The sequence below is a fragment of the Flavobacterium sp. TC780 genome (genome assembly GCF_056783245.1).
Window position 1 is genome coordinate 1 of record NZ_JBXBAV010000029.1, and the last position, 42,716, is coordinate 42,716.

Genomic DNA, 42,716 nt, shown 5'->3' on the forward strand with positions numbered 1-42,716 from the left:
ACGTATTGCTAAATAATTAATACATGCTCCTGTTGTTAGGGAGGCAGCACCTAGTATTGTGGAGACAAAAAGAACAATTCTCAGATGGAGTAGGGTACAACTGGATTGATGAATTAATTGAATATTGTTCATCAAAAGTTACAGATGAGCAATTAGCTGGAGCAGTGGCTGAGTTTCCTTATAACTCACCAACAACAAAAGAAGCTTATTTTTATAGGTCAGTATTTCATAAGTACTATCCACAGGTTAGTGCAGCACAAACTGTTAGAAAATGGATTCCAAAATGGCAAGAAAATCAAGATCCAAGCGGAAGAGCAAATGAGGCTCACGTAAAAGCAGATATAGAAATTGCTAAATCGGGAGTTGTAGTTTAATAAAATGAGTTATATTTTGAATTAGAAATAATAAGAAAGTCAATTAGTAAAATTTCAAAACAGCATGTTGAATGTTCGTTTTGGAATTTTGTTATTTATAATAGTTACAGATTTTGTTTTTTATGCTATAAAAAACAGGATTTTTTAATAATATGTTGATAACTTAAGTGCTTTAGATGGTATTTTAACGGATATATAATTTGCGTTTTTATATATTTGCGTGTTAGACAAATATTACATTTTTAGAATAAATTATATGAGCGAAGAAATCAAGAAGAGCAATTATTCAGCAGATAGTATTCAGGCATTAGAGGGAATGGAGCATGTAAGAATGCGTCCATCGATGTATATTGGAGATGTGGGTGTTCGAGGACTACATCATTTGGTTTATGAAGTAGTAGATAACTCTATTGATGAGGCCATGGGAGGGCATTGTGATACCATTGGTGTAGCGATAAACGAAGATGGATCTGTAAGTGTGGAAGATAATGGTCGTGGTATTCCAGTAGATATACATAAAAAAGAAGGTGTATCGGCATTAGAGGTTGTAATGACTAAAATTGGTGCTGGGGGTAAATTTGATAAAGATTCATATAAAGTTTCTGGAGGTTTACACGGTGTTGGGGTTTCGGTAGTAAATGCCTTGTCAAATCACCTGCGAGCAACTGTTCACAGTAGCGATGGAAAGATATATGAGCAAGAATATGAAAAAGGAAAAGCGTTGTATCCTGTTAAGCAAATTGGTGAAACTACAAAAAGAGGAACTATTGTAACCTTTTTTCCTGACGAAACAATCTTTACACAAACTACAGAGTTCTCTTATGATACTTTGTCAGCTCGTATGCGTGAGCTTTCTTTCTTAAATAAAGGAATTACAATTACATTTACTGATAAAAGAGAAGTTGATGAAAAAGGTGAATTCAAAACAAGAGGTATTTCATTCTGACGAGGGATTAAAAGAATACATTCGTTATTTGGATGGAAACCGTTGAGCCAATTATTGCACACGTTATTTCTATGGATCATGAAAAAGGAGAAATTCCTGTAGAAGTAGCTTTGATTTATAATACAAGTTATACAGAGAATATTTTTTCTTATGTAAATAATATCAATACACACGAAGGAGGTACTCACCTGCAAGGTTTCAGAACTGGATTAACCAGATCGTTAAAGAAATATGCAGATGCATCTGGAATGTTAGATAAATTGAAATTTGATATTTCAGGAGATGATTTCCGTGAAGGACTTACAGCAATTATTTCGGTAAAAGTAGCTGAGCCACAATTTGAGGGGCAAACAAAAACGAAACTAGGAAATAGAGAAGTTGTTTCACCGGTAAGTCAGGCGGTGAGTGAAATGATTGAGAATTATTTGGAAGAAAATCCGAATGATGCTAGAATCATTGTTCAGAAAGTTATTCTTGCAGCTCAAGCTCGTCATGCAGCTAAGAAAGCACGTGAAATGGTACAGCGTAAAACCGTTATGGGTGGAGGCGGATTGCAGGAAAATTGTCTGATTGTTCAGAGCAAGATCCAGCACGTTGCGAAGTATATCTTGTCGAGGGAGATTCGGCAGGTGGAACTGCAAAACAAGGACGTGATCGTGCATTTCAAGCAATTTTGCCATTACGTGGTAAGATTCTGAATGTTGAGAAAGCAATGCATCATAAAGTATTTGAAAACGAAGAGATTCGTAATATTTTTACAGCTTTAGGAGTAACAGTTGGTACTGCTGAAGATAGTAAAGCATTGAATTTAGAAAAGCTACGTTACCATAAAGTAATTATTATGTGTGATGCCGATGTCGATGGTAGCCACATTTCTACTTTGATATTAACGTTCTTTTTCCGTTTTATGAAAGAGTTAATAGAGGAGGGACACGTGTATATTGCTGCTCCACCTTTATATTTGGTTAAAAAAGGAAATAAAAAAGAATATGCTTGGAATGATGTTCAACGTGATCAGGCTAACGAAAGAATGGGTGGAAGCGCTGCGATCAACGTTATAAAGGTCTTGGGGAGATGAATGCTGAGCAGTTGTGGGAAACTACAATGGATCCAAACTTCAGAACTTTACGTCAGGTAAATATTGATAGTTTAGCAGAAGCAGATAGAGTTTTCTCTATGTTAATGGGGGATGAGGTTCCTCCTCGTAGAGAATTTATCGAGAAGAATGCAGTTTATGCTAAAATTGATGCTTAAAAAAGTTTAATTATTTATATTTGTTTAAATGTCTTTTGCTTCTTTATTAATTACAAAGCAAATAATAATTAGCAAAAAAACGAATTAACAAAAAATAACTAATAACCGAATAAATTTTAAAATATGAAAGTTACCATTGTAGGAGCAGGAAACGTTGGAGCCACTTGTGCAGACGTTATTTCTTATAGAGGAATTGCAAGCGAAGTAGTATTGTTGGATATCAAAGAAGGTTTTGCTGAAGGTAAAGCTTTAGATATTATGCAATGTGCTACAAATACTGGTTTTAATACCAAAGTAACTTGGGGTAACAAATGATTATTCTAAAACTGCTGGTAGTGATGTAGTGGTAATTACATCAGGGATTCCTAGAAAGCCAGGGATGACTCGCGAAGAATTAATTGGAATCAATGCTGGGATTGTGAAAACAGTTGCTGAAAATGTATTGAAGCATTCGCCAGATACAATAATTGTAGTTGTTTCTAATCCTATGGATACAATGACTTATTTAGCATTGAAATCAACAGGATTACCAAAAAATAGAATAATTGGTATGGGAGGAGCACTTGATAAAGTTCTCGTTTCAGAACCTATTTGTCTTTAGCATTAGATAAGCCGGCTAATGATATTTCAGCTATGGTAATTGGAGGTCATGGAGATACAACAATGATTCCATTGACACGTTTAGCTTCATATAATGGTATTCCTGTAACAGAATTCCTTTCTGAAGAAGTTTTACAAAAAGTAGCTGCTGATACTATGGTGGAGGAGCTACGCTTACTGGACTTTTAGGTACGTCTGCTTGGTATGCGCGAGCTTCAGTAGCATATTTGGTTGATAGTATTTTGAATGATCAAAAGAAAATGATAGCATGTTCTGTTTTTGTTGAAGGCGAATATGGGCAAAATGATATTTGTATTGGTGTACCATGTATTATTGGTAAAAATGGTGTTGAAGAAATCTTAGATATCAAATTGAATGACCAAGAAAAAGCATTATTTGCTAAAAGCGCAGATGCAGTTAGAGGAATGAATGACGCTTTAAAGGCGATTTTAGTATAAGATTTACGAGTAAATAGAAGAAGACTGCACTTTTGCAGTCTTTTTTTTGAGATTAATTAATAAATAAATTGGTTAATCTTTTCGTTAATTATATATTTGCTCGGTTTAAAAAAAATGATGTAATTCATAATTCCGTTATTTAAATATAAAAACTTGCTCAAAGGCTTGGTTTTGTATGATTTAAAACAAAACAAACTATAAAACATAATTAATTTTTAGTAATAATGCAGAATAAAGGACTTATTAAATTTTTCGCAATTCTATTTGCATTGGTAAGTATTTACCAACTTTCCTTCACTTTTGTCGCTGATAAGGTAAAAAGTGATGCGAAATCTTTCGCAGGAAACGATCCTGATAAAGAAATTAAATATTTGGATTCTATTGGTAAAGAAAAAGTTTTCAATCTAGGATTTACTAGTTTTACTTTTAACGAAGTAAAAGATAAGCAAATCAATAAAGGTCTTGACTTAGAAGGAGGAATTAATGTTATTCTTCAAATTTCTGTAAAAGACGTTTTGAAAGGATTGGCTAATAATTCTAAAAATCCAGTTTTTAATAAGTCATTAGCGGATGCAACTGCAAATCAAAAAGGAAATCAAACGTATTTAGATGCGTTTTTTGAAGCATTTGAAGCAAATTCAAATGGAACAGTAAAATTAGCTTCTCCAGATATCTTTGCTAACAGAAGTTTGCAAGGTGAAGGTGGAATTGATTTCCAAATGAGTGATGCTCAAGTAAAAAAAGTAATCAAAAGAAAAGTTGATGAGTCTGTAGATAGTGCTTTTGGAGTACTAAGAAAACGTATCGATAAATTTGGTGTAACACAGCCAAATATTCAAAAAATTGGAGAAACAGGAAGGATTCTTGTTGAACTTCAGGTGCGAAAGATGTTGATAGAATCAAGAAATTATTGCAAAGTACTGCTCAATTAGAGTTTTGGGAAACATACAAAATTGAAGAAATGGGAAACTTCTTAATGGCTGCTAACGAAGCCTTGAAGAAAACCGAAATCAATAAAGTTGAAACTAAAGCTGTAGTTAAAGATTCATTGAATGATTTACTTACAGGTGGTAAAGATTCACTTGCCACTAAAAAAGGGAATAATCCTTTATTTGATAAAATGATAGGTCAAGGTGGTGGACCAATTTTAGGTCTTTTCTCACCAAAAGATACTGCTGTTGTAAACAGCTATTTAAAAAGATCTGACATCAGAGTATTATTAGCTCCGGATCAACATTATGCAAAATTTGTTTGGGGTAAACCAACAGATATTAAAGACGCAAAAGGAAAAGAAATTGAAGCTATTGAGTTATATGCTTTAAAAGGAAATAGAGATAACGTTGCTGCAATGAGTGGTGGTGTTGTAACTGATGCTAAAGATACTTTTGACCAAATGGGTAAACCAGCTGTATCGATGCAAATGAACAGTCAGGGGGCTAAGTCTTGGGAAGAATTAACAGGAAGAGCTTATACTCAAAAAAGTAATATTGCTATCGTTTTAGATGATATCGTATATTCTGCTCCAGGAGTTTCTAGTGGTCCAATTTCAGGAGGAAGATCAGAGATTTCAGGTGTATTTGATGTTACAGAAACTAAAGATTTAGCAAACGTATTAAGAGCTGGTAAATTACCTGCTGCTGCAGACATTGTTCAGTCAGAAGTTGTAGGGCCATCCCTGGGACAAGAAGCTATTGATAATGGAACAACTTCTGCTATCGTAGGTTTACTTTTAGTATCTCTTTGGATGATGATTTATTATGGTAAAGCAGGTTGGTATGCAAATCTTGCATTAGCAGTTAACTTACTTTTCTTATTTGGTATTTTGGCAAGTTTAGGAGCGGTTCTTACTTTACCAGGTATTGCAGGTATCGTATTAACAATGGGAACGGCTGTAGATGCGAATATTATTATATATGAAAGAGCAAAAGAAGAATTGCGTGCAGGTAAAACTCTAGACGAAGCAATTAAAACTTCATATAGCTGGAGAGGTGCAATGTCATCTATTACAGATGCAAACGTAACGCATATTTTAACTGGAGCTGTATTATTTATATTTGGTTCAGGACCAATTAAAGGTTTTGCTACAACTTTATTAATAGGTATTATTACCTCTTTATTTACTTCTATCTTTATAGCTAGAATATTTATTGATAGAAACATTAGTAGAAAGAATGATTTAACATTCGTAACTAATTTCTCTAAAAACATGTTTAATAACTTCCATTTTAATTTCTTAGGAGTTAAAAAATGGACTTATTTATTCTCAAGTGTTGTAGTGGTAGTAAGTATTGTATCATTATGTATAAATGGACTTGATCAAGGTGTAGATTTTGTTGGAGGAAGAACATTCCAAATTCGTTTTGAAAAACCTGTTCAGGCAGAAGTTGTAAAAGATGAATTAGCTGTAGTTTTTGGTAGTGCAGAAGCAAAAGTTTTTGGTAAGGACAACCAATTAAAAATTACAACTAAATACAAAGTTGCAGACCACGGTGTTAAAGCTGATGAAGAAGTAAATAAATTGTTGTTTGATAATTTGAAAAAATATTATTCAGAAGGGTTGACTTATGATAAATTTGTTAATGCTTATGAAGGTAAAAAACTAGGTATAGTTCAAGCTTCAAAAGTTGGACCGGCAGTTGCAGAAGATATTAAAACAAATGCTTATTGGGCTGTACTTGGAGCAATGGCAATTGTATTCTTATATTTGATGATAAGTTTTAGAAAATGGCAGTTTAGCTTAGGTGCAATTGCAGCTATTGCTCATGATGTTATCTTCGTATTAGGTATTTATTCATTATGTTATAAATTTATGCCATTTGGTATGGAAGTAGATCAGCACTTCATTGCGGCGATCCTTACTGTTATTGGTTACTCAATGAATGACACAGTTATTGTATTTGACAGGGTTCGTGAATTCTTAGCAGGAAAAACAAAAGGTTCTTTTGAGCAGATTGTAAATGACTCTATTAATACAACAATGTCGAGAACAATTAATACTTCATTAACAATGATCGTGGTATTATTGATCATGTTTATTTTTGGAGGAGAATCAATTAGAGGATTTATCTTTGCTATGTTGGTTGGTATTATTGTAGGAACATATTCTTCATTATTTATTGCAACTCCAGTGTTAGTAGATTCTATCTCTTCTGCTGATAAGATTGCTATCGAAGAAAGACATAAAAATGCTGAATAACCTTTGTGTTATTTAAAGAAAAGGATCCAATGAAAATTGGGTCCTTTTTTTTGTGCAAGTTTTTTTGAAATATAGTGGAGTTTAAAATATTGGTATACAGGTATAATGCTGTAAAATCTTAGGTGGGGCCAAACATTGATAATGCAGCTATGTTTTTAAGAGGGGTAAAGAATTCGATAAGTAATAAAGTTCTTGGTGGGATTTACTTCGTCAGTTGGTTATTATTTCTGCTCTTTTACGTCGTAAAGCTAGCTTAGAATGCTGTGAAATTGTTCGTAACAAATAGAGGAATAGTTAAATCTGTAATTGCATGTGGATGTAGTTACTTGTTGGTTGTTTAGCTAGATGAAGTGATAAGCAACGACTTGGTATGGTTGAGGTGGAAGAGCAATGTTTGTTGTAGGTATCAAAATTGTTAGATATAAAAGAGATTAAATGCTAAATAGAAACTTATAATAATAAAACAAAAAAATACCCGATACTCATTAAATGGTGTCGGGTATTTTTTTATGTGTTTGTTTTATTTAGCTTAAAGAAGATTTTTTATTGGCTCTGATCATAAAGTAGGCTCCTACTATAATAAACGGAATACTTAGCCATTGTCCTGTTGAAAATAGGCCTAATTCGCTTTCAATACCGCCTTGACTTTCTTTTACAAATTCAACAATGAAACGAACTACAAATAAAAGAACTAGAAACAAACCAAATAAAAATCCTGGTTTTTGGCTAGCATTTGTTTTCCAATATAAATAGTAAAGAATAGCAAATACAAAAATGTAACAAAATCCTTCATACAGTTGAGTGGGATGTTTTACTGGAACTTGTGCTAATAGATCAGTAAATTTTGGGTCAGTGGCAATTGCAGTATATGCTTCTTTTGGGTTTGCAATTTGTGTTTGGTTTACAGCATCATTTTTGCTAAATGTATCATGTAAAAAGCGAATTCCAAAAACAGAATCTGTTTCTTTCCCAATGATTTCTGAGTTAAAGAAGTTTCCTAGACGTACAAATATTGCTCCACTGGCAACAGGAAGTACAACTCTGTCTAATATCCATAATAAAGGTCGTTTTAATATTTTTTTGCTGTAATAGTACATTGCAATTATAATTGCTACTGCTGCACCATGACTAGCTAAACCTTGGTAGCCTGTAAACTCAAAATTTGGACTGAAACGAAATGGTAAAAAGATTTCTGAGATATGATTTCTGTAATATTCCCAATCATAAAATAATACGTGGCCTAAGCGAGCTCCAACTAAAGTAGCTAAAACTGTCCAGATAAAAAGCGAGTCTAATTTATCTATAGGTTCGTTTTCACGTTCGAAAATTTGTTTCATTATGTACCATCCTAATCCAAAGGCGATTACAAACATTAGGCTGTAATATCGAATCATAAAAAAACCTAAATCAATTCCTTCCGAAGGATTCCAAACAATGTTTAAAGCGTGTATCATGTAGTAGTATATTTTTATGTTGTAAAAATAAAAATTTAAAATAGAGTTATACTTTATAAAAAGTTAATGTTTGTGGTTGCATTTTTTCTCGGGAACAGGGTCGTAACCGCTTCTTCCCCATGGATGGCAACTGAGTATTCGTTTGATTCCTAAATAGCCGCCATAAAATAAACCATGCGTTTGTAAGGCTTCAATCATATAACTTGAGCACGTTGGTTCAAAACGGCAAGCAGCAGGAGTAAAGGGAGAAATCGCATTCTGGTAAAACCGTACAAGTAAAACAAATGGATATATGAGGATCTTCATCACTTAAACTTGTAGATTAACGATTTTGAAATAAAGGAACGAAAAAAATGCTTAAACATATTTGAATTTTTAAATAAATTAAACAGTTATAATTTTTCTTTCAAAGGATGTCTGAAATCAAGAATCGTTAATCATAACTCAAATTTCATTAAGCAATTAATAAAATTTAATTGTTTTGGCTAATTGACACTAAATAAAGTTCCGTCTTTACCGTCTTTCAATTGAATACCTAATTCAATCAATTGATCTCTAATTTTATCAGAAAGAGCAAAGTCTTTATCAGCTCTTGCTTGATTTCTCATTCCAATTAGCATAGTTACAACACCTTCCAATTTGTCATTATTCGTGTCTGATGCTTTTTCATCTTTAAGCCCTAGCACGTCAAACACAAATGCTTTTAATGAAGTTGTTAGGTTATTTAAATCTTCAGAGGTAATAGTTTCCTTTTTCTCTTTTAATAAATTAACATAACGAACGGCTTCGAATAATTGTGCGATTAAAATAGGAGTGTTAAAATCATCATTCATGGCATCGTAGCATAATTGTTTCCAGCTAGCAATGTTAATTGATGAAGAGGTACTTGGGGTAATCGAATCTAATGAATCGAGCGCTTCCATTAATCGTTTGTATCCTTTTTCGGCAGCAACAATAGCATCATCCGAAAAATCTAAGATGCTTCGGTAATGTGCTTGTAACATAAAAAAACGTGCAACAGAAGCAGAGAAAGGTTTGCTAAGAATAGTGTTTTCTCCGCTCAAAATTTCACCAGGTAAAATATTATTCCCAGTTGATTTAGCCATTTTTTTTCCGTTTAGAGTAAGCATGTTTGCATGCATCCAATAATTTACTGGACTCTGACCAGTACAAGCTTCGTTTTGAGCAATTTCACATTCATGATGAGGGAATTTTAAATCCATTCCACCACCGTGAATGTCAAAATGATTGCCTAAATATTTAGTGCTCATTGCAGTACATTCAAGATGCCAGCCAGGGAAACCATCGCTCCATGGTGAAGGCCATCTCATTATATGTTGTGGTTCTGCTTTTTTCCAAAGAGCAAAATCCTGAGGGTTTCTTTTGTCTGATTGACCGTCAAGATCACGTGTATTAGCTAGCATATCTTCGATATTTCGCCCGCTTAAAATACCATAATTATTGGTTTCGTTATATTTTACAACATCAAAATATACTGAACCATTTGCTTCGTAACCAATTCCAGTGTCAATTATTTTTTTGACAATCTCAATTTGCTCAATAATATGACCAGTTGCAGTAGGTTCAATACTAGGAGGTAAAAAATTAAAAGCTTTAAGAATGTCATGAAAATCTACAGTATAACGCTGTACAATTTCCATTGGTTCCAATTGCTCTAAACGTGCTTTTTTGGCAATTTTATCTTCTCCCTCATCTACATCATCAACAATATGACCAACATCAGTAATATTTCGTACATAGCGCACTTTGTAATCCAAATGTAAAAAATACCTAAAAATTACATCAAATGACATAAAAGTTCTTACATTTCCTAGGTGTACATTGCTGTAAACCGTAGGCCCGCAAACATACATTCCAACATTTCCTTCATGAATAGGATTGAAATTCTCTTTTTCACCTGAAAGTGAATTGTATATTTTTAGATGTTGACTTGTATATAAAGGCATGTTATTTTACTGTTTGATTATTGATTTGAAGCTATTCCTGCTGTTCGCTATATCTTTTACTGGCTAAAGAAGCATCAGGGCTAGTTCATAAATATAGTTTTGAAAGAGGTTATAAATTAGAACTGTGTTTCTAATTTAATGTAGTCCAAAAATTCTCTTCTTGTTTGAGGATCTTTAAATTTACCACCAAATTCAGATGTTACAGTACTGCTTTCAATATCTTTAATTCCTCTTGAGTTTACACAAAGGTGCTTTGCATCTATAACGCAAGCTACATCTTCAGTACCAAGTGCTCTTTGTAATTCTTGAACAATTTGCATAGTTAAGCGCTCTTGTACCTGAGGTCTTTTAGAGTAATACTCAACAATTCGGTTCATTTTTGATAGACCAATTACTCTTCCGTTAGAGATGTAAGCAACATGGGCTCTTCCTATAATTGGTAATAAATGGTGTTCGCAGGTAGAATAAAGCGTAATGTTTTTTTCAACCAACATTTCGCCATATTTATAATTATTATCAAAAGTAGATGCTTTAGGCTTTCTTACAGGATTAAGTCCTCCAAAAATTTCTTTAACAAACATTTTAGCTACTCTATTTGGAGTACCTTTTAAACTGTCATCTGTTAAGTCCATTCCAAGTGTAATCAGAATATTTTCAACATCTTTCTTTATTTTTTCAATTTTTTCATCGTCAGTAATTGCAAAAGCATCTTCTCTAATTGGGTTTTGCGCACTTGATCCGATATGATTGTCACCTATTTCGTCTAAAAAATCTTCGTTATTTATCATTAAAAACTACTATTATAATGGGTATATCTTTTTGAGTGCGTAAAGATAATTAATAAAAGGGAAACAGTTTCTATCGTTTCTACTATTTAATGTGCAGTTTTTAGATATAAATTAATTCTGAGACCCGTATGTGCCTAAAACAGAAATGACAACAACTTTTAATCGTTGTTGCCATTTGCATTTTATTAACTATATGTTTTTTTTATTGCCTCCTATTTTTTAGCATTATATACTAAAAGAGCCTCTTTTAAAACAGTAACAGCTTGAATTAAATCTTCTTTGTTTAAGACATATGCAATACGTACTTGGTTTAATCCCATTCCTGGAGTTGAGTAAAATCCTGCAGCAGGAGCAATCATGACAGTTTTACCGTTATAATCGTAACTTTCTAATAGCCATTGTGCAAAATCATCTGCATTATCAATAGGTAATTGAGCGATACAGTAAAATGCTCCTTTAGGTTTGGTAACTATAACTCCTTCTATTTTATTAAGCTCAGCGATTAAAGTATCTCTTCGTCCTCTGTATTCAGAAATTACTTCATCAAAATAACTTTGAGGAGTGTCAATAGCAGCTTCACAAGCAATTTGTTCAATGGTAGGTGGGCTTAAACGAGCTTGTGCAAATTTCATTACTGTTGCAATGACATCTTTATTTTTAGAAATTAAGCATCCAATTCTAGCACCACACATACTATAACGTTTAGAAACCGAATCAATCATAATTACGTTTTGTTCGATACCTTTTAGATTCATTACTGAATAATGAATGTCGCCATCATAGGTAAACTCACGATATACTTCGTCGGCAATTAGGTATAAATCATGTTTCTTAACTAAATCTGCTAATTGTAAAATCTCAGACTCAGAATATAAATATCCAGTTGGGTTTCCAGGATTACATATTAGTATAGCTTTTGTTTTTGGTGTAATCAGTTTTTCGAAAGAAGCAATACTAGGTAAAGCAAATGCTGTTTCAATGTTTGAAATAACAGGAACTACAGTTGCGCCAGTTGAAGCCGAGAAAGCATTATAATTAGCGTAAAAAGGTTCAGGAATAATAATTTCGTCTCCCGGATCGGTAATTGTTGCTAATGCAAAAAGCAAAGCTTCAGAACCTCCAGTTGTAATAATTATATCTTCCTTATTTACGTTTACGTTCTGGTGTTGGTAAAATTGAGCTAGTTTTTTTCTATAACTTTCATAGCCTGCAGATGGACTATATTCAATAATACTTAAATCAATATTTTTTATGGCCGCGATGGCGACTTCGGGTGTTTTTATATCAGGTTGACCAATGTTTAAGTGATACACTTTATGTCCTTTTTTCTTAGCTATATCAGCATAAGGAGCAAGTTTTCGTATCGGTGATTCGGGCATGTTTTTGCCTTTGCTTGAAATTTTTGGCATGATCTAAATTATTGAAGTGCAAATTTGCATTTTTTTTTCGAATTTAACGTAAACAATATATGTAGTTGTGAATTTGTATTAATTAACTAAAATTTTAGTATTTTTATAAGAAATACTCTTAATGAAAAGAAAATTTACTTTGTTTTTTTTGCAAATAATCACTGTTACTGCATTTGCGCAGCAGGGATTTGTTATTGATGAGCGTACAGATAGAGTTACTATTCCCTTTAAGTTAATAAATAATTTAATTTTTATACCTATAAATGTCAATGGTGTCGAATTAAATTTTTTATTAGATTATGGAGTAGACGATACCGTACTTTTTAGTTTAGAAGATAAAAAAGAGGTACGATTCTTTAATATTGAGAAAATAAAACTAAGAGGTTTAGGGATCGAAGAGTCTATTGAAGGTTTAAAGTCTACTAATAATACATTAGAAATAAATGGTTTGAAATCGAGCAATAATCTATTGTATATTATATTAGATCAGGAATTTAATTTATCATCACATATAGGTATTCCTGTAAATGGAATTATTGGCTATCGATTTTTTCAAAATAATCTGGTTGAAATAAATTATCAGAATAAAAAAGTAACGGTCTATCGAGATACGGCCAAGTATAGAAAAAAATTAGAGAAAAAATTCAAAAATATTCCAATCACAATCGAGAGAGCAAAACCTTATCTTTATTCAAATGTAGTTATTGATAGTCTAGGAATTCCTGCTAAGTTGCTAATCGATACGGGAAATAGTGACTCTTTTTGGGTTTTTCAAAATCCAAAGATTAAATTACCAAAGAGAAATTTTGAAGATTATTTAGGAAAAGGATTCAGTGGTGATATTGAAGGAAGAAGAGCTAGAATTCCAAAATTTTCTATTGGAGATTTCGATTTCATACATCCTATTGTTGCCTTTCCAGATTCTACTTCCATTCGAAATGTGAAAATGGTTCCTGATAGAATAGGTTCTGTAGGAGGAGAGATATTGAGACGATTTACTGTAGTTTTTGACTACGAAAATCAAAAAATGTATTTCAAGAAAAATAGAGAGTTCTCTCATCCTTTTACATATAATAAAAGTGGAATCATTATTCAGCACAATGGATTACAATGGGTGCAAGAAACGGTACATCTGGAAACTGTTCCTATGGGAGGAGAAACTTTTGATAAGAATGGGACAAAAATTAGTAGCGACTTTAGATATAAATTTCAGTTAAAACCAGTTTTTGAAATTGCTAATATTCGAAAAAAATCTGCAGCAGAACGTTCAGGCTTAAAAAATGGGGATGTTATTATTAGTATTAATAAAAATAAGGCGTATAGATATTCATTACAGCAAATAAATACATTATTAAAATCTGAAGATGATATATGGATAAGTTTAGAAGTTGAAAGAGATAGTCAAATTTTAAAATTCAGGTTTCAACTAACAGATGAGTTATAAGATTATTTTGTGATTTAGAAATATCTATGTTTTAAATTGCTGAAATTTAACACTTTGTTTTGTTTCCGTTTTGTATGTTAATTATTAAAAAAGCTATGGCTTTGGTGTTAAGGAATTGATTTACTATTTTTAACAAAAAATTAATAATAATATATGTCCAAAAAATACTTTGCTGAACTAAAGTTGCTTTTGTTTTTACTAGCTTTATTTTTATTACCTATCAAAAATTTTGGTCAATGTGCGGGTTTGGATACCAAAACTAGTGTATGCGATATTCCTAATGCTGCGAGTCAAACGATTGATTTATTTGGATTGCTAGATGGGAGCCCTATCGCTGGAGGTACTTGGACTGATGATGATCTTTCGCAAGGACTCGATAGTACTACAGGAATTTTAAATGCCCAGCTAATAAGAAAAAGTGGATTTTATAGATTTACTTATACAGTTTCAGGAGTACCAGGCTGTACTGATAACTCGGCAACAATTACAGTTGCTATTGGAGGATATCCAGGTGTTTCAGGGCCTACTGGGGCAGCATGTACAGATGCTAATGCATATGATTTATTTCATGTTTTTAATGGAGCTTTTTTAAGTCCACAATCTAATGGTAAATGGTATAATAATACAAAAGGAGAGCCTGTTGTAGGGAGTACTATTAATCCTAAAGAGTTAGGAGTTGGCACTTATCAGTTTACATATTCATTTCCAGCTATAGGAGATTGTGCAGGGCCCGTTTCTTCAACGGTATTTGTTACTGTTTATAGAGCACCAGAAGCAGGTGCACCAGCTAATTTATTGTTATGTGATAGTGATGATTTATCAATTTATTCTAATCTGGATTTAAATAGTAGGCTTTCTGGTGAAGATCCTAATGGAGAATGGTCAGACAATGAAAACACAGGAGAAATTACATCCATAAAAGATCATTTTATAGATGTACAAAAAATTTATAAGACTTTCGGAGAAGGAATTTATACATTTACTTATACAGTTAGTAATACTCCACATCCTATATGTAAAATTGATTTTGCTACTGTAAGAATACGAATAGAAAAAAGAATTGATCTTACAGGAGCGACATTGGTTGTTAGTTCAGATATATGTGAGCCAGATATGCTTAGAGCCACTTATTCGGCAAAGCTTACTAGCGGAGCCAAAGTTATTCCAAACGGGCAATACAATATTACTTATAAAATATCAGGTCCGTCATCGGCAACTAATACCGAATTGTTGACTATTAATAACGGTTCTGTAACTTTTTCATTGCCGTCAATATTTTTTCAAAAGGTAGGTCAATATAAAATTGAAATTACTGAATTTACTTCTTTTACAACTGAGGGGGCATGTAATACTATAATTGATAAATTATCAGATGTTTTAACTATTCATCCAATTCCTAAGCTTGATTCGGCAAAAATAAAAATCAATCCAGTTTGTCAAAATAAAAGCGCGCTAGTACAAATTACTGGAGCTTCAAGCCTTCCAGATGGAACATATAGTATTGTTTATAAAGTAACGGGCGCAAATAATACCAATGCACAAGTAGCTTCGATTGCTGTTGTAAATGGAGCAGCAAGTTTTATAATACCATCAACTTTAACTGCTAAGGATGGAAATTCATTAGTTGTGATTACAAACATTACAAATCCCACTGTCGGCTGTACAAATACTGCAAATGTATCAGGAAATATGGTGGTTAATCCTTTGCCTAATTCAATTGATATTAAGCTAGAAATAAAAGATTATTGTTTGAATGAGCCAGTACCAGTTTCGATTTCTGGACTCGGAACGTTAAAAGATGTTACAATTCTATACACTATTTCGGGAAGTAATTTGGCTGCAGCGCAAATAATAACCTTAGCTGTGTCAAGTGGGAAAGTAAGTTTTGTTATTCCACAAAATCTACTTGCTAATACAGGGGTTACCAGAGTTACAATTACAAAAGTTACGAATAATGAAACAACTTGTGATATTGTACCTACAGGTTTATTTGATGATTTCTTGATAAACACTATTCCGATTGCGCCAGCAACGAGTCCTCAAATATTTTGTAAATCAGATGGAGCTACAGTTGCTAATTTAACACCTAACGGGACACAATATAAATGGTATGATTCTGTCATGGCTACTACACCTTTGTCTGCTTCAACGGTATTGGTATCTGGTAATTATTACGTTAAAGAAACAGCGCTTTCAGGCGGATGTGTATCGCCAGCAAATTTAAGTGTCGTTACTATAAATGATATACCAGCGCCAGTATTAAAACCAAAAGGACAAGAATTTTGTGGAATAAATAATCCTACAATTGCTGATTTATCTCATAATACCAATGCTTCGGCTTCGATAGTTTGGTACGATGCCCAAGATAATGGAAATCAGTTAACCAATACAACTTTGCTTCAGGACAATGTGACATATTATGGGTTTGATTTTTCAACCACTATCAATTGTTTTTCGAATGATGTTTTGATCGCAAAAGTTTCGCTTACAAATTGTTCTACTACAGAATATGCAGATTTCTTTATCCCCGACGGATTTTCTCCAAATGGGGATGGTACAAATGACACTTATGCAATTCCCGATATAGACTTTTTATATCCCGATTATACACTCGAAATTTATAATAGATATGGGAACTTAATGTTTAAAGGCAATAAAAATAAACCAGATTGGGATGGTAAAAATTCTGATTCCAAAATAATTGATGGAGTAGCTCCAAATGGTGTTTATTTTTATGTTGTCCATTTTAATAAAGATAATAGACCGCCTTTACAAGGTCGTCTTTATTTAAATCGATAACTCCTACTTTAATATAATTTTCAGATGAAAAAAGTAATACTAATTATAAGTTTTCTTTTCTATATTATTGATGGATCTGCTCAGCAAGACCCAGAATACACACATTATATGTATAATATGAGTATGGTAAATCCAGCGTATGCAACAGGAACTCCATCAATGTTGAATTTAGGAACGATATATAGAACGCAATGGGTTGGTGCAGTTGGTGCACCTAAAACATTTAATTTTTTTGGACATACTTCCTTGAGTAATAAAATAGAAGCGGGAGTCTCATTGATTTCTGATGATATAGGGGATGGTGCTAAAAAAGAGAATAATTTTTATGCCGATTTTGCATACATACTAGAGCTAGGAGGAAATAACAAGCTTTCACTAGGATTAAAAGCAGGACTTACTTCTTTGCAAACAAATTTTAATGGATTCCAATTTCAGAGTGGAGATGTAACAACCGATATGGCTTTCGCCGAAAATATCAATGTTACCAAGCCTAATATTGGTATAGGTGCTTATTATTTTACAGATAAATTTTATGTTGGATTGTCAGCACCAAATTTATTGAAGTCCAAACATATCGAAGAAAAATCAGGGATAAACGCTTATGGCTCTGAAGACATTCATACTTTTTTGACTGCAGGATATGTTTTTCAGCTTAGTGATATGTTTAAACTGAAACCTGCTTTTATGTCTAGATTTGTTGTTGGAGCGCCCGCTTCTGTAGATATAACTGCAAATGTTTTGTATAATGAGAGGTTTGAATTGGGGGCTGCTTACAGAGTAAATGATGCAGTTAGTATTTTAATGAATGTAAACGTAACCAAAGCAATTCGAGTAGGTTATGCATATGATTATACGACAACTAATTTTGGTCAATTTAATTCTGGAACGCATGAAATTATGCTTCTTTTTTGATTTGGATTTATTAGGTAAAGGATATGATAAATCACCAAGATTCTTTTAAAATGAAAAATATGAAAAAATTACTAGTTATTATATTCGTATTTTCAATACAGTTTATTAGTGCTCAAGAGCAGAATATTGTTCGGGCAAAGCGCTTTTTTGATAAAACATATTACAGTGAAGCCATTCCCTTATATGAAAAAATAGTCTCAGAGAAGCCTTCGGCAGAAGCCATAAAAAACTTAGCCGACTCCTATTATTATACCAATGATCTAAAGAAAGCACAACAATATTATAGACTTCTGATTAAAAATTATGACAAAGATTTAGATAGAAACTACTATTTTAAATATGCTCATGCACTTAAAGCAACTAATAGCTACCAGGAGGCAAGTGACGTTTTAAAACAATACTATTCTAAAAACAGTCAGGATTATTTAGATTTTGAAAATGCTACAAAAGAACTAGAGAATGTTTCGGCAATCGGAGACAGGTATAGGATTAAAAATCTAGCCATAAATACCAAAAATTCTGAGTTTGGAGCAGTAAAATATGGAGATAGTTTGGTTTTTGCAGCAGTAAAAAAGAAGCCAGGACTGTTTGATAAAATGTATAAATGGGATAATGAAACCTATCTTAATTTAGTTTCGGCATCAATAAATAGAATAAATGCAGGAGATTCGATTGCTTATTATTTTGCAAAAGAATTAAAAACAGGGATGCACGAATCTAATGCAGTTTTCACAAAAGATGGTAAAACCATTTATTTTACACGAAATAATTATAAGAATGGAAGGAGAGGAAAAAATGATGATAAAATTTCGAATCTTCAAATTTTTAGAGCTGAACTCGTAAAAGGAAAATGGAAAAATGTGATATCACTTCCGTTTAATAGTGACAATTATTCAGTAGAACATCCAGCATTGAGCTTAGATGAAAAAACATTATACTTTGCTTCGGATATGCCAGGAACATTAGGATCATTTGATATTTTTTCAGTAACTATAAATGAAGGAGCATATGGGAATCCTCTGAATTTAGGAGCGCTGATTAATACAGATAAGAGAGAGCAGTTTCCTTTTGTTTCAAAAGATAATAGACTTTATTTTTCATCTGATGGGCATCTGGGATATGGTTCACTCGATGTATTTGTTTCCGAAATAAAAGATGGAACCTATAAAAAACCTCTCAATGTGGGTCTGCCATTGAATTCAAATTTGGATGATTTCTCGTTTACTATAGATTCAGATACCAAAGAAGGATATTTTGCATCGAATAGAGCAGGAGGGAAAGGAAGTGACGACATATATCAATTAAACGAAATCAAACCATTACTAATTGAAGATTGTAACCAGCTCATTGCAGGAATAATTACAGATATTGATACAAAGCTACCTTTAGAAAATGCTGTAGTTATTCTTCAACAGGAAGAAAGCAAGCAATTACGTACAATAGTAACTTCGGCAGACGGTAGATTTAATTTTAAAGTAGCTTGCGAGTTATCTTATACGATTTCGGCATCTAAAGAAAATTATACCGATAATTCCAGAACTTTAATTCTAGATAAAACTAGAGGGAAAAGCAATGATGCTTCAATGGCACTTAAGTCTCTTGAGGTTATAAAACAAGAAGAGAAAAAATTAGTTGAAGAGAAAAAACAAAAAGAAGCATTGGAGTTGGTTGCTTTAAAAGCAAATGAAGCCAAAGCTAAAGCGAATGAAATTGCTCAAATTGAAATCAGGAAAAAAGAAAAAGCTGAGAAGGCAGTTGCAGACCGAAAAGAAAAGATAGAGAAAATTATTGCACAAGAAAAAGATGTAGTAAGAGATAAAGACCGATTAATTATCAAGACAGATCCTATTTATTTTGATTATGATTTGTGGTATATAAGAAAAGAATCTAAAATTATCTTAAATAGAGTTGTAGAATTAATGAAGAAATATCCAGATATGGTGGTTGAGATTGGCTCACATACAGACTCCAGAGGCAATGATAAGTACAATGCTAATTTATCTCAAAAAAGAGCAGAATCGACTAAAGAGTATTTGATAGATTCAGGAATTGATAAAAAGAGAATTATTGCTAAAGGATACGGAGAGTCGGTGCCAATTGTAAAATGTAAAACTGACGATGCTTGCAACGAAGAGCAACACGAATTAAATAGACGTAGTGAATTTGTAATTAAGAATTTATAAATCGTTATGTTGTTTTAAAATAAAAAGGCTTTTAAATAAATCAAGATTTTGTTTAAAAGCCTTTCTTTTGGTCACTTTTTTATTTAATTTTATAAGATATATGAACTTAAAATATTTAATTATGAAGAATCTAGTCCTGCCTTTTTTGCTTGTGTCTTGTGTTATGCTTCAGAGCTGCAAAAAAAATGAAACTCAGAAAGAAACCGATGCTGCTAAATCGGATGCTGAAAGTATTGTAAGTGTTCAATGTTATAAAGCAGTCTATGAAAATGATACTATCGATTTAAAATTAAATACTTTAAAAAATGGAAAAATAAGTGGAGATATGGTAATGAAAATTGCTGGCGCACCACATAAAAATGGAGAAATCAATGGAGAATTTAAAGGAGATACTTTATTTGCAGATTATGCTTTTATAGAAGGAACAAACAAGGATAAAAAGTTCAAAAATCCTATGGCATTTTTAAAAAGAGAAAAACAACTTATTGTAGGTAATGGAGCTATGGAAACGTATTTAGGGAGAACTTATTTTGCTAAAGGTAAGCCTATCGATTTTGAGCGTGTAAAATATAAACTTGAAACTACGGACTGTGTAGATAAATAAAACCTGCGAAAGTAAATCAATAAAAAAAATCGCTTCCTAAATTTTAGGAAGCGATTTGACTTTATGGGAATTTAATTTGAATGTTAATTAGAAACTTCTCCTTTAATTTTTAAAGCGACACGACCCTCTGGGTAATTTACTGCATTAGTTTCAACAGTAATTGTTTTTCTTATTCGTCCTGGAGCCATATTAAATTTTACTTCAATTTTACCTGATTTTCCAGGCATAATTGCCCGCACTTGGTTTAGATACAATACTAATACCTGCTGTAGACTGTACTGATGTGATAATTAAGGGGAGCATCTCCAAGCATGGTAAATTCAAAGGACTTAACCCCGTTATCACCTTTACTTACTGTACCATAATCAATAGTATTATCCTTGGCAGCAAAATCAATTTTTGGGCCGTTTTAGCAAGACCAATGGTTGTAACCATTAAGATTGCTATAAATGAGGCTACTTTCTTCATTTGAAATTGTTTTAAGTTATTAAGTAAATATACTTTCTTTTAATTAATACACAAATTATTAATTCGCTTTTTATAGTGTACTTAATTATTTACTTTTGTCATCTATAATAAATACAAAAATCAAACCAAAGTATAAAAGTTGATTTGCTTAACTATTTAAGCGTTTATTTAATTGATAAAAAGACGATTAAAAAAAATAGGTAAAAGAGAAATTAATGATTAAACAAATTAACGATTAAATATATCCAAGATAAAATGACAATTCCAGCACAATTTGACGCTAAAACAATCGAAAATAAATGGTACGACTACTGGATGAAAAATAATTATTTTCATTCGGAACCAGATCATAGAACGCCTTATACAATTGTAATTCCTCCTCCTAATGTTACTGGAGTCTTGCATATGGGGCATATGCTTAACAATACCATTCAGGATGTATTGATAAGAAGAGCGCGTCTTAAAGGATTCAATGCTTGTTGAATCGGAACAGATCATGCATCGATTGCAACAGAAGCTAAGGTTGTTGCTAAATTAAAAGCCGAGGGAATCAATAAAAATGATTTAACACGTGAGGAGTTTTTAGCGCACGCTTGGGAGTGGACAGATAAGTATGGTGGTGTAATTTTAGATCAGTTAAAAAAATTAGGAGCTTCTTGCGATTGGGAACGTACCAAATTTACAATGGATCCAGATATGTTGGCTTCAGTAATTCGTTCGTTTGTTGATTTGTATAATAAAGGGTTAATTTATTAGAGGGATACCGAATGGTAAACTGGGATCCTGAAGCAAAAACGACTTTGTCTGACGAAGAAGTTATTTATGAAGAACAACAAGGAAAATTATTTTTCTTAAAATATAAAATTGGAACAGAAGAGTTTTTAACTGTTGCTACGACGCGACCAGAAACTATTTTTGGAGATACAGCTATTTGTATCAATCCAAATGATGAGCGTTTTACACATTTAAAAGGTAAAAAGGCTATTATTCCTATCTCAGGAAGAGTAATTCCTATTATCGAAGATGAATATGTAGATGTAGAGTTTGGAACTGGATGTCTTAAAGTGACTCCTGCGCATGACATGAATGATAAAACGCTTGGAGAGAAGCATAATCTGGAAATTGTAGATATTTTTAATGAAGATGCTACACTTAATAGTTTTGGATTGCATTATCAAGGAAAAGACCGTTTTGTGGTTCGTGCCGAAATTGCAAAAGAACTAGAAGAAATTGGTGCTTTGGCTAAAACTGAGATTCACCTTAATAAAGTAGGAACTTCAGAAAGAACCAAAGCAGTTATTGAACCAAGATTATCAGATCAATGGTTCCTTAAAATGGAAGATTTAGTAAAACCAGCAATTAAATCTGTTTTGGTTGATGGAGATATTAAATTACACCCAAAACGTTTTGAAAATACTTATGCCCATTGGTTAAATAATATTCGCGATTGGAATATCTCTCGTCAATTATGGTGGGGACAACAAATTCCTGCTTATTATTATGGTGACGGAAAAGAAGATTTTGTAGTTGCTGAAAATATAGAAGATGCGTTAAAATTAGCACAAGAGAAAACTGCTAACGTTTCACTTAAAACATCTGACTTAAAACAAGATGTTGATGCATTAGATACTTGGTTCTCATCTTGGTTATGGCCAATGTCAGTTTTTGGAGGTATAATGGATCCAGAAAGCGAAGATTATAAATATTATTATCCGACAAATGACTTGGTTACAGGTCCAGATATCTTATTTTTCTGGGTTGCCAGAATGATTATTGCAGGTTACGAATATGCAGGTGAAAAACCATTTACAAATGTATATCTGACAGGTTTAGTACGTGATAAACAACGTCGTAAGATGTCTAAATCATTAGGTAATTCACCAGATCCTTTAGATTTAATCAATACATTTGGTGCCGATGGAGTACGTGTAGGATTGCTTTTAAGTGCTTCTGCAGGAAATGATATTATGTTTGATGAAGAGCTATGTAATCAAGGGAAAGCATTCTCAAACAAAATTTGGAATGCTCTTAAATTGATAAAAGGATGGGAGGTTTCGGAAACGATTCCACAACCAGAATCATCAAAAGTAGCTATAGAAATGGTTTCAGGCAAAGTTTCAGCACGCATTAGTTGATATTGAAGATAATTTTGAAAAATACCAGGAAAATTCTCATTCATTAATGGCAATTTATAAATTGGTATGGGATGATTTCTGTTCTTTATTCCTTGAAATGATCAAACCAGCTTACCAACAGCCAATTGATAAAAAGACATTTGATAAAGCAATCGAAATTTTAGAAAATAACTTGAAATTGCTTCATCCGTTTATGCCTTTCCTAACAGAAGAAATATGGCATATACTTGCTGAAAGAACTCCTGAAGAAGCTTTAATTGTTTCGACTTGGCCAGAATTAAAACCATTTGATGCAAAATTAATTACAGATTTTGAAAATTCGGTTGAAGTGATTTCTGGTATTAGAACGATTCGTAAAGAAAAGAATATTGCAATGAAAGATAGTATTGAATTAAAAGCGATTAACAGCGAGAAATTTTCTACTTATTTTGATTCTGTAATAACTAAACTTGGAAATATATCTGCTTTCGAATACGTTTCGGATAAAGTAGACGGAGCTTTGTCATTTCGAGTAAAGTCTAATGAATATTTTATCCCAATAACAGGAGGGAATATTGATGTTGAAGCTGAAATTGCAAAATTAAATGCAGAGTTGGTTTATACACAAGGATTCTTGAAATCGGTTCAGTCTAAATTGGCAAATGAGAAATTTGTTGCAGGTGCGCCAGAGAAAGTTTTGGCTAACGAAAAACAAAAAGAAGCTGATGCTTTAGCAAAAATTGCTACAATCGAGCAAAGTTTAGCAGGTTTGAAATAAGAAACTAGGATTTTTCTTTTAAATATAAATCCCAATACTGAATTAGTATTGGGATTTTTTTATTTAAATGAGGTTTTATTTTACAGGTTCTCTTAGTATCGTTTTCAATTTTTCAGGAGATGTCTTTCGAAAGTCTGACAAATAGATTTCATGATGCATTCCGTTTTTGTACAAATTATTTTCCTTGAAAATTCCTGAATTTGTTTGAGTGTTTCAGGTTCATTGGCAAAAGGCCCAACATGAAGAATTTGTATTACTTTGCCTTCCGCCATTTCATAAAATTCAATTGTACTTGCTAATTTTATTTCCTTTTTAATGACAATTGCAATAGCGGTTTCAACTTGTTCTTTGGAGACAAAATCAGGCATTCTAATCATGACTCTATAATTCCATTCGCTTCTGGGGATTTTTAATGGTGCCTCATCTATAGATATGTTAACGTATTTTTCTTCATCAAAACTCCATAACGCTTCGAGTTTAGGAACGACAAAATCATTGTTTAATGCTTTACATATAAATTTTATCGTGTAAGCTGTTGAATATAACGCCTGAATATTATCAGTAAAAGTTTTTCCAGAAGGATCACCTTTACCAACAATTGATAAATAATGTGCTTTTTGAATATAAACTATTTGAGGCTCAGTTTTAGCTGTATAGTATGCTTTATCTGTCTTTGTTAAATCTAATTTATCCATTTTATGTATGTTTAGATTACAAAGTAATTACAACTAGTGACAACCCTATGTCATTAGTAATTCTGTTTTTACTTTTTTTCTCGTTGAAAAAGAGAAACAAAGGATAAGAAGAAACCGCTGTGATACCAATTATGATTAGAAAGCTTTCTGGGTCACTATAAATGAATCCGATTAATAATGCTAATGAAACTAAAATGGCTAAAATAGTCGTCCAAGGGTACCAAAAAGAGTGATAAGGTCTAGGTAAATAGGGTTCCGTTATACTTTTAATTTTATAAGCGAAAAATAAGCCAATCCCAAACAATAATAGAAGTGAATGCAGCAAAGGAGAATAAATATTTCAAACGACCCGATACAGATCAGGAATAAACTAAATAATGAGGAAACCAAAAGAGCAACAATTGGTGTGCCGCCTTTATTCACAATTGTGCCTTTCTCAATAAAAAAGCCATCACGACTAATCCGTATAAAATTCTGGAGGAATCATCATAAAGGCATTCAGTATGCTAATTAGAGAAAAAATTGCGATTACAGTGACTATAATAGCGCCATTCTTTCCGAAGATAATGTTTGCTACATCGGCAGCGGCCAGATTAGATTTAGCTAAAGTTTCGATTGGCAAAACATGAAAGAACGCAATATTTAATAAAACATAAATAGCAATTACAAGTAGTGCACCACTATATAAAGAACGTGGAATGTTTTTGCTTGGATTGTCATTTTCTTCTGCAAAAAAACAAACTCCGTTCCAACCATTATAGGTACCGATAATAAGCTGAAGAGATTTAAAGAATCCAAATAAGAGTCCGATATTATAAAAAGAACTATCTTTTTGGATTGGGGGTAATTTTACTCCAGAGTACATAAAACAAGCAATAACCAAGGCTACAAAACAAATAACTTTAATGAAACTGGTAATCTGTTGGATAACACTGCCATTTTTTATACCACTTAAATGTAGCAATACAAATACAATTAATAATAATATGGCAATTTCTGTTGAATAGTTTCCTAGACTGGGGAACAGGATAATAAGGTATTCGCTAATAACGATGCAGTAAAATGCGGGTGGAATTACATTGGTTATAGAATCAAACCAACCTGATAAAAAGCCTGCATAATTACCAAAAGCTCTTTTGATGTAGTTATAAGATCCTCCAGCTTTAGGAAGCATAGTAGCTAGCTCAGCATATGAATTAGCGCCTATTAAGATAAAAAGACCACCAAAAAGCCAAGAAGCAATAATAAGCCAATAATTATCTAGCAGCCCAGCTATATACCAGGTGTTCGTAAATCCCAACTCCTATTGTTCCTCCAATTAATACCGCAATATTAAAGCTCAGCCCCAGACTTTTCTTTAATTGGTTCTTTTTGGAATCTGACATATTTAGATTTTGTTTTTTTTGATTATTAAGACCACAAAAGTAGTATAATTAGAGTGTCTTTTTTTAATCAAAAAACCCCGTTTAATAATAAACGAGGTTTTTGATTTAGGAAACTGAAAATTGTTTCTTAGAATTATCTATTAAGCTTGTCATTACCTTGACGCAGGTGCAATAGGGTTTACACTGTAATTCTCGTGAACAGTATAACCTAACTCGTTTGTAATGTTTGATAATTTACATAAGATAGAGAATTTATTCCATTCGTAACCAGCTGAAACATCAATTGTAGTATATCCTTCTAATGGGATTTCTCTGTCGTTAATTCCGTTTGGTTTAGTTGAGTCATATTGACTATTCCAACCACCAGTTCTTTTACCAATATAATTTCCGATAGCACCAAAAAGTTATCCCTTTTAATACTCCTGTAGGTAATTTATAGAAAAAACTTAAGTTTGCAGTATTTGCAGGGGTTCTTGCTAGACGATCTCCTTCAATGAAACTACCATTTGCTCCTGTAGTTTTAGTATAACGCATATCATTGTAGCTATATCCTGCAATTATGTTTAATCCTTCAACAGGTCTTGCAGTAACGTCAATCTCTATACCTTTACTTTTTGTTTCTCCACTTAAAGCTTTAAAGGTGGCATCTGAATTTAGTGATCCATCAGCTTTAAATTCAGCTGTTTGTACCAAATTGCTATTAGTGATTTGATATACAGTAACATTTGTACTTAATAGTCCTTTAAGGAATTCTGTTTTAATTCCTACTTCATATTGGTCAATAATCGATGCCTTTAATGGTTGCGAATCAACAGTTATTCCTGTATTTGGTGTAAAAGAGCTAGAGTAGCTACCAAATAAAGAGATTTCTTTTGTAGGTTGGAATATTAATCCCACTTTTGGAGAAAAAGCATTATCTAATTTTTTATCACCAACTGCTGCTACAGCATTTTCAGGTGCTACGGTTTGAACTCCTCCTGCAAATTTTTCTTTATAAGTTGTAACTTCTGCTTCTTGCCAAGACCAACGAATACCTGCTAATACTTTTATTTTATCTGTAATCGAGATTAAGTCTTGAAAATAAACTCCAAAACGATTGGTATCTGTTTTTAAGATTTGAGTAGCTCTTGCATTAGGAATATCATTTCTTTGTGTCGAAGGATCGAAGTCAAAAAGATTGATTCTGTCATAAATGCTTGGATCGATTTTACCATTTACCATAATCTCTTTTTCACTGAAAGCATAAGTATAAGCAGTTGCAAATGAATTTTCCCAATCAGCACCTGCAAATATTTGGTGTTTTACAGATCCAGTATTAAAGTTTCCTTGTATGCTTAATCGGTCTCCAAGTATTTGTTCTAAGTTCTTACCTTGTGTTAATCCTCTATTCCAATAACCAGGAGTTGGATATATTTTAATATCATCTAAATTAGATAACTGAGCTGTTGATTTTTGAGTTCTATCGTAAGTTTGAAAAGAAGCATTGAAATTAAGTTTCCAATTTTTATTGAATTCATGATTCAATAACGCCGAAGCACTGGCAGATTTAGTATTACCATTAGACCAAGAGATCCGTAAAAAGAATTACGAGGTAAATCCAGAATTTGCTTGCCTATGATTCCTGTTCCAAAATCTGGAGTCCAATCTGCTGTTAAATAATCTCCCTGAACTGTAATTTGCGTTTTAGAGTTTATAACAAAAAGTAAGGAAGGATTTACATATAGACGCTCATTTTTTACAACATCTCTGAAGCTCTCTGAGTTTTCATAAGATCCATTAATTCTAAAAGCAATAGATTTACTAAGGGGACCGTAAAAATCAAAAGAAGGTTTATAGAAAGAATAGCTTCCCATTTGCATTGAAATTTCTCCACCTTTTTTAAATGAAGGAGTTTTGGTTACCAGATTTAATATTCCACCTGGAGCTACATTTCCGAATAATAAAGCAGAACCACCTTTAAGGAATTCAACTTTTTCTAAACCAGATACATCAGGAATAGAACCGGCATTGTAACGAAAACCATTTTTAAACATATTGTTGGTAGACATGTCATACCCTCTAGAGAAGAAAGATTCTTGAGCGCCACCACGAGCAGATCCTACATAAACACCATTTGCATTTTTTATAACATCACTTAATCGTATGGCTTGTTGCTGCTCGATTATCTCGCTACCTATTATTTGTATATTTTGAGGATTGTCCATTGGTTTTAAACCAGAACGAACTGCAGTAACTGGTTTAGGTTCTCTGTTGGTAGTAATAATAACTTCATTAAGAACTTCGCCTTTTTTGTTTTTTACAGTATCAGTAATTGCTGTTGCAGTATCATGATTATCAGTAGTATTTGCTCTTCCTTGTGCAAAACCAGACAGACCGAATAATAAACCTAGTGTAGGCAATAATATATATTTCATATTTGTTTATTTGGAATAAAAAAAAATAATGGCGCAAAAGTAGTGTCTATGTTTGTATTATCAAAACTTATTTAGATTAATTATACTTAGTTTTTAACAAATTTTTACAATTTGCTTTGACACAAAAAAAAAGAAGGAAACCTTTGTTATCACTAACTTAAGTTTCCTTCTTTTTATTTGTTATGAACAATATCACTTATTTAACTTCTATAGAATAAGTTGCCATTTTCCAGATTTCATCATATTTTTTCCCATTATGTTCACCAGCGCTTTTCTCAGTGTGAGCAAATTCTACCATATATTGTCCAGACCAAATTGGTGTAAATTCAAATTGTCCTTTTTCGTCAGTATATAGTTCTTTTTCCCAGCCATTAGGAGCAATTACTTTAATTTTTTGCTTTTTTGCAGCAACTCCTTCATATAAAGCTACACCAGATAATTTTGTGTTTTTCTTTGCTACATCAGCATTTTCAGAGAATACACTAATTGTATTTTTGTTTGCTTCAGCAGTATTACCTGCTGTTTTGTTACCAACAACTACTGTTGCACTTGAATTATAATCTAATTTCATTGTACCATATACATCCTTTACCGTGTGTTGCATCACTACAGTATATACGCCATCTTCATCAGGAGTAAAGAATGCTTGGTATTTTTTGTCTAAAGCAGTTGGGGTTAATTTAATTTCTTTTTTAGAAGGACTTATCAATATTAATGAAAAGTCTTTTAAATCAGAAAACCATTTAGCGGCAGGAGTAATATCGTTATCTGAAAATTCTCCCAAAGTATACTGAAATTTCTTGGGGTTTTCCTTTTGTTCCTGTTGCTTTTGTTTCGATCCATAAAGCATGAGCAAATAATTGAGGACTTAGTAATACAGTTAATAAAACTACTAGAGTCTTTAAGGGAGTTAATTTCATAATGAAAGTATTTAAGTTTCTTTGATAAATAATTATAGTGATCTCATTAATCTTGAAATCGTTAACAAAATTATAATTTAATATTTGTTTTTACAATATTTATTTAGACTAATTATTAATAAAAATTTAAGAAATTCCTTTTTATACTTATAATAAAAAATATATTGTGGTTCTGCTTTGATTTCTACTTCAACTATTGACTATCTTGGGTTTTTAATTGTTCCATCAATGATTGGTTTTATTTCCGAATTTTTAAGTATGAAATGGGCTTTCTTAATCGTGGCTTTTTTGGGCGGAATGATGATTTTGATGGTGAATAAAATTGGGAGGAGGTCTTTTTTAGACACTAAGGCTCTGAGATTCTGAGTTTTTTTCTTGATGTGTGTATTATGTTATAAGCTTAGTGACTTAGCTTGAGAAACTATAACTATAAAAAAAGCTTTATTCTGTTGGGAATAAAGCTTTGCTATTAAAAAATGAATCTTAAATAAGATTCTATTTCTTCGTCATAAGATATTTCTCTGAACTCGGTTTTCCTAATTGAATTCCTGATATCTCAGCTGTCAAAGTATTATTAGCGTCTTTGGTATAGCTGATTTTTTGTGGATAATCGTGTTTTGGGTTTTCGAAAACCAATCCTTTTTCAGTGGATGCAGTTAATTCAAAAGCAACTGCTTCATCGTTGTTTTGCCCTTTTACAGTAGCGTTATAAGTTAAGATTTCTCCTTTTTGCTGCAGTTTTATTGTTTCAAAATGAATCGTGTCTTTTCCTTTAATGAAATAAGAACTTCCTTGAAAAGTACTATCATTTACTTTGCTCCATGTTTCAGTTAAAGTGCCTTGTGGAGTAACATTTTCCCATTTTCCAATAAGCCAATCGGCAGCTTTTATTTTGTCTTTTTCTGGAGTTTCAGTCTTCTTGCAAGAAACAATTGCCAGCAAAAGAAGCATAAGGGTAATTTTTTGAAACATTAGTTTGAATATTAGGGGATTATTTTGAAATGCTAAAATATAAAAAAAAGGATAGTGAAAAGTGAAAAAGTGAAAAAGTGAAACATAAATGGAAAACATCTAACCTCTTATTTTTACGTCTCTCTTTTTACATTTAACATTTTATATGTCTACGTCTAACTACAAAGTATGGCATAAACGAGTTCTTTGGTTGGTTTTTGATCTTTCAGTTTTTCTCTAACCGTATCAAAAGTTACTTTAAAATCGCAACCCAGTTTATAATTACCACAACCGTAAGCAGTTTTACCTTTCATAACCGTTCCTTTTTTGCATTTAGGACACATTAAAGAGTCTGGTGTTGCTGTTGCTGTTGAAGTTGCTTTAGGTGTTGCTTTTTTAGGCTCTAGTTTGAGTTTGTAATTTTCTTCAAAACGAATCAAACCTTCTACTGTACCTGTATCGGTTTTAAAGCCTTTTATATTTACTGTTGATCCTTTCTGAACTAATCTTAAATATTGGTTTTCTGATATTTTTTTGTCTGCAAAAGTATAAGGCAATACAAAATCACAACCTGCTTTATAATTGCTACAACCATAAGCTGATTTTCCTTTTATAAGGGTTGCTTTTTGACATTTTGGACAGGTTTCAGCCAAAATTCCTGCAGCTTTCTTTTTCTCAACTTTGGCAACTTCTTTTTGCACGCTTCCTGCATGCGAAATATTGGCATGTCTGGTTTCGCTTCGTACTTCATATACTAAGGCTTCGACCATTCGTTTCATGTTGATAATAAAAGCACCAGCGGTATAAGCACCTTTTTCAATATCTTTTAACTGCTTTTCCCAAGAACCAGTAAGTTCTGCCGACTTTATTAATTCATTTTGAATAGTCTCAATAAGCTGAATCCCAGTTGGAGTAGGTAGAACCTGTTTTTTATTTCGGACTATGTATTGGCGTTTAAAAAGTGTTTCAATAATGTTGGCTCGTGTAGATGGGCGTCCGATACCATTTTCTTTCATTAGTTCGCGTAAATCCTCATCATCTACTTGTTTCCCTGCAGTCTCCATAGCACGAAGCAAGGTTGCCTCTGTAAACTGATTAGGCGGTTTAGTTTCTTTTTCTAAAAACGAAGGTTCGTGCGGGCCTCTTTCTCCCACAACAAAATTAGGCAACAAATCGGCTTCTTTTTCTTTAGCATTTGGATCTTCAAAAACAACACGAAATCCTTTTTTCAAGATTACTTTTCCAGTAGTTTTAAAACTTACATCGGCTGCTTTTCCTATAACTGTAGTGTTAGCAACCAAACAATCATCATAAAATACAGCTATAAAACGCTTTGTAATAATATCATAGACTTGCTGCTGATTGTATTGCAAATTAGATTGTATTCCTGTTGGAATAATCGCATGGTGATCGGTTACTTTTTTATCGTTGAAGACTTTAGGCGATTTCTTTATTTTTTTCTCTAAAAGCGGTTGGGTAAGAGTGGCATAATTAGTTAAATTTTGCAAAATACCAGGTACTTTCGGATAGATATCATTTGGTAAAAAAGTGGTATCTACTCTAGGGTAGGTAACTACTTTTTGTTCGTATAAGGTTTGAACAATTTTGAGAGTTTCATCTGCCGAGAATCCAAATTTTGTATTGCAATATACCTGTAAACCGGTTAAGTCAAATAGTTTGGGTGCATATTCATTACCATTCTTTTTGTCGATAGAAACAATTTCAAAATCACTTTCTTTGACTTTGTTAGCCAAAAGTTCTCCATCTTCTTTTTTTAGGAAACGTCCTTCTTCATAACTAAAAAGAGTTTCTCTGTATAAGGTTTGCAACTCCCAGTAGGGTTGAGGTTTAAAGTTTTCAATTTCTTTAAATCGATCCACTACCATAGCCAATGTTGGGGTTTGTACCCTTCCGATAGATAATACTTGTTTGTAGCCACCATGCTTTACTGTGTACAAGCGGGTAGCATTCATACCAAGCAACCAGTCGCCAATGGCTCTGGAAAACCCTGCATAGTATAAATTATCGTAATTGGCAGATGGTTTTAAGTTTTCAAAACCTTCTTTTATAGCTTCGGTAGTTAGGGATGAAATCCATAAACGCTGTACTTCGCCTTTATAATTGGCTTCGTTCATAACCCAACGTTGAATGAGTTCTCCTTCTTGTCCAGCATCCCCGCAGTTTATAACCAGTTCGGCTTTATCAAATAAAGTTTTGATGATTTTAAATTGCTTCTGAATACCAGAATTCTGTACCACTTTGGTCTCAAATTTTTCTGGAAGCATCGGAAGGTTGTTCAAATCCCAACTTTTCCAATGTGGTTTGTAGTCGTTAGGTTCTTTTAAAGTACATAAATGCCCAAAGGTATAGGTTACAGCATAGCCGTTGCCTTCATAATACCCATCGTGTTTGGTATTGGCTCCTAAAACGGATGCGATTTCTCGTGCTACACTTGGTTTCTCGGCAATACAGACCTTCATTTTTCTCCTTCTAATTTGAATCGCGAAATTAAGGATTTAGAAGTTGGTATTAAAGAAAATCATCAGGAGTTATGAAACGAGTAGCAGTTTTATAGAGAAAGTATGATGAAGAGATGCTTTTTTAGATGGCTTTATTTTTCTGTCGTTCAAATTTTTCTCAAAAATACAAATAATTAACAGAGTGAAGGAGAAGAAAATATTAGATACATATTAGTACTCAAATTATTTTTTGGATAAAATCCTCTAAACTTTCTTCCTTATCCAATTCTAGTTTCAGTTTTAGTCTGTATTTGTTCATTCTTATGGTTTTAAGCTCTACATATAGTAGGTCTGCCATTTCTTTAGAAGGCATTTTCATAAAAATGTATGTACAATATTTTAAATCCAAAATCGTCAATTTTTGTTTGGCTTTTTCTTGTAATTTGGTATAAAAATCAGGATGGATTTCATTTAAAACCTTTTCAAAATCATCAAAATTTTTATCAAGATGTTTTTCGTTTTTTATAATCTTATCTAAGTTTCCAGGATTAAAATTAGAATTGTTTTTTAAATTATGTTTTAAATTCTCTAACATTTCATTTTTATAAGATACCTGCATGTTTTTTGCTAAAACTTTTTTTTGCAATTTATTGGTTTCTTTTTCTTTTAGTTTTGCGAAAAGTTCTGCATTAATTTTTTCTATTTTTAATTTTTTTGTTTCTTCATCTTTGAGCTTTGCAAGCAAAATAACTTCCTCTTTTTTTTGTCTTAAATATTTTACTCTGAAATTAAATATAAGGAATAGAAATACTAGGGCAATAAATAAAGCAACTGCAATTCCCAGATACATTAGGTTTTGTTTTTTCTGAAAATTTATTTCTTGTTCCTTTTTTGATAATTCGTATTTTACATGCTGTTGCTGGCCTATTCTTGTGTATTTCTCATCATAGTATTTTTGATAGTATTCTAATGCTTTTTTAAAACATTCTTTTGATTTATCAGACTGCCCTGTCTGTTCATATAATAAAGCGATTTGGTGGTATAGGTCATATTTGTTTTTATATTGTTTATCATAATTAGAAATCATTTCTATCGCTTCTAGAAAAAAATGTTTCTTCTATTTTAGGTGTTTTCTTGCTTATTTCTGCCTGAATCAATGTTAAATAGTAACTCATCTTAAATTCTATACTATTTTCCTTAGGTATAGCCATCGCTTTTTTTAGATAGTAATTAATCGAATCTATATTTGCTTTATTAGGCTTTAATTCATTTTTAAATCGATAAGCATACGAAATATTAGCTATTGCATTAAAAAGAGAATGTTTACGGGTATATTCAGAGTTGCTTTCATAAACGGTAATTGCTTTTTTTAAGTTGTTTATAGTAGAATCTAACAAATAATATTTTTTTGTTTTTTCAAATTCCGCTAAATATCTAATTCCTCGCAGAGATTGGGCATAACCTATTAAATGAGGATTTTTACTTTTAAGTGCTGTAAATAAGGCTAGTTTTGAATATTTTTCTGAATTTTTGGTGTCAAAAAGATAATAATTACTGAGTATACTATAACTGAGTGCTTCAATATTTTTTTTAGATCTGCTTTCTTTTACCGCTTTTATTATTTTTAAGGAAATAAATATATCTTTTAATCCATCTTCTTTATCATCCAATGTTAATTTTATTATTCCTATATTATTGAAGCCTGTGGCTCTTGCTTCCTGATTTGATGAATGGTTAATATACCACATGCAACTATCTATTTTAGAATAGGCTTGTTGAATGTCTCCTTTTGTGGCATATATCTGACCTAAACTAGAATAAGCATAAATTCCGTATTGTGTTTCTTTTTGTTTTCTCGCCTGAGATACTGCTTTTTGACCAATTTTTAATGCTTTAATAACATCTGTATTGTAATAAGTGACTAACAGAGAAAGAGGTATTATTTTTTCTTTGCTAGGTATTGATTTATTGTGTGTTATTTTTTCTAAAGAATCAATAATTTTTTGTTGCCCTAAAAAAAAATTGGGAATAATAAGAATAAGAAATAACAGTTTATTTTGCATATTATATCGTTTATTAAAAAAAACAACTTATACCTTACAAATATAAGTTGTTTTGAAATAATAAGTAAGAATGATTTTATATTTTATTGCCTTCAAAGCTATATGCAATGTCAGTTTCGGCTGTTTTTTCTGTAAGAAGAATTAAGAATTTAGATTTACTTTCATAGTTAAATATTCCTTGTGCATTTTGGGATATATAATATGTACCTGACTGGGTTGTTAAGGGCAAGTCTTTGACGGTAACTATTGAATATGGCTGATCTTTTTTAGGTGCTATTCTAACAGTTTTTTCTCCTGCACTAGAGAATATTATTTCCGCATCGTAGTACGTTTTTACTCCACCGTCAAAAACCTTAAGCGTTCCTTTATACGTACCTAATAATTCCTTAATCGTACTATCAGGTTTTGGCGTTTGTATGGTAGTATCCCCATCATCATTGCTACTACTGCTGCAAGAAGTAAACATAAAGGGGGTTGAAATTGTAAGAGCTAAGAACAAAATCCCTTTATTAAAAATAGTTTTCATATTTTTTATTTTTAAAAATTAATAAGAGACAAATGTATTCTGTAAACTCATAATTCGATGATTATAGGTGTCTACAAAACGTCTACAATGGTATCTGTGTTCTCTTAATGAATTGAAATTTATTTGGTTAAGGGTTTACTTAAGCTGTGAGTTCTCGAAGTTTTTTTTTAAAATGTTTTTAATAAGAAGCCTATCGGGGGGTAACATTTTATCAATCAGAAGAGAAATATTGACGGATATAGTTCTGCTAGTATCTCAGATGATGTTTTTATTGAAGAAATTCAGAACAAAAAAATAGTGGATGGAAATAGTAAAATAGCGAAGCAATCTCCATCAGTTGCTCTATAAATAAGTTTTTCAATTTGAGACAATGCTAATGAAGTTATCTAGCAATTTTATATTTCTACAAACTATCTCTTTTTCCTCCTTATCGGTTAGGTATTTTCGAATTGGAATATCATAAAAAACCCGCTCGTGACTATTTTTATTTTTTAGCTAGAATATTTTGATTGACCTCACCGCGAGCGGGATGTTTGTATTAGCAGTAATTTTGGGTTGTTACAAGCTGGCTTTTATTCTTTTTGTAATTTCGTCAATCGTTCCCAATCCGTCAAAAGTCAAAACATTGATTTTAGATTTCATATACTCAATTGCAGGCCTTGTTGCATTTTCAAAAACTTCAATTCTTTTTATATGAATTTCGGGATTTTTATCATCTTTTCGATCAGAAGTTTCTGCTCTTTTTTTTGCTCTTTCTAACAGTTCTGATTTTGGGACATCAATATTCAATACTTTTCCAATTTTCACTATCTTTATATTCAATGAGCTGTATTAAATCGTTTACTTGTGGTTCTGTTCTAGGATAACCATCTAAAATTATTCCGTTCTTTGATTTGTTTTCATCCAATATTTTGCTAAATAGGTCTTTCATTATCGAGTCAGGAACGATATTCTCCTTTTTCTTCATATTCAGACATTATTTTTCCGATTTCGGTTTCATTCTGTTTTTCTAAAGCGGCATCTATCTCCTGTCGAAATATGTTCAAATTTAAGTTGCTCTTTTAAGATTTCGCATTGTGTTCCTTTTCCTGAATATGGTGGTCCAGTTATTATTAATATTTCCATTCGTTTTTTTTAATATTTAATTGTGACTAATATAAAGTTAATAATTTGAAATGTGATTATTTTTTTTCAATGCTTTCAGTTGAATACAACCGATTGTATACAATCACTTAAAAGTAATTTATTACATGTAATTTAGTTTCGATGAACAAAGAACTAGAAATCTAATAATTAACCCAAATTCAATCATGGAAGTACAACATAAAGAGTCAGCCACAGAACTTTTAGAATTAATGGATAGAGTAAAGTATTTCTCAAAATTGAAACCAGATAACAATGATAATGATTCGTTTAGCGTAACGCTCAAAGTATCTTGTTATAATGAATTAAATCTAATGGTTTCTGATTCTTCTTAAGGCAAGTATTATTCTGCTTAATGAAGATGCTAGAAATTTGTCAAATGTAGCAGCAGTAACTGATATTAATGTAATGACTTTACTTGAAATTGCCCTACAACTTCTTCCAAGTAGGAGGAGATGGAATTATTAGATGATTTGCATAGACTTCATTTGAAGTCTGAAGCTAGATTTGCTAAATAGAAAAAGGTACAGTTTGATGCTGTACCTTTTAGAGTTTCGTTGTACGGAGTTCCTCCGTTTGATGTATTAATTTCAACACATCGAGCGAAAGCGAATTGACAAGTAATTACCCTAGTGGGTTGTTTTTTCTTAAAATTTTTTTCCTATCTGAGTAGCTTATTAAAAATGTGCTAAAAAAGTCAGGAGACTTCATACTGTAAACCTCAGTTTAATAAAATTATTTAGGTAGATGTGCAATCAATTCAACCTCTAATTTTGCGCTTTGCATGTATAATCGTTGTACTTGTACCCATGTAGCAGCAGGAAAGTCACCATTGTAGAATTTTTTTCTAGCAGAATTATATTTTTTTACTGCCTCTATATCTGTTGCATAGAAAATTTCTTTTACAACATTTTCAAATGTGGCACCATAACTCGCTAGTGAAGCCTTTAAATCGTTATAAACAGCTGTGATTCCTTGTAGTTATTTCGGTTGTTACAGCACCCGAAATGTAAAGGACATTGCCAATTTTTAAAACTTGAGCATAACCAATAGCGGTGTACTTGTTTTATTTCATTGTTCCAATGCCATTTTTCCCTTTTTTATTTTGGCTCTCTTGTGCGAAATTTTTGTTGAAAATAAATAAAAAGAAAGTAAAAGAAAGTACTTCATAATTGTTTGGTTTTTAATTGATTTGTTAAATGTTTTATAGGTTATGTGTAAAGATATTTAAGTTTTAATCTGCTTGTTGTGAACGATTTGCAAATCAATTGTTAATATTAATGAGGAAGACTATAGGGCAGCAGGCTCTTCGCAGAGCGAGGGAATAATGTAATAACTTTACTTGAAATTGCTTTACAACTTTTGCCTGAGGAAGAAATGGCTTTATTTGATGTTTTGCAGAAACTTCATCTGCTGTCTGGTAGAACTTTATGTAAATGATTTTATAAACTTAAATAGTTTTGGAGTACTGAAATAGAAAAAGGTACTGTTCACTATGAGCCGTACCTTTTTTTGTTTTTTATTTTAAGTTTCGAAAAATCGTATTCTTTTTGAATTTCTTGTTCTAATATTTTATTATTTTTTGAATTTCTAACTATTAGATAGGTCAGTATCAAAGGGAAGAAAGTAAAAAAAGTAAAACCGTTTTTTACTGCGCTGAAAACTACAATTCCAATAGTAAAGCCAACAGCAGCGGCATCAATTATTTTATTGTTTTTCATTCCCTTTATTTTCTGTAAAAGTTCTTGGTCGTTTAATTCGGTTAGGTTTTCTGGTTTTCATAGATTGAATCGTTGGTATAAATGGTTAGTTTTAATAGTGTTTGGTTCTAAAATATCGGCTGATATTCTGTTAAACGAAAATAGAAAAAAAATGTTAATCATACGTATAACTAGTACTTTGATCTTGCTTTTTATGTTTGTTGTTTATTGGAATGAGTATGAAGTCGGGAGATTTGGTAGAGTATACTTTACCCTTTGTATTAGTAATTACTTTTAAATGATTCAATAGAAACTATTACTTCCTTATTATCTTTCCCAATTTGGTAGGAATCCATATGTTAAGTGACGTTTTTGTATTGTCTAATTCATATCCATTAACTATTAATGAATTAATATTATTCATTATAATCCATTTTTTAGGACCTGCTTTTTCAGCAACAGTATCTAATTTATTTTGAATATTTGTTATCTTAAATTCAAGACTATCATCAATAATTAATTTTATATCATAATTTATTTCCCCAATGTAAAAGGTATTAGGTGTAAATATTCGTTGATTAAATTCTGATTCTGTTTTTTCACAACCTTTAATTTCAAAATCTGAATTACTTTCTATTAATTCTTTAAAATTGGAGTTTTTTACATATTTCTCAAATGCAATCTTTTTAGGACATATTGTTGAGTTCCATTCTTTGAGATAAATTGAGAAAAATGATTCTTTGTATTCTGTGTATTTGTCTCTGTAACAACCTGTTGTAAGAAAAATAAAAACCAATAAACTAGAAAATCTCGATATACCCATAATAATTACTTTTAAATGATTCGACAGAAATTATTACTTACTTATTTCTTTATAATCTTTCCTATCTTGGTTGGGATGTCAATATTTAGTGGTGCTTTTGTATTATCTAGTTTGTGACCATTAACAACTAATGATTTAATGTTATTCATTATTATCCATTTTTTTCTACCTCTATCAGCAATTGTATCTATCTCATCTTGAATGGCTATTATTTTATATTCAAGACTATCATTAATCGTTAACTTTATATCATAATTTATTTCACCAGTGAAAAAAATATAAGGGGTTAATACTATTTGATCATTGTAAGTTGATATTGGTACTTTTTTATTGGATTTATCATATTTTGGTAAGCAGTTACTATTTATATCAAAATCAGAATTGCGATCAATCAAATTTTTGAAATTGGAGTTTTTTTCATACTTCTCAAATACAATTTTTTCAGGACATATTGTTGAGTTCCATTCTTTAAGATAAATTGAGAAAAATGATTCTTCGTTTTTTATATATTCGTCTCTATAACAACTTGTAAAAAAACAAATTAAACCTGCTAAACTAATATACTTCAACGTATCCATAATAATTACTTTTAAATGATTTGATAGAAATTCTCTGTTTCTTATATATAAATTTATGATTAGGTTTAGCTTCTTTGTCAAATTCATTAAGTTGCTTTACTGGATCCCCCCCCAGTATAAATACTAAAACCTACAAATTCACTATCTCCAACCTCTAAAAAATTTAATCCTCCTTCATAAACCACCCAATGTATATTTGTTGTTAAAGCTTTAGGATTATAACTTTGTTTATCCTCAATCATATCGCTGTCTATCATCATCAAGATAGTACGCCCTTGTTTGTACTTTCGATCTATAATTTTAAGAAGTGTAACATCTATATCATCAATGGTCTCATTTAATTTTTCTAGCAGAATCAAATGGAAAATTTAAAGAATCAAAGTACCTATTGGCAATATAAGTTTTCCCATTTACTTCAAATGACATTATTTTGCATCCTATTGCCCAACCTCCCATTGTTCTTCCTGCGGTGTCTATTTTCATTTGTATATTTGTAATATCATATACCAAAGAGTCATCAAGCACTAGTCGATAATTATATTTTGCTCCTAAACGATCTGGAGGATCTTTAAAAAATATGTTAAGTTGTTCGTCTATAACATTAGCTAATTCTATATCTAACAATTTAAAAGATTGTTTATTTTTGGAATCTTTTTCAAAAAAATACAATTTACCTTTTTGCGGGATATACTTACCCTTTGCATCATAATTGTTTTCTTTATCAAAGGAAATCGAATTACTAATACTATTCTCTTTATCGCAATCAACTTTTGCTTGACAAGAAAAAAATAGAATAACAATCATAAGAAATAGTAATCTTGGTTTCTTTTTAATTTGCTTCAATGTATCCATAGTAGTTACTTTTAAATGATTCAATAGAAACTATTACTTATTTCTTTATAATCTTTCCTATCTTGGTTGGAATATTAAAACTAAGAGGGGTCTTTGTATTATCTAATTTATGTCCATTGATGATTAATGATTTAATATTATTCATTACAAGCCATTTTCCTGGACCAGATTTTCCTGAAATCGTATCTAATTTATCTTGAATATTTGTTATTTTAAATTCAAGACTATCATCAATAATTAATCTTATATCATAATTAATATGACCCTCATAAGGAATAATAGGCGTAAATACTCTTTGATTAAATCCAGATTCTATTTTTTTACAGCCTCCAATTTCAAAATCTGTATTACTATCAATTAATTTTTTAAAATTAGAGTTTTTTATATATCTTTCAAAAAGAACCTTTTTTGGACATATAGATGAGTTCCATTCTTTTATATGAATATCACTAAAAGAATCGTCAACTTTTTTATACTCTACGCTTATGCAATTTGAAAAAACAACAAATAGGAAAAAACTAATATACTTCGATGTACCCATAATAATTACTTTTAAATGATTTTATAGAAATTCTTTGTTTTTTGTAAATAAGTGGTCTTTTGTACTTATTGTCTTCATTTCCTTCTTCATTAAGTTGCGTTACAGGATCATATCCCCAAGTATAAATACGGAAACCTACAAATTTACTATCTCCAACTTCTAAAAAATTTAATCCTCCTTCATAAACCACCCAATGTACATTTGTTGTTAAAGCTTTAGGATTATAACTAGCTTTGTCCTCAATCATATCGCTGTCTATCATCATTAGGATAGTATGCCCTTGTCTGTTTTAATTGTGAAAATGCACTATATTCGCGGAACAAAAAATATTTAATACGTATGAAAAAAATAATTTTATTTTTGACAATGTGCCTTATGGCTTTTCCTGTGAAAGCAGATGAAGGAATGTGGTTTTTGATGTTTATCGAGAGATTGAACCATAGAGATATGCAGAAAATGGGCTTACAGCTTACATCTGAAGAAATCTATAGTATCAATAACCATAGTTTGAAAGACGCAATAGTTCAGTTTAATGGAGGATGTACTGCAGAGATGGTTTCTAAAAATGGTTTGGTTTTAACAAATCACCACTGTGGTTACGATGCTATCGCAGAGCTTTCTAGTGAAGAGCAGAATTACTTGAAAAATGGTTTTTGGGCAAAAGATAAAAGTGCCGAAATAAACGAAAATCATTATACGTTGGTTTCTTCGTTCGTATGGATGATGTTTCTAAAGAAGTTTATCAAAAGTAAATGATAAAATGACAGAAGCTGAAAGAAATAAAGCTATTCAACAAGAAATGGCTCTGATTGAGAAAGAAAATAATGAAGGTGGAAAGTATACAGTTTCAGTTCGTCCTTTCTTTCAAGGAAATGAATATTACTATTTTGTTTATCAAGATTATACAGATGTACGTTTAGTAGGAACGCCACCAGAGAGTGTTGGGAAATTTGGAGGAGATACAGATAATTGGGAATGGCCACGTCATACGGGAGATTTCTCTATGTTTAGAGTATATGCTGATAAAAACGGAAATCCAGCAGAATATTCTAAAGATAATGTGCCTTTACAGCCAAAACACCATTTGCCAGTAAGCTTAAAAGGAGTTAATGAAAATGATTTTGCTATGATATTGGGGTATCCGGGACGAACAAACCGTTGGAGTGCTGGTGGAATAGAGCAAAACATAAAATTTGCTTATCCTGCTTGGGTTGAAGGTGCAAAAACAGGAATGGACCAAATGAAAAAGTATATGGATAAAGATGCAACAGTTCGTTTGCAATATGCTTCTAAATATGCTTCAACTGCTAATTACTGGAAAAACCGTCAAGGTATGATTGATGCTTTAACAAAAGCAGGAACTGTAGCTACTAAAACAGAACAAGAAGATAAATTTTACGAGTGGGCTTCTCAACCAGCTAACAAAGAAAAATACGAAAATGTAATTCCAACTATTAATGGTTATTATAGAGAAACTAACTTAAAAGCGACTCACGATAATTACTTGACACAGCTTTTGCGTACCTCAAGTTATGCAACTGGACCAGCAAGTTTAGGGAATGCATTGATTGCTTATTATAGAGAAAATGATGCTAAAAAAGCAGAGATGTTGCCTAAGATTAACGCCATGATTGATAATATTTATGGAGAATTTTATGCGCCGCTTGAAAAAGATGTGTTAACAGCTCAATTAAATTTATACGCTTCAAAAGCAGCTGAGTATGGTTTAGCTCCACAAATAGCTAAAATGAAATCAGAGAACAAAGGTGATTTTACTGCAGATGTTGCAAAAGCAACTGAAATAAGTTATTTTACATCTAAAGATAAAGTATTAGCATTTATGGCTGATCCAAAACCATTAGCGATTGTACACGATAGAGGTGCTGCCTCCCTAACAACAGGAGCATGTATTAACCTT

The 42,716-nt window shown here is 31.8% G+C and carries 30 protein-coding genes and 8 pseudogenes; 12 read left to right on the forward strand and 26 right to left on the reverse strand.

Translation table 11 applies throughout. The features are described 5' to 3' along the window. Positions 1-53: 53 nt before the first annotated feature. The 4 pseudogenes from AC1RYN_RS02820 to secDF form a co-directional block, all read left to right on the forward strand. Positions 54-374 (forward strand): annotated as a pseudogene (locus AC1RYN_RS02820) (asparagine synthase B); the annotation flags it as partial. A gap of 256 nt (positions 375-630) precedes the next feature. Beyond that, a pseudogene (gene gyrB, locus AC1RYN_RS02825) lies at positions 631-2,574 on the forward strand (DNA topoisomerase (ATP-hydrolyzing) subunit B). A gap of 123 nt (positions 2,575-2,697) precedes the next feature. Next, positions 2,698-3,632 (forward strand): annotated as a pseudogene (locus AC1RYN_RS02830) (malate dehydrogenase). Positions 3,633-3,856: 224 nt separating this feature from the next. After that, positions 3,857-6,828 (forward strand): annotated as a pseudogene (gene secDF, locus AC1RYN_RS02835) (protein translocase subunit SecDF). A gap of 524 nt (positions 6,829-7,352) precedes the next feature. Here the strand turns inward: secDF and lgt are convergent. The 5 genes from lgt to AC1RYN_RS02860 all read right to left on the reverse strand — a co-directional run bounded on the left by lgt (position 7,353) and on the right by AC1RYN_RS02860 (position 12,446). Continuing rightward, on the reverse strand, positions 7,353-8,282 hold the full coding sequence (gene lgt / locus AC1RYN_RS02840; protein ID WP_481805749.1) for a prolipoprotein diacylglyceryl transferase: 930 nt from the start codon (positions 8,280-8,282) through the stop codon (positions 7,353-7,355). A gap of 63 nt (positions 8,283-8,345) precedes the next feature. Next, on the reverse strand, positions 8,346-8,588 hold the full coding sequence (gene yidD, locus AC1RYN_RS02845; protein WP_481805750.1) for a membrane protein insertion efficiency factor YidD: 243 nt from the start codon (positions 8,586-8,588) through the stop codon (positions 8,346-8,348). A gap of 179 nt (positions 8,589-8,767) precedes the next feature. Beyond that, positions 8,768-10,249, reverse strand: coding sequence for a cysteine--tRNA ligase (gene cysS, locus AC1RYN_RS02850; protein WP_481805751.1), 1,482 nt, complete (start codon positions 10,247-10,249; stop codon positions 8,768-8,770). A gap of 116 nt (positions 10,250-10,365) precedes the next feature. Next, positions 10,366-11,037, reverse strand: a complete 672-nt coding sequence (gene folE / locus AC1RYN_RS02855) for a GTP cyclohydrolase I FolE (RefSeq protein WP_129537629.1) — start codon at positions 11,035-11,037, stop codon at positions 10,366-10,368. A 212-nt stretch (positions 11,038-11,249) separates the two neighbouring features. Beyond that, positions 11,250-12,446, reverse strand: coding sequence for a pyridoxal phosphate-dependent aminotransferase (locus tag AC1RYN_RS02860; protein WP_481805752.1), 1,197 nt, complete (start codon positions 12,444-12,446; stop codon positions 11,250-11,252). A gap of 121 nt (positions 12,447-12,567) precedes the next feature. On the opposite strand from AC1RYN_RS02860, the gene AC1RYN_RS02865 reads away from it, so the two are divergent. The 5 genes from AC1RYN_RS02865 to AC1RYN_RS02885 all read left to right on the forward strand — a co-directional run bounded on the left by AC1RYN_RS02865 (position 12,568) and on the right by AC1RYN_RS02885 (position 20,388). Then, entirely contained in the window at positions 12,568-13,890 is a 1,323-nt protein-coding gene (locus AC1RYN_RS02865) for a PDZ domain-containing protein (protein ID WP_481805753.1), read from the forward strand. A gap of 153 nt (positions 13,891-14,043) precedes the next feature. Continuing rightward, positions 14,044-16,689, forward strand: coding sequence for a T9SS type B sorting domain-containing protein (locus AC1RYN_RS02870; protein ID WP_481805754.1), 2,646 nt, complete (start codon positions 14,044-14,046; stop codon positions 16,687-16,689). A gap of 24 nt (positions 16,690-16,713) precedes the next feature. Further along, positions 16,714-17,601, forward strand: coding sequence for a PorP/SprF family type IX secretion system membrane protein (locus AC1RYN_RS02875; RefSeq protein WP_481805755.1), 888 nt, complete (start codon positions 16,714-16,716; stop codon positions 17,599-17,601). 59 nt (positions 17,602-17,660) lie between these two features. Then, positions 17,661-19,784: an OmpA family protein gene (locus AC1RYN_RS02880; RefSeq protein WP_481805756.1), complete on the forward strand. Its 2,124-nt coding sequence runs from the start codon at positions 17,661-17,663 to the stop codon at positions 19,782-19,784. A 121-nt stretch (positions 19,785-19,905) separates the two neighbouring features. Continuing rightward, a complete protein-coding gene (locus AC1RYN_RS02885; RefSeq protein ID WP_481805757.1) occupies positions 19,906-20,388 on the forward strand; it encodes a hypothetical protein in 483 nt (160 codons plus the stop codon). Positions 20,389-20,471: 83 nt separating this feature from the next. Here AC1RYN_RS02885 and AC1RYN_RS02890 read toward each other — a convergent pair. After that, positions 20,472-20,856: pseudogene (locus tag AC1RYN_RS02890) on the reverse strand (DUF1573 domain-containing protein). 255 nt (positions 20,857-21,111) lie between these two features. On the opposite strand from AC1RYN_RS02890, the pseudogene AC1RYN_RS02895 reads away from it, so the two are divergent. After that, positions 21,112-23,748: pseudogene (locus tag AC1RYN_RS02895) on the forward strand (valine--tRNA ligase). A gap of 104 nt (positions 23,749-23,852) precedes the next feature. Here the strand turns inward: AC1RYN_RS02895 and AC1RYN_RS02900 are convergent. The 12 genes and pseudogenes from AC1RYN_RS02900 to AC1RYN_RS02955 form a co-directional block, all read right to left on the reverse strand. Beyond that, positions 23,853-24,443 (reverse strand): GyrI-like domain-containing protein, encoded by a 591-nt coding sequence (locus AC1RYN_RS02900; protein WP_481805758.1) that lies wholly within the window; start codon positions 24,441-24,443, stop codon positions 23,853-23,855. Between the two features lie 457 nt (positions 24,444-24,900). Next, the gene (locus tag AC1RYN_RS02905) at positions 24,901-25,743 is read right to left on the reverse strand and encodes an APC family permease (RefSeq protein ID WP_481805759.1); all 843 of its coding nucleotides are present in this window, start codon (positions 25,741-25,743) and stop codon (positions 24,901-24,903) included. A 237-nt stretch (positions 25,744-25,980) separates the two neighbouring features. After that, positions 25,981-28,242 (reverse strand): annotated as a pseudogene (locus AC1RYN_RS02910) (TonB-dependent siderophore receptor). A gap of 196 nt (positions 28,243-28,438) precedes the next feature. Continuing rightward, entirely contained in the window at positions 28,439-29,092 is a 654-nt protein-coding gene (locus AC1RYN_RS02915; protein ID WP_481805760.1) for a hypothetical protein, read from the reverse strand. A 565-nt stretch (positions 29,093-29,657) separates the two neighbouring features. Then, positions 29,658-30,113, reverse strand: a complete 456-nt coding sequence (locus AC1RYN_RS02920) for a DUF6265 family protein (protein WP_481805761.1) — start codon at positions 30,111-30,113, stop codon at positions 29,658-29,660. 176 nt (positions 30,114-30,289) lie between these two features. After that, entirely contained in the window at positions 30,290-32,593 is a 2,304-nt protein-coding gene (locus AC1RYN_RS02925; protein ID WP_481805762.1) for a type IA DNA topoisomerase, read from the reverse strand. A gap of 217 nt (positions 32,594-32,810) precedes the next feature. After that, positions 32,811-33,659, reverse strand: coding sequence for a tetratricopeptide repeat protein (locus AC1RYN_RS02930; RefSeq protein WP_481805763.1), 849 nt, complete (start codon positions 33,657-33,659; stop codon positions 32,811-32,813). After that, positions 33,649-34,635, reverse strand: a complete 987-nt coding sequence (locus tag AC1RYN_RS02935; RefSeq protein ID WP_481805764.1) for a hypothetical protein — start codon at positions 34,633-34,635, stop codon at positions 33,649-33,651. The genes AC1RYN_RS02930 and AC1RYN_RS02935 overlap by 11 nt, the downstream gene beginning before the upstream one ends. 76 nt (positions 34,636-34,711) lie before the next feature. Beyond that, the gene (locus AC1RYN_RS02940) at positions 34,712-35,161 is read right to left on the reverse strand and encodes a hypothetical protein (RefSeq protein WP_481805765.1); all 450 of its coding nucleotides are present in this window, start codon (positions 35,159-35,161) and stop codon (positions 34,712-34,714) included. A 558-nt stretch (positions 35,162-35,719) separates the two neighbouring features. After that, on the reverse strand, positions 35,720-35,968 hold the full coding sequence (locus AC1RYN_RS02945; protein ID WP_481805766.1) for an adenylate kinase family protein: 249 nt from the start codon (positions 35,966-35,968) through the stop codon (positions 35,720-35,722). Continuing rightward, the gene (locus AC1RYN_RS02950) at positions 35,940-36,128 is read right to left on the reverse strand and encodes a nucleoside monophosphate kinase (RefSeq protein ID WP_481805767.1); all 189 of its coding nucleotides are present in this window, start codon (positions 36,126-36,128) and stop codon (positions 35,940-35,942) included. Before AC1RYN_RS02950 ends, AC1RYN_RS02945 begins: the two co-directional genes overlap by 29 nt. 29 nt (positions 36,129-36,157) lie before the next feature. Beyond that, positions 36,158-36,286: a nucleoside monophosphate kinase gene (locus tag AC1RYN_RS02955; protein WP_481805768.1), complete on the reverse strand. Its 129-nt coding sequence runs from the start codon at positions 36,284-36,286 to the stop codon at positions 36,158-36,160. Positions 36,287-36,471: 185 nt separating this feature from the next. Between AC1RYN_RS02955 and AC1RYN_RS02960 the strand changes: the two genes are divergently transcribed. After that, positions 36,472-36,639: a hypothetical protein gene (locus AC1RYN_RS02960; RefSeq protein WP_481805769.1), complete on the forward strand. Its 168-nt coding sequence runs from the start codon at positions 36,472-36,474 to the stop codon at positions 36,637-36,639. 400 nt (positions 36,640-37,039) lie between these two features. On the opposite strand, the gene AC1RYN_RS02965 is transcribed toward AC1RYN_RS02960, so the two are convergent. The 8 genes from AC1RYN_RS02965 to AC1RYN_RS03000 all read right to left on the reverse strand — a co-directional run bounded on the left by AC1RYN_RS02965 (position 37,040) and on the right by AC1RYN_RS03000 (position 41,063). Continuing rightward, a complete protein-coding gene (locus AC1RYN_RS02965; protein ID WP_481805777.1) occupies positions 37,040-37,276 on the reverse strand; it encodes a RidA family protein in 237 nt (78 codons plus the stop codon). 521 nt (positions 37,277-37,797) lie between these two features. After that, positions 37,798-38,025, reverse strand: coding sequence for a hypothetical protein (locus tag AC1RYN_RS02970; protein ID WP_481805770.1), 228 nt, complete (start codon positions 38,023-38,025; stop codon positions 37,798-37,800). Positions 38,026-38,320: 295 nt separating this feature from the next. Then, entirely contained in the window at positions 38,321-38,827 is a 507-nt protein-coding gene (locus AC1RYN_RS02975) for a hypothetical protein (RefSeq protein WP_481805771.1), read from the reverse strand. Between the two features lie 41 nt (positions 38,828-38,868). After that, positions 38,869-39,405, reverse strand: a complete 537-nt coding sequence (locus AC1RYN_RS02980; protein ID WP_481805772.1) for a hypothetical protein — start codon at positions 39,403-39,405, stop codon at positions 38,869-38,871. A gap of 86 nt (positions 39,406-39,491) precedes the next feature. Continuing rightward, positions 39,492-39,764, reverse strand: a complete 273-nt coding sequence (locus AC1RYN_RS02985) for a hypothetical protein (RefSeq protein ID WP_481805773.1) — start codon at positions 39,762-39,764, stop codon at positions 39,492-39,494. Beyond that, the gene (locus AC1RYN_RS02990) at positions 39,739-40,281 is read right to left on the reverse strand and encodes a hypothetical protein (protein ID WP_481805774.1); all 543 of its coding nucleotides are present in this window, start codon (positions 40,279-40,281) and stop codon (positions 39,739-39,741) included. Before AC1RYN_RS02990 ends, AC1RYN_RS02985 begins: the two co-directional genes overlap by 26 nt. 13 nt (positions 40,282-40,294) lie before the next feature. Continuing rightward, positions 40,295-40,798 carry a hypothetical protein gene (locus AC1RYN_RS02995; RefSeq protein ID WP_481805775.1) on the reverse strand — a complete coding sequence of 168 codons (504 nt, stop codon included), beginning with the start codon at positions 40,796-40,798 and terminating at the stop codon, positions 40,295-40,297. Next, positions 40,776-41,063 carry a hypothetical protein gene (locus AC1RYN_RS03000; RefSeq protein ID WP_481805776.1) on the reverse strand — a complete coding sequence of 96 codons (288 nt, stop codon included), beginning with the start codon at positions 41,061-41,063 and terminating at the stop codon, positions 40,776-40,778. The genes AC1RYN_RS02995 and AC1RYN_RS03000 overlap by 23 nt, the downstream gene beginning before the upstream one ends. Positions 41,064-41,137: 74 nt before the next feature. Here AC1RYN_RS03000 and AC1RYN_RS03005 point away from each other — a divergent pair. Then, positions 41,138-42,716 (forward strand): annotated as a pseudogene (locus tag AC1RYN_RS03005) (S46 family peptidase); the annotation flags it as partial.

Coding starts and splice junctions, on each gene's coding strand:
- lgt (WP_481805749.1), bottom strand. CDS start 8,282: ATGATACACGCTTTAAACATTGTTTGGAATCCTTCGGAAGGAATTGAT.
- yidD (WP_481805750.1), bottom strand. CDS start 8,588: ATGAAGATCCTCATATATCCATTTGTTTTACTTGTACGGTTTTACCAG.
- cysS (WP_481805751.1), bottom strand. CDS start 10,249: ATGCCTTTATATACAAGTCAACATCTAAAAATATACAATTCACTTTCA.
- folE (WP_129537629.1), bottom strand. CDS start 11,037: ATGATAAATAACGAAGATTTTTTAGACGAAATAGGTGACAATCATATC.
- AC1RYN_RS02860 (WP_481805752.1), bottom strand. CDS start 12,446: ATGCCAAAAATTTCAAGCAAAGGCAAAAACATGCCCGAATCACCGATA.
- AC1RYN_RS02865 (WP_481805753.1), top strand. CDS start 12,568: ATGAAAAGAAAATTTACTTTGTTTTTTTTGCAAATAATCACTGTTACT.
- AC1RYN_RS02870 (WP_481805754.1), top strand. CDS start 14,044: ATGTCCAAAAAATACTTTGCTGAACTAAAGTTGCTTTTGTTTTTACTA.
- AC1RYN_RS02875 (WP_481805755.1), top strand. CDS start 16,714: ATGAAAAAAGTAATACTAATTATAAGTTTTCTTTTCTATATTATTGAT.
- AC1RYN_RS02880 (WP_481805756.1), top strand. CDS start 17,661: ATGAAAAAATTACTAGTTATTATATTCGTATTTTCAATACAGTTTATT.
- AC1RYN_RS02885 (WP_481805757.1), top strand. CDS start 19,906: ATGAAGAATCTAGTCCTGCCTTTTTTGCTTGTGTCTTGTGTTATGCTT.
- AC1RYN_RS02900 (WP_481805758.1), bottom strand. CDS start 24,443: ATGGATAAATTAGATTTAACAAAGACAGATAAAGCATACTATACAGCT.
- AC1RYN_RS02915 (WP_481805760.1), bottom strand. CDS start 29,092: ATGCTTTATGGATCGAAACAAAAGCAACAGGAACAAAAGGAAAACCCC.
- AC1RYN_RS02920 (WP_481805761.1), bottom strand. CDS start 30,113: ATGCTTCTTTTGCTGGCAATTGTTTCTTGCAAGAAGACTGAAACTCCA.
- AC1RYN_RS02925 (WP_481805762.1), bottom strand. CDS start 32,593: ATGAAGGTCTGTATTGCCGAGAAACCAAGTGTAGCACGAGAAATCGCA.
- AC1RYN_RS02930 (WP_481805763.1), bottom strand. CDS start 33,659: ATGATTTCTAATTATGATAAACAATATAAAAACAAATATGACCTATAC.
- AC1RYN_RS02935 (WP_481805764.1), bottom strand. CDS start 34,635: ATGCAAAATAAACTGTTATTTCTTATTCTTATTATTCCCAATTTTTTT.
- AC1RYN_RS02940 (WP_481805765.1), bottom strand. CDS start 35,161: ATGAAAACTATTTTTAATAAAGGGATTTTGTTCTTAGCTCTTACAATT.
- AC1RYN_RS02950 (WP_481805767.1), bottom strand. CDS start 36,128: ATGAAGAAAAAGGAGAATATCGTTCCTGACTCGATAATGAAAGACCTA.
- AC1RYN_RS02955 (WP_481805768.1), bottom strand. CDS start 36,286: ATGGAAATATTAATAATAACTGGACCACCATATTCAGGAAAAGGAACA.
- AC1RYN_RS02960 (WP_481805769.1), top strand. CDS start 36,472: ATGGAAGTACAACATAAAGAGTCAGCCACAGAACTTTTAGAATTAATG.
- AC1RYN_RS02970 (WP_481805770.1), bottom strand. CDS start 38,025: ATGAAAAACAATAAAATAATTGATGCCGCTGCTGTTGGCTTTACTATT.
- AC1RYN_RS02975 (WP_481805771.1), bottom strand. CDS start 38,827: ATGGGTATATCGAGATTTTCTAGTTTATTGGTTTTTATTTTTCTTACA.
- AC1RYN_RS02980 (WP_481805772.1), bottom strand. CDS start 39,405: ATGGATACGTTGAAGTATATTAGTTTAGCAGGTTTAATTTGTTTTTTT.
- AC1RYN_RS02995 (WP_481805775.1), bottom strand. CDS start 40,798: ATGGGTACATCGAAGTATATTAGTTTTTTCCTATTTGTTGTTTTTTCA.
- AC1RYN_RS03000 (WP_481805776.1), bottom strand. CDS start 41,063: ATGATGATAGACAGCGATATGATTGAGGACAAAGCTAGTTATAATCCT.